At 65.6% G+C, this 57,247-nt stretch carries 51 protein-coding genes (2 of these 51 only partly in view); 4 read left to right on the top strand and 47 right to left on the bottom strand.

Translation table 11 applies throughout. From position 1 onward, the window contains the following. The 13 genes from METFAM1_RS0100790 to guaB form a co-directional block, all read right to left on the bottom strand. Positions 1–1,745 carry the 5' portion of an EAL domain-containing protein gene (locus tag METFAM1_RS0100790; protein WP_019917563.1) on the bottom strand. 1,600 nt of this gene lie to the left of the window's left edge, so the window shows 1,745 of its 3,345 coding nt (coding positions 1–1,745); it begins with the start codon at positions 1,743–1,745; the stop codon falls past the left edge of the window. Next, a complete protein-coding gene (locus tag METFAM1_RS0100785) occupies positions 1,745–2,191 on the bottom strand; it encodes a response regulator (protein WP_019917562.1) in 447 nt (148 codons plus the stop codon). The genes METFAM1_RS0100790 and METFAM1_RS0100785 overlap by 1 nt, the downstream gene beginning before the upstream one ends. Continuing rightward, the gene (locus METFAM1_RS0100780) at positions 2,188–5,196 is read right to left on the bottom strand and encodes a PAS domain S-box protein (RefSeq protein WP_019917559.1); all 3,009 of its coding nucleotides are present in this window, start codon (positions 5,194–5,196) and stop codon (positions 2,188–2,190) included. Before METFAM1_RS0100780 ends, METFAM1_RS0100785 begins: the two co-directional genes overlap by 4 nt. Further along, positions 5,193–6,206 carry an ABC transporter substrate-binding protein gene (locus tag METFAM1_RS0100775; protein ID WP_019917558.1) on the bottom strand — a complete coding sequence of 338 codons (1,014 nt, stop codon included), beginning with the start codon at positions 6,204–6,206 and terminating at the stop codon, positions 5,193–5,195. The genes METFAM1_RS0100780 and METFAM1_RS0100775 overlap by 4 nt, the downstream gene beginning before the upstream one ends. 208 nt (positions 6,207–6,414) lie before the next feature. Further along, positions 6,415–9,291 carry a PAS domain S-box protein gene (locus METFAM1_RS0100770; protein ID WP_232419612.1) on the bottom strand — a complete coding sequence of 959 codons (2,877 nt, stop codon included), beginning with the start codon at positions 9,289–9,291 and terminating at the stop codon, positions 6,415–6,417. Next, entirely contained in the window at positions 9,275–10,390 is a 1,116-nt protein-coding gene (locus METFAM1_RS0100765) for an HD-GYP domain-containing protein (RefSeq protein WP_081627174.1), read from the bottom strand. Before METFAM1_RS0100765 ends, METFAM1_RS0100770 begins: the two co-directional genes overlap by 17 nt. 149 nt (positions 10,391–10,539) lie before the next feature. Continuing rightward, positions 10,540–11,271 carry a DUF4198 domain-containing protein gene (locus METFAM1_RS0100760; RefSeq protein WP_019917553.1) on the bottom strand — a complete coding sequence of 244 codons (732 nt, stop codon included), beginning with the start codon at positions 11,269–11,271 and terminating at the stop codon, positions 10,540–10,542. Between the two features lie 16 nt (positions 11,272–11,287). Continuing rightward, complete coding sequence (locus METFAM1_RS0100755) at positions 11,288–13,762, bottom strand: TonB-dependent receptor (RefSeq protein WP_019917552.1); 2,475 nt, start codon at positions 13,760–13,762, stop codon at positions 11,288–11,290. Between the two features lie 115 nt (positions 13,763–13,877). After that, positions 13,878–14,885, bottom strand: a complete 1,008-nt coding sequence (locus METFAM1_RS0100750) for a FecR domain-containing protein (protein WP_019917551.1) — start codon at positions 14,883–14,885, stop codon at positions 13,878–13,880. Further along, positions 14,882–15,394 carry a sigma-70 family RNA polymerase sigma factor gene (locus METFAM1_RS0100745; RefSeq protein ID WP_019917550.1) on the bottom strand — a complete coding sequence of 171 codons (513 nt, stop codon included), beginning with the start codon at positions 15,392–15,394 and terminating at the stop codon, positions 14,882–14,884. The genes METFAM1_RS0100750 and METFAM1_RS0100745 overlap by 4 nt, the downstream gene beginning before the upstream one ends. A 182-nt stretch (positions 15,395–15,576) precedes the next feature. Further along, positions 15,577–17,181, bottom strand: coding sequence for a glutamine-hydrolyzing GMP synthase (guaA, locus tag METFAM1_RS0100740; RefSeq protein ID WP_019917549.1), 1,605 nt, complete (start codon positions 17,179–17,181; stop codon positions 15,577–15,579). A 34-nt stretch (positions 17,182–17,215) separates the two neighbouring features. Further along, positions 17,216–17,596, bottom strand: a complete 381-nt coding sequence (locus METFAM1_RS0100735) for a four helix bundle protein (protein ID WP_036271620.1) — start codon at positions 17,594–17,596, stop codon at positions 17,216–17,218. Positions 17,597–17,640: 44 nt separating this feature from the next. After that, positions 17,641–19,101 (bottom strand): IMP dehydrogenase, encoded by a 1,461-nt coding sequence (gene guaB / locus METFAM1_RS0100730; RefSeq protein WP_019917547.1) that lies wholly within the window; start codon positions 19,099–19,101, stop codon positions 17,641–17,643. 106 nt (positions 19,102–19,207) lie between these two features. Here guaB and METFAM1_RS0100725 point away from each other — a divergent pair, with 106 nt between their 5' ends. Then, on the top strand, positions 19,208–19,645 hold the full coding sequence (locus METFAM1_RS0100725; protein WP_019917546.1) for a DUF4124 domain-containing protein: 438 nt from the start codon (positions 19,208–19,210) through the stop codon (positions 19,643–19,645). Between the two features lie 9 nt (positions 19,646–19,654). Here METFAM1_RS0100725 and METFAM1_RS0100720 read toward each other — a convergent pair whose 3' ends face one another. Further along, positions 19,655–19,978 carry an RnfH family protein gene (locus METFAM1_RS0100720; RefSeq protein WP_019917544.1) on the bottom strand — a complete coding sequence of 108 codons (324 nt, stop codon included), beginning with the start codon at positions 19,976–19,978 and terminating at the stop codon, positions 19,655–19,657. Beyond that, on the bottom strand, positions 19,978–20,421 hold the full coding sequence (locus tag METFAM1_RS0100715; protein ID WP_019917543.1) for a type II toxin-antitoxin system RatA family toxin: 444 nt from the start codon (positions 20,419–20,421) through the stop codon (positions 19,978–19,980). Before METFAM1_RS0100715 ends, METFAM1_RS0100720 begins: the two co-directional genes overlap by 1 nt. Positions 20,422–20,514: 93 nt before the next feature. Here METFAM1_RS0100715 and smpB point away from each other — a divergent pair, with 93 nt between their 5' ends. Next, on the top strand, positions 20,515–20,961 hold the full coding sequence (gene smpB, locus METFAM1_RS0100710) for an SsrA-binding protein SmpB (protein ID WP_019917542.1): 447 nt from the start codon (positions 20,515–20,517) through the stop codon (positions 20,959–20,961). A gap of 9 nt (positions 20,962–20,970) precedes the next feature. Here the strand turns inward: smpB and METFAM1_RS0100705 are convergent, their stop codons facing one another. Beyond that, positions 20,971–21,396, bottom strand: a complete 426-nt coding sequence (locus tag METFAM1_RS0100705; protein WP_019917541.1) for a hemerythrin domain-containing protein — start codon at positions 21,394–21,396, stop codon at positions 20,971–20,973. Positions 21,397–21,558: 162 nt separating this feature from the next. On the opposite strand from METFAM1_RS0100705, the gene folK reads away from it, so the two are divergent. Further along, positions 21,559–22,059: a 2-amino-4-hydroxy-6-hydroxymethyldihydropteridine diphosphokinase gene (gene folK, locus METFAM1_RS0100700; protein WP_019917539.1), complete on the top strand. Its 501-nt coding sequence runs from the start codon at positions 21,559–21,561 to the stop codon at positions 22,057–22,059. 120 nt (positions 22,060–22,179) lie between these two features. Here the strand turns inward: folK and METFAM1_RS0100695 are convergent, their stop codons facing one another. The 26 genes from METFAM1_RS0100695 to METFAM1_RS0100570 all read right to left on the bottom strand — a co-directional run bounded on the left by METFAM1_RS0100695 (position 22,180) and on the right by METFAM1_RS0100570 (position 48,969). Continuing rightward, on the bottom strand, positions 22,180–22,728 hold the full coding sequence (locus METFAM1_RS0100695) for an NUDIX domain-containing protein (protein ID WP_019917537.1): 549 nt from the start codon (positions 22,726–22,728) through the stop codon (positions 22,180–22,182). A gap of 7 nt (positions 22,729–22,735) precedes the next feature. Next, positions 22,736–24,217: an NADH-quinone oxidoreductase subunit NuoN gene (gene nuoN / locus METFAM1_RS0100690; protein ID WP_019917536.1), complete on the bottom strand. Its 1,482-nt coding sequence runs from the start codon at positions 24,215–24,217 to the stop codon at positions 22,736–22,738. A 12-nt stretch (positions 24,218–24,229) separates the two neighbouring features. Continuing rightward, positions 24,230–25,708, bottom strand: a complete 1,479-nt coding sequence (locus METFAM1_RS0100685; RefSeq protein WP_019917535.1) for an NADH-quinone oxidoreductase subunit M — start codon at positions 25,706–25,708, stop codon at positions 24,230–24,232. 102 nt (positions 25,709–25,810) lie between these two features. Continuing rightward, the gene (gene nuoL, locus METFAM1_RS0100680) at positions 25,811–27,832 is read right to left on the bottom strand and encodes an NADH-quinone oxidoreductase subunit L (protein ID WP_024300341.1); all 2,022 of its coding nucleotides are present in this window, start codon (positions 27,830–27,832) and stop codon (positions 25,811–25,813) included. Positions 27,833–27,837: 5 nt separating this feature from the next. Continuing rightward, on the bottom strand, positions 27,838–28,149 hold the full coding sequence (gene nuoK / locus METFAM1_RS0100675) for an NADH-quinone oxidoreductase subunit NuoK (protein ID WP_020165274.1): 312 nt from the start codon (positions 28,147–28,149) through the stop codon (positions 27,838–27,840). 17 nt (positions 28,150–28,166) lie between these two features. After that, positions 28,167–28,769, bottom strand: a complete 603-nt coding sequence (locus METFAM1_RS0100670; RefSeq protein ID WP_020165275.1) for an NADH-quinone oxidoreductase subunit J — start codon at positions 28,767–28,769, stop codon at positions 28,167–28,169. Positions 28,770–28,826: 57 nt separating this feature from the next. Next, complete coding sequence (gene nuoI / locus METFAM1_RS0100665; protein ID WP_198291215.1) at positions 28,827–29,306, bottom strand: NADH-quinone oxidoreductase subunit NuoI; 480 nt, start codon at positions 29,304–29,306, stop codon at positions 28,827–28,829. A 19-nt stretch (positions 29,307–29,325) separates the two neighbouring features. Next, the gene (gene nuoH / locus METFAM1_RS0100660) at positions 29,326–30,393 is read right to left on the bottom strand and encodes an NADH-quinone oxidoreductase subunit NuoH (protein ID WP_019917529.1); all 1,068 of its coding nucleotides are present in this window, start codon (positions 30,391–30,393) and stop codon (positions 29,326–29,328) included. After that, entirely contained in the window at positions 30,393–32,717 is a 2,325-nt protein-coding gene (nuoG, locus tag METFAM1_RS0100655; RefSeq protein ID WP_019917528.1) for an NADH-quinone oxidoreductase subunit NuoG, read from the bottom strand. Before nuoG ends, nuoH begins: the two co-directional genes overlap by 1 nt. Then, entirely contained in the window at positions 32,711–34,045 is a 1,335-nt protein-coding gene (gene nuoF / locus METFAM1_RS0100650) for an NADH-quinone oxidoreductase subunit NuoF (RefSeq protein ID WP_019917527.1), read from the bottom strand. Before nuoF ends, nuoG begins: the two co-directional genes overlap by 7 nt. A 76-nt stretch (positions 34,046–34,121) precedes the next feature. Continuing rightward, positions 34,122–34,604: an NADH-quinone oxidoreductase subunit NuoE gene (gene nuoE / locus METFAM1_RS0100645; RefSeq protein WP_019917526.1), complete on the bottom strand. Its 483-nt coding sequence runs from the start codon at positions 34,602–34,604 to the stop codon at positions 34,122–34,124. A gap of 22 nt (positions 34,605–34,626) precedes the next feature. Then, positions 34,627–35,880: an NADH-quinone oxidoreductase subunit D gene (locus METFAM1_RS0100640; protein WP_019917525.1), complete on the bottom strand. Its 1,254-nt coding sequence runs from the start codon at positions 35,878–35,880 to the stop codon at positions 34,627–34,629. Further along, positions 35,873–36,475 carry an NADH-quinone oxidoreductase subunit C gene (locus tag METFAM1_RS0100635; protein WP_019917524.1) on the bottom strand — a complete coding sequence of 201 codons (603 nt, stop codon included), beginning with the start codon at positions 36,473–36,475 and terminating at the stop codon, positions 35,873–35,875. The genes METFAM1_RS0100640 and METFAM1_RS0100635 overlap by 8 nt, the downstream gene beginning before the upstream one ends. Before the next feature lie 5 nt (positions 36,476–36,480). Continuing rightward, positions 36,481–36,957, bottom strand: a complete 477-nt coding sequence (locus METFAM1_RS0100630) for a NuoB/complex I 20 kDa subunit family protein (protein WP_008058281.1) — start codon at positions 36,955–36,957, stop codon at positions 36,481–36,483. A gap of 54 nt (positions 36,958–37,011) precedes the next feature. Continuing rightward, entirely contained in the window at positions 37,012–37,368 is a 357-nt protein-coding gene (locus METFAM1_RS0100625) for an NADH-quinone oxidoreductase subunit A (protein WP_019917521.1), read from the bottom strand. A 147-nt stretch (positions 37,369–37,515) separates the two neighbouring features. Beyond that, positions 37,516–37,887 (bottom strand): preprotein translocase subunit SecG, encoded by a 372-nt coding sequence (gene secG / locus METFAM1_RS0100620; protein ID WP_019917520.1) that lies wholly within the window; start codon positions 37,885–37,887, stop codon positions 37,516–37,518. 9 nt (positions 37,888–37,896) lie between these two features. Then, on the bottom strand, positions 37,897–38,646 hold the full coding sequence (gene tpiA / locus METFAM1_RS0100615) for a triose-phosphate isomerase (RefSeq protein WP_019917518.1): 750 nt from the start codon (positions 38,644–38,646) through the stop codon (positions 37,897–37,899). A gap of 91 nt (positions 38,647–38,737) precedes the next feature. Beyond that, on the bottom strand, positions 38,738–39,523 hold the full coding sequence (gene pstB, locus METFAM1_RS0100610; protein WP_019917517.1) for a phosphate ABC transporter ATP-binding protein PstB: 786 nt from the start codon (positions 39,521–39,523) through the stop codon (positions 38,738–38,740). Between the two features lie 43 nt (positions 39,524–39,566). After that, positions 39,567–40,490: a phosphate ABC transporter permease PstA gene (pstA, locus tag METFAM1_RS0100605; RefSeq protein ID WP_019917515.1), complete on the bottom strand. Its 924-nt coding sequence runs from the start codon at positions 40,488–40,490 to the stop codon at positions 39,567–39,569. A gap of 3 nt (positions 40,491–40,493) precedes the next feature. Beyond that, positions 40,494–41,450 (bottom strand): phosphate ABC transporter permease subunit PstC, encoded by a 957-nt coding sequence (gene pstC / locus METFAM1_RS0100600; RefSeq protein ID WP_019917514.1) that lies wholly within the window; start codon positions 41,448–41,450, stop codon positions 40,494–40,496. 93 nt (positions 41,451–41,543) lie between these two features. Further along, the gene (locus METFAM1_RS0100595) at positions 41,544–42,545 is read right to left on the bottom strand and encodes a PstS family phosphate ABC transporter substrate-binding protein (protein ID WP_019917513.1); all 1,002 of its coding nucleotides are present in this window, start codon (positions 42,543–42,545) and stop codon (positions 41,544–41,546) included. A gap of 114 nt (positions 42,546–42,659) precedes the next feature. After that, positions 42,660–43,931 (bottom strand): O-acetylhomoserine aminocarboxypropyltransferase/cysteine synthase family protein, encoded by a 1,272-nt coding sequence (locus tag METFAM1_RS0100590; RefSeq protein ID WP_019917512.1) that lies wholly within the window; start codon positions 43,929–43,931, stop codon positions 42,660–42,662. A 130-nt stretch (positions 43,932–44,061) separates the two neighbouring features. Continuing rightward, complete coding sequence (glmM, locus tag METFAM1_RS0100585; protein ID WP_019917511.1) at positions 44,062–45,417, bottom strand: phosphoglucosamine mutase; 1,356 nt, start codon at positions 45,415–45,417, stop codon at positions 44,062–44,064. A gap of 16 nt (positions 45,418–45,433) precedes the next feature. Further along, positions 45,434–46,273, bottom strand: coding sequence for a dihydropteroate synthase (folP, locus tag METFAM1_RS0100580; RefSeq protein WP_019917510.1), 840 nt, complete (start codon positions 46,271–46,273; stop codon positions 45,434–45,436). 61 nt (positions 46,274–46,334) lie between these two features. Continuing rightward, a complete protein-coding gene (gene ftsH, locus METFAM1_RS0100575) occupies positions 46,335–48,221 on the bottom strand; it encodes an ATP-dependent zinc metalloprotease FtsH (RefSeq protein ID WP_019917509.1) in 1,887 nt (628 codons plus the stop codon). Positions 48,222–48,336: 115 nt separating this feature from the next. Continuing rightward, positions 48,337–48,969: an RlmE family RNA methyltransferase gene (locus tag METFAM1_RS0100570; RefSeq protein ID WP_019917507.1), complete on the bottom strand. Its 633-nt coding sequence runs from the start codon at positions 48,967–48,969 to the stop codon at positions 48,337–48,339. Positions 48,970–49,008: 39 nt separating this feature from the next. On the opposite strand from METFAM1_RS0100570, the gene METFAM1_RS0100565 reads away from it, so the two are divergent. Then, positions 49,009–49,452, top strand: a complete 444-nt coding sequence (locus tag METFAM1_RS0100565) for a YhbY family RNA-binding protein (RefSeq protein ID WP_019917506.1) — start codon at positions 49,009–49,011, stop codon at positions 49,450–49,452. 15 nt (positions 49,453–49,467) lie between these two features. Here the strand turns inward: METFAM1_RS0100565 and greA are convergent, their stop codons facing one another. The 5 genes from greA to dapB form a co-directional block, all read right to left on the bottom strand. Continuing rightward, entirely contained in the window at positions 49,468–49,941 is a 474-nt protein-coding gene (gene greA / locus METFAM1_RS0100560) for a transcription elongation factor GreA (protein ID WP_019917505.1), read from the bottom strand. Positions 49,942–49,946: 5 nt separating this feature from the next. Further along, a complete protein-coding gene (gene carB, locus METFAM1_RS0100555) occupies positions 49,947–53,162 on the bottom strand; it encodes a carbamoyl-phosphate synthase large subunit (protein ID WP_019917504.1) in 3,216 nt (1,071 codons plus the stop codon). 82 nt (positions 53,163–53,244) lie between these two features. Beyond that, positions 53,245–54,387, bottom strand: a complete 1,143-nt coding sequence (carA, locus tag METFAM1_RS0100550; RefSeq protein ID WP_019917503.1) for a glutamine-hydrolyzing carbamoyl-phosphate synthase small subunit — start codon at positions 54,385–54,387, stop codon at positions 53,245–53,247. 163 nt (positions 54,388–54,550) lie between these two features. After that, entirely contained in the window at positions 54,551–57,130 is a 2,580-nt protein-coding gene (locus tag METFAM1_RS0100545) for a response regulator (RefSeq protein ID WP_019917502.1), read from the bottom strand. Positions 57,131–57,206: 76 nt separating this feature from the next. Continuing rightward, positions 57,207–57,247: the final stretch of a 4-hydroxy-tetrahydrodipicolinate reductase gene (dapB, locus tag METFAM1_RS0100540; protein ID WP_019917501.1), read on the bottom strand. The gene runs 757 nt beyond the window's last position; only the last 41 of its 798 coding nucleotides appear in the window; its start codon lies beyond the right edge, outside the window; the stop codon is at positions 57,207–57,209.

Here is a 57,247-nt window from a genome sequence, read left to right as displayed (position 1 = left end):
AGATCGGTGATGAACACGCCGTCACGAGTGCTTTCGAACACCGCCGCGGCCTGGCGTAGCGCGCGGCCGGCGCGCACCTTCTGCACCGCCAGCGCGGTGATGCGGCTGAACTCGACGATGAGCTTGAACTGTTCGTCATCGGGCAGGCCAGGCGCGTCGTGATAGACGGCGAAGGAACCAAGCACGCGTCCGGCCTCGTCCTTGAACGGCACCGACCAGCAGGAGCGGAAACCGACGCGACGCGCGAGATCGACATACGGCACCCAGTACGGGTGGTCCAGCACGTCGCCGACCAGCACTGGCTCACCACTCCAGATCGCCGTGCCGCAGGAACCGACGCCCTCGCCTGGCTGCAGCGCTTCGAGCGCCCGGTTGTAGAAATCGGGCAGGCTGGGTGCGGCGCCATTGCGCAGATGACCGCTGGCCTCGTCGAGCAGCACGATCGATACGCGCATGTCTGCCTCGATCGCCTGCATGCGCAGTGCGATCGTTTCGAGGATGGATTCCAGCGGCGCCACCTGGACCACACGATCGAGCACCTCGACGCGCGCTTCGTTGACCAGCGCGGCACGCTTGTTCGCCGTGATGTCGGTCCACGAGCCGACGATGTCGGCCACCGGCGCACCGGCCTCGCTGACACGTCGCAAGTCGTCGCGCACCCAGATCTCGCGCCCGTCACCGCAGCGGAAGCGGTATTCATGGCTCAGATGACCTTCACGCATCAGGGTCGCCATGCCGTCCAGCGCCCGATCCCGATCCTGCGGATGAATGTGATCGATCCACCAGCCCGGCTGCATCGCCTCGGCGATCGAGTAGCCGAGGATGCGGCTGACGTTCTCGCTCACCCAGGTGGCGTGCGCGGTGCCGTCGAGCATGCGCAGGCTATAGACGATGGTCGGGCTGGAGGCGAGCAATTGCGCCATGCGTTGATTGGTGTCGCGCAGGCGCCGCTCCTCGCGCGCCAGTTCGGCACGGCGATGCACCTTTTCCAGCGTGGACGGCAGCTCGTACAGATAGCCCTCGTGCTGCACGAGGTAGTCATCGACGCCCAGATGCAGTGCGCTGGACGCGAGTTCTTCGCTCTCGCGGCCGGCCATCATGACCACCGGCAACTGCAGCAGGCGCTCCAGCCGGATGCGCCGGACCAGTTCGAGCGCGTCCGCCGGATGCGGGCCGGCATCGAGCAGCAGCACGTCGAATTCCGCTTCTTCGCCGGTGGCCGGCAAGCGGGGCGCAACGTCGTCGACGCGCACGACGGCATCGAGCCGGATGTGCGGTGCATGCTTCAGCAGGTGCCGGCGCATGCGCTCCAGTTCGCTGCCGCTGGCGGCCGCCGACAGCACGCGTATCGGCCGGTCGCGCCGCGCCTTCATCGAGCGCTGGCGCAGCACGGCCGCTTCCATCACGCGCGGCAGGCGTTCCAGATACTGGTCGCGCTTGATCAGGTAGTCGTCGGCGCCCGCTTTCAAAGCGGCAATCGCCGCGTCACCGTCGCCCGAACCGGTCAGCACGACGACAGCGAGCGGCCAGCCCTGCTCGCGCACGTGGGCGAGCAGTTCCAGCCCGGTGCCGTCGGGCAGCTTGAGATCGGTCAGCAGCAGGTCGAACTGCCCGGATTCGAGCAGGCTGCGTGAACGCGCCAGCGTGGTCGCGATCTGCAGTTCGATATCGCGCCCGCAGCGCGCCAGCGCCCGCTGCGTCAAGTCGGCGTCGAACTCCGAATCTTCGGTGTAGAGGACGCGCATCAGACCGGACGCTGGTTAAGTTCGCACCAGTAGCGCTCGATCTGCCCCGCTGCTTCGACGAAGCGATCGAAATCCACCGGTTTGACGATGAAGGAGTTGACGCCCAGCGCGTAGGCGTCGTGCAGGTCGCGGTCTTCCGACGACGAACTGAGCACGACCACAGGGATGCGCCGGTACTTCGGGTGCGCCTTCAGATGCCGCAGCACCTCGATACCGTTCACGCGCGGCAGGTTGATGTCCAGCAGGATCAGCGACGGCGGCGTCTCGCCCGCGTCCCAGCGGTCGATCAGGCGGATCGCCTCTTCACCGTCACGGGCGATGCTGATCGGGTTGTGCAGTTGGCTGCGCGCGAAGGCGCGGCAGGTCAGGTCGATATCGACCGGATTGTCCTCGACCAGCAGTATGGGCAGCGTGAAGGGCTGCTGCTGATGAACCGCAGTGATCATGCAGGAAACTCCAGATTGAAACAGGCGCCCTCACCGGGCGCGCTTTCCGCCCACACGCGACCGCCCATGCGCTGCATCGCCTTGCGCACCAGCGCCAGGCCCACACCGGTGCCGGCAAAATCCTCGCTGCGGTGCAGGCGCTGGAATATCTCGAAAATCCGCTCGTGGTACTTCATGTCGAAACCGATGCCATTGTCGCGTATGGACAGCACGATGCGCTCACCTTCGCTTCGCGCACTCAGCGTGATGGTGGGCGGTTTCGCATCCCGGCTGAACTTCAGCGCGTTGTCGATCAGGTTGCGCAGCACCAGGTCCAGTCCCTGCCGGTCGGCGCGCACGATGAGCGACGGCACCTCGCCGACGATCTGCGCCGACGCTGCGGCGATCTCGTCGGCGCGGCGCGTCAGCACGCTGCGCATCAGCTCGCCCAGATCGACACGGCTCGCCTCGAGTGCGCGCCGCTCCATGCGCGAATAGGCCAGCAGATCCTCGATCAGGGCGTGCATCTGCGACGCGCCGTTGCGGATATTGCCGAGAAAACGCCGCCCCTGCTCGTCCAGCCGGTCACCGTAGTCCTCGAGCAGGATGCGGCTGTAGCCGTCGATGCCGCGCAGCGGCGCCTTCAGGTCGTGCGACACGGCGTAGGAGAAGGATTCAAGCTCTTTCATCGCCGCGGTGAGCGCCTGCGTGCGCTCGCTCACCCGCTGTTCGAGATCGCGGTTGAGCGCGCGCAGCTCGTCCTGCGCGTCGCGCAGTTCGGTGATGTTGCGCGCCATGCCGAGCACACCGATCAGCGTGCCGTCCTCGCTGCGCATCGGTACCTTGATCGTCTGCACGCGCAGGCATTCGCCGGTCACGTCCGAAGTGACCGTGGATTCATGGACGCTGCGCAGCCCGGTGCGCAGGGTTTCCTCGTCCTGCGCACGGAACAGGTCAGCCACCTCGGTCGGGAAGAAGTCGTGGTCGGTCTTGCCGGCAAGGGCGGCCTCCGGCAGGCCGAAGAACTGCTCGACCATGCGATTGCACGACAGGTAGCGGCCCTCGATGTCCTTCACCCAGACGAAATCGGGCAGCGCCGAGAACAGCGTACGCAGATAGGTGCGCTCTTTCTCGACCGCCTTTTCGGCACTGCGCCGCGCGGTCACGTCGACGTCCATGCAGACGAATATGGGCTCACCCTGCAGGCCGGGGATGGCGAAGGTACTGGCCTCGACCTGGCGCAAAGCGCCGCTGCGATCGCGCACGGTGTATTCGAGCGGCCCGATGCGCACCTTGTCGCGCTCGATGCGCGCCAGCAGTTCGACGAAATCGCGCGCCTCGTCGCTGCCAAACATCAGTTCATCGACACCGCGTCCCAGCGCTTCGTCGATGGTCCATCCATACAGCGTCGCCGACGCGTGATTCCAGTAAAGGACGCGACCTTCGCGGTCGAACCACTGCACAGCGACATTCGGTGCGTACTCGAGCGTCGCGCGCAGGCGCTCCTCCGAGGCGCGCAACGCCTGCTCGGCCTCGATCGAGGCCGTCACGTCGAGCAGCATGCCGGTGTACTTGATCACCCGGCCGGTCGCGTCGGTCACGCATTCGGCCGACGGCTGCAGGTGACGGATCGGCCCGCGCTCGGGCGCCGTGCGGTAGGTCATCGGCGTCAGGCTCGGCGCCGCCTCGGCCATCTGCCGCATGGCCCTTTCCACGGTGTGCCGGTCCTCGGGGTGGACGCATGCGAGGTAGTCTTCCATCGGCGGGATGCCGGCTGCCGGATCGAGCCCGAAGAACTCGTACATCTGTTCCGACCACCAGCCGCGCCCGAGCGCCGGATAGAACTCCCAGCTGCCGAGACGGGCAATGCGTTCGGCCGCCTGCAGGCGGTTGCGCTCCAGCTTGAGCGCCTGCTCCGCCTCGTGCCGCGACGTGATGTCCTGCACCACCGCGATGTGGTAATCGGGCGCCTCGCCCGGCGCCCACAGCGGCGTGACGCTGAAGTTCACCCAGACGATGTGGCCGTCCTTGTGGACCAGGCGCTTGTCCATCGAGAACTCGCGGATGTCGCCGCGCTTGAGCGCTTCCATCTGCTGCAGGTCGGCCGCCAGATCGTCGCGGTAGGTGATACGCATGAAATCGAGTGCCAGCATTTCGTCGCGGCTGTAGCCGACGATGGCGCAGTACTTCGCGTTCACGTCGACGAAGCGTCCGAGCCGGCTGTCGATGCGCGCGACGCCGACACCGGCCTGCTCGAACACGGCCCGCATGCGCGTTTCGCTGTCACGCAGCGCCGCATGCTGCGCCTGCAGCCTCAGCGCCATGTCGTTGATCGCGTCGCCGATCTGCGCCAGTTCGTCGCGGCCGTCAATGCTGACGCGGGTGTCGAGCCGCCCGCGGCCGACCTCGCGCACCGCGTCGACCAGTCGCTGGGTACGACGGAACCAGATCAGGTGCAGGAAAAGCGCCAGCACAAGCGCCGACAGCAGGATGGTGGCAGCGTGCCGCCACAGTTCCAGGCGGCTCGCATGCAGGCGCTGCGCCAGCGGCAGTTCGAGATCGGAACGCACCAGCAGGCGGTGCCCGGCCGCCAGCGTCAATACGGCCAGCAGCGCCCCCTCGTCGCTCGAACGCTCGATACGCAGCGAGCGGTCGGGGAAGGTGGCCAGATCGAGCAGCGCTCGGCCGGCCGGGTCCATCACCTTGTCGACCAGCGGCTGACCAACGTCGGCGCGTGCCAGCGAACCGACGACGCGCCCGCCGGGTGCGATCAGGTAGGCGTGCGTCAGGTTGGGGCGCAGACCGAGTTCCGCCACCATGCGGCGCAACTGCAACGGGTTGTCGTTGGCGATGTGCAGGTCGAGCACCGACTGCTCGACGCCCAGACGCTCGGCCAGCGACTGCGACTGTTCGTACTCCACCAGCTGCCGGTATTCGCGTACCTGCAGAATGTTGTTCAACACGGCCAGCAGCAGCGCGAACACGGTCAGCAGCAACGGCACCAAGGTGCGCGAGGGCAGCTTCATTGCGCGCCCTTCCCGTCACGGGCCGGTACCAAGCCGGGCACGAACAGGCGCGACCAGTCGGGGTCGGCCATCATGCGGCCGCTGGCCTTGAGGTCGCTCGACAGCCGCGCCAGACCCAGCGCCGGCGAATCGGTCGGTGCGGCGAGCAGTGCCTGGCTCTGCGCGTCGCTGTATATGTCCAGGCGGGACAGGGCCAGCGCGTACTCATCGACGCTGAGGTCGGCGCCGGCCGCAAGCGAGTGAGCCGCCTCGGCCGGACGCGCCAGCATTTCGCGCCGCCCGGCTTCGAACGCACCGAGCAGCACCTGCACCTGGTGTGGTCGCGCGCGTAGCGCGTCGGCGCGCACCACCAGTACATCGACGACCTCGCCTGCCATGTTGGCGCTGTCGAGCACGACGACGAAGCCGGCCGACGACAGTCGGGAAATGACCGGTTCGAAGGTGATCACCGCATCGACGCGCCCCGCCTTCAGCGCCGATTCGTGCTCGATCACCGGCAGCATGACCAGAGTGACCTCGTCGCGCCGCAATCCGCCGGTCTCGAGCAGGCGCTGCAGCATGATGGACGCGAGTGCGGTGTCTTCGAGACCGATGCGGCCGCCTCTGAGCTGGTCGGCCGAAACGATGGCAGGGCGCGCAAGCACCGCGTCGGCGCCTCTGGACACGCTGAGTACCGCCACCACCCGCACGTCGATACCCGCCGCCGCCAGTTCGACCGCCTCGGGCAGCGTCAGCGCGGCTGCCTCGATCAGGCCGTTGCGCAACTGGCGCGCGCTTTCGCTGCTCGTTTCAAGCTCGATCACGCGAAGATCGGTCGGACTGAACATGGCGCGCTCGCGCGCCAGAACCAGCGGATCGTAGCCCACCCAGGGATTGAGACCGACGCGCAGCGGCAGCTGCGGCGCCTCGCCACAGCTGGCCAGCAGCGTCAGCGCCACGCCGGCGACGAGCGCGCGCAGGGCGGTCACGACACGGCCGGGCAGACGGCCCGCAATCGGTTGTTCTGTCATGCAGCAGGTTCCGGGCGGCAGGAATGTTGGCGGCAACTCGGCAGGGTGGCTTCGCTCGCGTGTCCGCAATTCTGCGCGCTCGTCGCGCCCTCACGGCGCAAGCACGCGCCCGCTTCCGGACGCACGAATCGACGGTCAACAGACCCTACCATGACGTGCAGGGTGCAACGGCTGCCCCAGATCAATCTTTAGTGCGGACGGTCGGGCGTCAGGTCGCCGCCAGCAATGCACGCGCCGCAGCCACGGCGGCATCGTAGTCGAAGGCGGCAATGCAGCGCAGCAGGTTCACGCCATCGGGCCCCAGCCCCTGCAGGATGGCCGCCGACTCGCGCGCCAGTGCGCCGGCACGGGTGTCGCCGGCTTCCAGCAGCGGCAACAGGCGATCGACCAATGCCCTGGCCTCGCCGGCGCAGGGTTGCGGCTCCGGTGCCGCCGCCGCGTCGCCGGCACCGAGCCAGCGCAGCAGCAGCGTGTAGAAGGCCTCCGGCTCGACCGGCTTGGCGATGAAGTCGTCCAGCCCCGCGGCGGCACAGGCGGCGCGGTCGTCGGCAAAGGCGTTGGCGGTGACCGCGACGACCGGCACCTTCTCCCAGCCAGGCAGATCACGCAGCCGGCGCGTGGCGTCGATGCCGTTCAGGCGTGGCATCTGCAGGTCCATCAGCACCAGGTCGTAGCGCTCGCCGGCCGCGCGCTCCAGCGCCTCGACACCGTCGGCGGCAACGTCTGCCTGCAGGCCGGCATCTCGCAGCAGCGCCAGCAACACCTCGCGATTGATGTCGTGGTCTTCGACCAGCAGGATGCGCTTGCGGCCGAAATCCCGCTCCAGGCGCGCCCGCGCGTCGACCACGAACGGCGCCACCGGGTCGGCCATGTCGGCCACCACGCCGAGGCGGGCGGTGAACCAGAAACGGCTGCCGCGCCCCGACTCGCTGCTGGCGCCGGCATCGCCGCCCATCAGCCGCGCCAGCCGACGCGTGATCGACAACCCCAGTCCGCTGCCGCCGTACTTGCGCGTGGTCGATGCATCGGCCTGTTCGAAGGCACTGAAAAGACGGGCGAGATCGCCCGCCGCGATGCCGATGCCGGTATCGCTCACTTCGAAGCGCAGCAGTACGCTGTCGTCGCCCCGCTCGACCACGGCGACACTCAGCGTGACGCTGCCCTGTTCAGTGAACTTGACCGCATTGCTGAGGTAGTTGAGCAGCGCCTGGCGCAGCCGGGTGGCGTCGCCGCGCAGCGTCGCCGGCACCGCAGCGTCGGTCTGCACGCGCAACGCCAGGCCGCGTTCGTCTGCGCGCTCCATCATCATCGAGCGCACCTGTTCGAGCAGCGCATCGAGGCGGAAGGCGGCCGATTCGAGCACCAGCTTTTCGGCCTCGACGCGCGACAGGTCGAGCACGTCGTCGATGATGTGACGCAGATGGCTGGCTGCCGCACCGATCTTCTCCGCATGCTCGCGCTGCGTCGCATCGAGCGGCGATTTCCACAGCAGATGCGTCAGTCCGATGATGGCATTCATCGGCGTACGCATCTCATGGCTCATGTTGGCAAGAAACTGGCTCTTCGAGCGGTTCGCCGCCTCGGCCGCCTCCTTCGCGACCGCCAGTTCGGCGGTGCGCAACTGCACCTGTTCCTCAAGATGGGTGCGGTGGCGGCTCAGTTCGAGTTCCATCCGCCGGCGTTCGGTGATGTCCTGTACCGTGCCGCGCAGCCGCACCACGCGGCCGTTCTCGGTCACCGGCGTGCCGAGTACGCGCACCCATTTCTGGCGCCCGGCCCGGGTGTGTATCTGCGCTTCGATATCCCACGGTTCGCCCCGCTCGACCGCGCCGTCGATGACCGCCTCGATACGCAGCCGGTCCTGCTCGCGGAAAAACTGCAGCGCGCTGGCCAGCGTATCGACCGACGCCGGATCGGCCTCGTGGATGCGTGCCACCTCGTCGGTGGCGCTCAGGCGGCCGCTTTCGAGATCGACCGCCCAGGCGCCGATGTGTGCCAGTTCGCCGATCTGGCGCAGCAGCGTCTCGCGCTCTTCCTGCGCCTGTACGGCCGCCACCCGCTCGCTCAGGTCGGCAAGCACGCAGTGCGTGCGCTCGAAGTAGCCCCGTGCATCGAGTTGCACGCGCCCGACCAGCCAGACGACGACCGCGTGGCCGTCGCGATGCTGCAGGCGCAGTTCGGTCTGGATGCGCTCGTCGCGCTTGAAACGCTCGAAGGTGGCCGCGAAATCCGCACGCTCGGCCGGCATCCAGAGATCGCCGAAGGCGCGCCCCAGCAGTTCGCCCTCGCGATAGCCGAGCAGCGCACACAGCATGGGATTGACGTGGATGAAACGGCCCTGCGCGTCGAGCGACTGATAGGCCACCGGGAAATGCTCGAAAAGGGTGCGGAAGCGCTCTTCGCTGTCGCGCAGCGCACGCTCGGCGTTGAGCCGTTCGGTGATGTCGCGCGCCACCCCGTAGAGGCCGATCACGTGCCCGCCGGCATCGCGCAGCGGGCCCTTGGTGCTGAGGAAGATGCGCTCGCCGTCCGCCGTCGGCAGATGCTCCTCGAAGCGCACGACCTGACCGCCGGCCATGACGATGCGGTCGTTGTCCATCACCCGGCGGGCCACCTCCGGCGCCAGCAGTTCGGCGTCGGTGCGGCCGAGCATGGCCTGCTCCGGAATGCCGAGCAGGCGTACGACTTCCGGATTGCTGACCAGATAGCGCCCTTCGCTGTCCTTGGCGAACACCGGATCGGAGGCGCTGCGGATGATGGCGTCGAGCAGCGATTCGGCGCGCGCGCGAGCCGTCAGCGACACGTTCTCGCGCTCAAGCGCGTCGAGGGCGCGGCCGGTCAGGCGGCGCAGCAGCAGATAGAGCGCACAGGCGGTGACGGCAACGAAGGCCCAGCCCTTGAAGGTGCTGGCTAGCGCAAAGCGCTTCGGATCGTCAGTCAGCGCGAGCAGCAGTTCATCGGACAGCAGTATCCACAGCGAGGCGATGCCGGTGTAGGCGAGCACCGTCATCCGCATGCCCCAGATCGCGTCGCTGCGTGCCTGTGCCGATGGCGATCCGGGGGACGACTCAGGTCGGGTCGGCATGGCGCCTCGCGATGTCGATGAAATCGGAATAACGCTCGATGAACACGTCGACGACGTCCGGATCGAAATGCGTACCGCGCCGCTCAACGATGTGGGCGCGCACCTCGTCAGCCGGGAACGGCGACTTGTACACGCGGCGCGACATCATCGCATCGAACACGTCGGCCACCGTCATCAGCCGCGCCGCCAGCGGGATCGCCTCGCCGGCCAGCCCGTCCGGGTAGCCGCTGCCGTCCCAGTGTTCGTGATGCCAGTGCGCGATGTCGCGCGCCAGTGCGAGGAAGGCGGCCGGTTTCACCTCGTCGCGCTCGGCAAACTCAATGGCGCGCGCGCCCATTTCGGCGTGGGTCTTCATCACCGCCCACTCGTCGGCGTCGAGCTTGCCGCGCTTGTGCAGGATGTGGTCCGGAATGCCGACCTTGCCGATGTCGTGCAGCGGCGCCGAACGGGTGAGCAGGTCGATCCAGGCCGGGGTCAGCACCGGCGCGAAGCGCGGGTCGTCGGCCAGCGCCTCGGCCAGCACGCGCACATAGGCCTGGGTGCGGCGGATATGGCGTCCGGTCTCGTGGTCGCGCGTTTCGGCCAGATTGGCCAGCGCCCGGATGCTCACCGCCTGGATCTGCTCGTTCTCTTCCATGCGCCGGCTGACTTCGGCCTCCAGACAGGCGTTGTGGTCGCGCATCAGGTCGCGCGCAAGCTTGGCCTGCAGGTGGGTGCGCACGCGCGCCAGCAGTACGGCCGGCTTGATCGGCTTCGAGATGTAATCGGCCGCCCCCATGGCCAGCCCGGCTTCCTCGTCGCCGGCTTCGGTCAGCGCCGTGACGAAGATGACCGGAATGTCGCAGGTCGCGGGATCGTTCTGCAGACGTTCGAGAACCGTGTAGCCGTCAATGCCCGGCATCATCACATCGAGCAGGATGAGCGAGGGCGCATCGCGATCACTTGCCAGCCGCAGCGCGGCGACGCCGTTCTTCGCCGCCTTGACGCGATAGCCGGCGGTTCGCAGCAGGCCGTCGAGCACCTCAAGATTTTCCGACATGTCGTCGACGATCAGGATCGTCGTGCTTGCTGGGTCCAGTCTTCGGTGCAAGGTAGTGATATCCGCTTACGCTTTGTAACAAGCGGAGACTGCACCGGTTGGGTGCGGCCGACAATATCCTCGCGCGCAAACAGACCGGAAAAGCTTGAATTTTTACAGTCTGCCGGCATTAGCGACCCTCCGCCGGCAGACCGAAAGCAGCCGGGCGCTCAGTCGGCGGGCGGCTTCAGTGCGAAACTGAGGGTGGCGAAGTGCTCGACCTGATCCACCTTGCCGTCGGCATCGCCGCGTGCAAGGTATTCGGCGCGGATCACGTTGAGTCCCTGGTTGCGCACGGTGACGGTCGCCAGGCCGTCGGCACCGGTCCGCACCGATGCGCCGTCCGGGTCATTGACCAGATCCGGCCACACCTCGACGCCGGGCAGCGGCCGTCCCTCGTACAGCACGCGTACCGTCAGCACATCGCCGCGGCGTTGCGGAAAGCGCTTGCCGACCGGCACGATCTGGAAGGCCATGCCGGCCACCGGCTGCATTTCACCGGCCGGCGCCGACAGCAGGTGGGTGCCGTACTTCAGGTAGCGGCCGGTGACGGTTGCGCCGGGCACCGTTTCCTTCGTGCCGGCCGTCCACTTGCCGGAGGGCAGGCGCGACCAGTGGCCGTTGTCCATCGTCGCCGCCAGCACGGTGGCCGCGGCGTCGGCACTGACGAACAGCATGGGTTCGACCGGCACTGTACGCACCGCCACCGGACGACCGGCCGCATCGAAGGCCTGCAGCGCCGTGATGCGGTCACGGCGGCTGAACACCTCGACGTCCTCGGCGCCCTCGCCGTAGACCAGCGCCAGCCGCCCGGCGCGCTGGGCGAACCAGATGCCGTGCGCCCAGCTAGGCGTTGTCATGGCCACCAGAAGCAGCGCGGCCGTGATGCGGAATGCGTTCATCGTGTTCACCCCGCGCTCAGAAATCGACGGTGGCCGACAGCAGCAGCGTGCGCGGCGCACCCTGCACCAGACTGCCGTACTGCGACACGCCGGCCCAGTAGTTGCGATCGAAGGCATTGCGCAGCTGGGCGCGGAACACGGTGGCGCGGCCGGCGACCGTCGTGCGGTAGCGCGCGCCGAGGTCGACCGTGGTCCAGTCCGGCACGCGCAGCGTGTTGGCGCGGTCGACGTACTGGCTGCCGGTGTGCGCCACGTTGCCGGTCAGCGTGACACCGGGCAGGAAGGCGACGTCCCACTCGGCGCCGATATTGGCCATCAAGGACGGCACGCCGACTGCGGTCCGGCCCAGCGTGGCGGCCGAATTGGTCTGCGTCAGGTCGGCGTCGAGCAGCGTCACGCCGCCAAGCAGACGCAGGCCGGGTGCGGCTTCGCCGGACAGCGCCAGTTCGACGCCGCGGTTGCGCTGTTCGCCATCGACCGCGAACACGGTGCCGGTCAGCTGGCCGCTCGGCTTGGTGATCTGGAAGGCGCTCAGCGTGGCGATTACGCCGCCGATCTCGGCCTTCACGCCCACTTCGTTCTGCCGCGCCTTGTACGGTGCGAACACCTCGCCGGCGTTGCTGGCCGACGGCGGCGCGATGTCGCCGCGGCTCAGGCCCTGGATGTGGTTGGCGTACAGCGCCACGCCCTGCCACGGCTTGACGACGATACCGACCAGCGGCGTCAGCGCGTCCTCGTCGTAGGCCGTCGTCAGCGCCCCGGTCAGCGGGTCGAAGTTGTCGGTCTCCACCCGCTGCCGGCGCACGCCCAGCGTGAGCTGCAGGCGCTCGTCGTACATCGACAGCGTGTCGGACAGCGCGATGCCGCTCAGCTGGGTGTCGGACACGCGCGGCACGTCGCCGGTCAGCTGCACGTCCTGCGCCGGGCTGTCGAAGGGCGCGTACAGATTGGACAGCACCGCGGTGCCGTTGGCGGAAATGCGCCCGAGGCGATCACGATAAGTGCTGACCTGCGCACTCACCACGTGACGCAGCGGACCGGTTTCGAAGCGCGCGCGCAGCCCGGCCTCGGCCGTGCGGCGATCGACGTCGAAGCGGAAGCGCTGCGGCACCGTGCTGGTGTCGCCGGCCGCATTCAGTATGGTCGGGTTGCCGAACAGGCGATCGACCCGGGTGCGTCCGCCGCCGACGCCGGCGAACAGCGTGATCCGCTCGCTCGCCGCGTACTCGACGCGCGCCAGCACCGACTGGTCCTCGGTTTCGAAACGTTCCCAGCGCTGCGACACGTTGCGCCGCCCGTCAGGCGCCGACGGCACCGCCACGCCGGCGCCGAGGAAGGGGCGGCGCGACGGCGCGTCGATGTCTTCCCGCTGATCGACGATGTCCAGCGTGGCGCGCAGTCTGTCGCCGCTGTAATCGAGCGCCAGCGCGCCGACGGTTGCCGCCCGCGACTGCTTGTCGATGCCGGTGTCGCCGTCGTGCACGCTGCCGTTGAAGCGCAGACCGAGGCGACGATCCGGACCGAAGCGACGGCTCAGGTCGAGGTGGCCACCGTACTGCGCGTTCGGCGACGCGCTCGCGGTGAAGCGCGTGAGGTCGTCGGCGCCGGCGCGTTTGGGCACGATGTTGATGGTGCCGCCGACGCTGCTGGCCGGCGACATGCCGTAGAGCAGCGCGGTCGGCCCCTTGATCACCTCGACGCGCTCGGCGTAGTCGACCAGCACGCGGTAGTTCGGCGCCACGCCATGGACGCCGTCGAAGGCGATTTCCCCCGCGTTCTGGTCGCCGACCGGGAAACCGCGGATGAAGAAGGTGTCGAGGATGTCGCCCGGATGGCCGGAAATGCGGATCGACGGGTCGTTGCCGACGACGTCGGCCACGCTGAGCGCCTGCCTGTCCGCGATCATGCCGGCGCTGTAGCTGGTGACGCTGAACGGCGCGTCCATCACGTCGGCGTTGCCCAGCATGCCCAGGCGGCCACCGCGCGCCATCTGACCGCCCGCCTGCATCGGCGGCAAGGGGTGGAGGGATTCGGCGTCGGCGCGCACCCGCACGGCATCGAGCACCGGCACTTCGGCGTTCGCCGACGGACGCGGTGCGGCACTCCGGCGCACGGTGTAGCCGCCTTCGCCACGTGCGACCGCTTCGAAGCCGGTGTCGGCGAGCAGTGCCCGCAACGCGGCGTCAGCGGTGTAATCGCCCTCCAGCCCGCGCGAACGCACGCCGGCCAGCTGCGCCGCCTCGTAGGACACATTGATGCCGGCGATGCGCGCATAGCGGTCGAGCGCCGTGGCGAGCGGTCCGGCGGGCAGGCTGAAATGCAGCACGCCGGCTACCGCCGGCGCGGCGGCAGCCTGTGCCTGCGCCAACTGCGGCAGCGCGGCGGTCGTCAGGGTCAGACCCAGCAGGGCGATGCGCAGCGCGGCGGAAAGGGCCGTCAGCGGCGGAAGCGGACGCGCAGGCAAGGCCGGCACGGAGAAAGGAGTGTTCATGGCTGAGTTCAGGTCCGGTTGGAAGAGCAGCGCCAAAACGGGCGCCTTCACTGCAGAGGCCGGACCAGACGGCAGATCCCCTCACTTCACCGGAAAATTTTTTGCGCGGCCGTGCTCAACCCGCCTGATCGGGTTCGACGATGACCCAGTAGCGGGTGCGGTAGCGAACGTGCACCGGCTGCACCTGCATCAGGAAGCGCAGCGCGCGGTCGGTGTCGCGCACGTGGAACACGCCGGACACGCGCCAATCTGCGATCCGCGGATCGCAGACGATGCGGCCGCTGCGATAGCGCGACAGTTCGTCCAGCAGGTCGGCCAGCCGCATGTCGCGGCCGGCAATGACGCCGTCGGTCCACGCATCGTCGTCGGCATCCGCGACGACCGGTGGCGAGATGCCGGCCGGGCCGAGCGTGCTGCGCTCGCCGCTGTGGATCACGACGGTCGCGCCGCCGTCGGCCGGATGCGCCTCGACTGCGCCCTCCTGCACGCTGACCCGCAGCTCGGAGCGCTCCAGCCGCACGACGAAACGGGTACCCAGCGCGCGCAGCGCGCCGAAGGGCGTGCTGACCCAGAACGGGCGCTTGGCGGCGACGCCGGCATCGTCGCCGGTGGTGATCATGATTTCGCCGCGGTGCAGCGCCAGCACGCGACGCTGGTCGGAGAAATCGCTGCTGATCGCGCTGTCCGTGTTCAGCATCACCACGCTGCCATCGGCCAGTCGCAGCGTGCGCTGTTCGCCCACCGACGTGCTCGCGTCGGCGAGCAGACGCTGCCAGGGCGTGGTTTCGCGCACCGCCCATCCGCTCGCCAGCGCCACGCCGGACAGCGACAGCACGCGCAAGGCACGTCGCCTGCCGGCAACGGCCCCGCGGCGCCCGGCCTCGGCGGCCTGCAGCACGTCCTGCGCCAACCGTGCCGGCAGGCCGGAGAAGTCGCTGCGCAAGGCCGCCACCCTGCTCCACGCCTGTGCGTGGCGCGGGTCGGCGTCGAGCCAGCGCGCGAAAGCCTGCTGCGCTGCAGGCGTCGCGGCGTTGTAGTCCAGCCGCACCGACCAGGCGATCGCCGCATCGACGATGTCGTCCGGCAGGCGCTCGCCGGCCGTGGCAGTGAGCGCTTCGCTCACGACTCGAAGCGCATCGCGTAGCAGTGACGCAGCGCGCGGGCGACGTAGCGCTCGGCGGTGGCCAGCGACACACCGAGCCGGCTGGCGATCTGCGGGCAGCTGAGGCCTTCGAGCTGCGCCCACAGGAAAGCGGTACGCACCTGCGGCTTCAGGCTGTCGAGCATGCGGTCGATCTCGATCAGCGCCTCCAGCACCAGCGCGCGGCTCTCTGGCGACGGCGCTTCGGCTTCCGGCAGCACGGCCAGCGTATCGAGCCAGGCGCGTTCGAGGGCGCGCCGGCGCCAATGATCGATCACCAGGCCGCGCGCGATGGTCGACAGATAAGCGCGCGGCTCGTGCGCACGCACCGGCTGCTGCCGCGTCAGCACGCGGATGAACACGTCCTGCGCAATGTCCGCCGCCTCCATCGCGTCGCCCAGCTTGCGCCGCAGCCAGCCCTGCAGCCAGCCGTGATGACCCCGGTAGAGATCCTCCGCCTCCCGCCGCAGCTCACATTCGACAGTCCGCACCGCGCACTCCCCTCGCGCCCGGTCCGCCGTGGCGGACGGGCATCAATGCAATTGATAATTGTTCGCATTGTAGAGAGGGAGGGCGCGGGCGGCAATCGGGAGCGAACGGCGACGTGCAAAAAAGAAAACCCCGGGACAGGCCCGGGGTTGGTCGCGAGATCTGGCAGCGCAGCGACGTGGAATCACTCCCACTCGATCGTCGCCGGCGGCTTGCCCGAGATGTCGTAGACCACCCGGTTGATGCCGCGCACCTCGTTGATGATGCGGTTGCTGACGCGGCCGAGCAGGCTGTGCGGCAGTTCGGCCCAGTGGGCGGTCATGAAGTCCTGCGTCTGCACGGCGCGCAGCGCGACGACCCATTCGTAAGTGCGGCCGTCGCCCATCACGCCAACCGACTTCACCGGCAGGAAGACGGCGAAGGCCTGGCTGGTGAGGTCGTACCAGCTCTTGCCGGTCTGCGGGTCGATGGTGGCGCGCAGTTCCTCGATGAAGATGGCGTCGGCGCGGCGCAGCAGGTCGGCGTACTCGGCGTGGATTTCGCCGAGGATGCGCACGCCCAGACCGGGACCCGGGAAGGGGTGGCGGTACACCATGTCGCGCGGCAGGCCGAGCGCGACGCCCAGTTCGCGCACTTCGTCCTTGAACAGCTCGCGCAGCGGCTCCAGCAGCTTGAGGCCCAGCTGTTCCGGCAGGCCGCCGACGTTGTGGTGGCTCTTGATCGTCGTGGCCTTCTTGCTCTTGGCGCCGCCGGACTCGATCACGTCCGGATAGATGGTGCCCTGGGCGAGGAAGGTGGCGCCCTTGTGGCCGCCGTCGCCCGCCTTCAGCTTGGCGGCTTCCGCCTTGAACACCTCGACGAACTCGCGGCCGATGATCTTGCGCTTGGCTTCCGGGTCGGACACGCCCTTCAGGTGGCCGAGGAACTGGTCAGCGGCATCGACGTGGATCACCCGCGCATGCAGACGGCCGGCGAACATGTCCATCACCATCTGCCCCTCGTTCAGGCGCAGCAGGCCGTGGTCGACGAACACGCAGGTGAGCTGGTCGCCGATGGCGCGATGGATCAGCGCCGCGGCCACCGACGAATCGACACCGCCCGACAGGCCGAGGATGACCTCTTCGTCACCCACCTGTTCGCGGATGCGCTCGACCGCTTCGGCGATGTAGTCGCCCATGATCCAGTCGCCCTGGCAGCCGCACACGTCGAGCACAAAGCGGCGCAGCAGGTCAGCGCCGCGCGCGGTGTGGGTGACTTCCGGGTGGAACTGCACGCCGTAGAAACGGCGGGCTTCGTCGGCCATGCCGGCGATCGGACAGCTGTCGGTCGACGCCATCACGACAAAGCCCGGCGGCAGTTCGGTCACCTTGTCGCCGTGACTCATCCACACCTTGAGCATGCCGTGGCCCTGCTCGGTGCGGAAATCCTCGATGCCGTCGAGCAGCTTGGTATGGCCGCGGGCGCGCACTTCGGCGTAACCGAACTCGCGCACCGTGCCCGCCTCAACCTTGCCACCCAGCTGCTGCGCCATGGTCTGCATGCCGTAGCAGATGCCCAGCACCGGCACATCCAGTTCGAACACCGCCTGCGGCGCGCGGTCGGTCGATTCCTCGTAGGCCGACATATGACTGCCGGACAGAATGACCCCCTGCGCGCCGAAGCCGCGCACGAAATCGTCGCTCACGTCGCACGGATGGATTTCGCAATACACATGCGCCTCGCGCACGCGGCGCGCGATGAGCTGGGTGACCTGGGAGCCGAAATCGAGGATGAGGATCTTGTTGTGCATGGGGGTTCAGGGGTAAGAGGCTAGGGACTGGGGACTAGGGCGCCGCAGCGATGCGCGACGCCAGTGAGGTTTGCAGGCCCCGAATCATCCGGCCTGTTTCTCCAGCAAGGACCAAGGTCGAATCAAGCCGATCCTGATCAAGGTAGTCGAGACGGTGTGAAAGGATGAGCTGCGTTTCCAGTTCAGCAAGCGAACCCGAGGCGATCGAGAGAAAACGAAGAAAGTCGCGCGTAGAACTGCGCGCGTGCCCTTCCGCGATATTCGACGGAACGGACACGGCTGCGCGACGAAGCTGAGAGACCATAACGAAGCGCTCGCTGTCCGGAAAGGAGCGACTCAGAGCATAAATGCCGAGAGCAAGATCCATCGCTCGTTGCCAGACCAGCAAATCGCGATAGCTTCGCACCTCGCTCATCAAGCCCCGGCCCCTCCAGCCCCTGCTCCCTGGCCCCCAGCCCCTCAATCCACGTGATAGTTCGGCGCTTCCTTGGTGATCTGCACGTCGTGCACGTGCGACTCGCGAATGCCGGCCGAGGTGATCTCGACGAACTGCGCCTTCGAGCGCATTTCGTCCACCGTGGCGCAGCCGCAATAGCCCATCGATGCGCGCAGACCGCCCATCAGCTGGGTGATCACGTTCACCACCGGGCCCTTGTAAGGCACACGGCCTTCGACGCCTTCCGGCACCAGCTTGTCGGCATTCGACGCCGGGTCCTGGAAGTAGCGGTCGGCGGCGCCCTGCTGCATCGCGCCGAGCGAACCCATGCCGCGGTAGGACTTGTAGGAACGGCCCTGGAACAGTTCGATCTCGCCCGGCGCTTCCTCGGTACCGGCCAGCAGGCCGCCCAGCATGACGGCGTTGGCGCCGGCAGCGACCGCCTTGGCGATGTCGCCCGAGTAGCGGATGCCGCCGTCGGCGATCATCGGCACATCGGTCGACGCGAGTGCGGTGGCGACGTTGTCGATGGCGGTGATCTGCGGCACGCCGACACCGGCGACGATGCGGGTGGTGCAGATCGAGCCGGGGCCGATGCCGACCTTGACGCCGTCGGCGCCGGCATCGACCAGCGCGCGGGCAGCGTCGGCGGTGGCGATGTTGCCGCCGATCACGTCGATGTGCGGGAAGGTGCGCTTGACCCAACTGACGCGTTCGAGCACGCCCTGCGAGTGGCCGTGCGCGGTGTCGACGACGATGACGTCAACGCCGGCTTCGGCCAGCGCGGCGGCGCGGTCTTCGGTGCCTTCACCGACACCGATCGCGGCGCCGACACGCAGGCGGCCATGTGCGTCCTTGGCGGCCAGCGGGTGTTCGGTCGACTTCAGCATGTCCTTGACCGTGATCAGGCCACGCAGCGTGTCGTTCTCGCCCAGCACCAGCACGCGCTCTAGGCGGTTCTTGTGCATCAGCGAACGCGCTTCATCGAGCGACGCGCCTTCGCGCACGAACACGACGCGCTCGCGCGGCGTCATGATGCGCGAGACCGGCTGGTCGAGATTGGTTTCGAAACGCAGGTCGCGGTTAGTCACGATGCCGACCACGCGCTCACCGTCGAGCACCGGAAAACCGGAAATGCGGTGGCTGCGTGTCAACCCGTGCAGCTCGCGAACCGTCATGTCGGGAGAGATGGTGATCGGGTCCTTCAGGACGCCGGCCTCGAAACGCTTCACCTTGGCCACTTCGGCGGCCTGCTGCTTGGCGGTGAGGTTCTTGTGGATGATCGCGAGGCCGCCTTCCTGGGCCAGCGCGATGGCCAGCCGGGCTTCGCTGACGGTGTCCATCGCGGCGGACATCAGCGGAAGATTGACGCGGATATTGCGGGAGATACGGGTACTGAGACTGACGTCGCGCGGCAGCACGTTGGAGTGCGCCGGCACGAGGAGCACGTCGTCGAAGGTCAGCGCCTTCTGGATAACACGCATGACTACTTTCCCAACTAGCAAAAACGTATTATACGCCGGTCGACGCAGCCGTCTGCACCCGGCCCTGAAAGCCGCGCCAGAAGGCGCTCAATCGAGGAGTTGTGAAGTGCTCGTCCGTATCGCCGCAGCCGTGCTGCTCAGTGTTCCGCTCGCCTGCGCCGCCCAGGTCTACCAGTACAAGGACGCCCAGGGACGCACCGTTTTTTCCGACACCCCGCCGCCGGGCGCCAACGCAACGAAGAAGAACATCAATCCGCCGCCGCCGTCCGGCGATGGTTCGGGTTCGGTGCAGGAAAAGCTGCAGGAGTTCCAGAAGCGCCGCGACGAACGGCTGGAATCGGAAGCCAAACAGGCGAAGGAGAAGGCCGAGAAAGAGCGGATGGCCGAGAACTGCACGCGGGCGCGCAGCAAGCTTGCCGCGCTGCAATCGGGTCAGCGCATCGTGCGCTTCAACACGCAGGGCGAACGCGAATTCCTCGACGACGCCGGGCGCGCGAAGGAAATGGAAGACGCGCAGAAGTCGGTGTCGGAGTGGTGCAAGTAAGGGCGCGGATCAGGCCGCCGGTTCGGCCTCACCGCCGCCCTTCTTGAGTACCTTGCCCTCGGCGGCGCGCTGTCGCCGCACTTCCTTCGGGTCGGCAATCAACGCACGGTAGATTTCGACGCGGTCGCGATCGCGCAGCACCTGGTCGGCCTTGACCAGCTTGGAGAACACGCCGAGCTTGTTCTTCGCCAGATCGATGTCCGGATACTTCTGCAGCAGTCCGGAAGCCTCGACTGCCTGCTGCGCAGTGGCGCCTGCGACCAGTTCCATCGTCACGATGTCCTGCCGCTCGGGCAGCGCATAGGCAACCTGCACGTGGATCTTGTCGCTCATCACTGCGTTCCCTGTCCGTACTGGCGATCGGCCTGCTTCACGAAGGCGTCGACAAAGGTGTTGGCGATATGGCTGAACACCGGACCGACCACCTTCTCGATCAGCCGGCTCGAAAATTCGTAATGCAGGTTGAACTCGATCTTGCAGGCGGCCTCGCCCAGCGGCGCGAACAGCCAGGTGCCGTCGAGCCGGTTGAACGGCCCTTCAACCAGGCGGATGGTCATGCTGCGCGGGAACACCTTGTCGTTGGCGGTGACGAAGTGGGCCTTGACGCCGTGGTAGTTGATGTCGATGCGCGCGCGCGTCAGCACGTCGGTGCGTTCGATCAGCTGGCTGCCGCCGCACCAGGGCAGGAACTGCGGATAGTGTTCCACGTCATCGACGAGGCGGAACATCTGTTCGGCACTGCGCTCGATGAGCACGGTTTTTCGGACTTCAGCCATGTCATCAGAAGGTAAAATCGCAATTCTATCCGCGGCAGCGCCCCCTACGCAGCCCCGATTTCATTTCAGCACGTCCCTCACCGGTTTCACTTCATGAGCATTGCCGACAACAAGAAGGCCTTTCACGACTACTTCATCGAGGAACGCTTCGAAGCGGGTCTGGTGCTCGAAGGCTGGGAGGTGAAGGCAATCCGCGCTGGCCGCACGCAGCTGAAGGAAGCCTACGTGGTGCTCAAGGGCGAAGAGGTGTACGTGATCGGCATGCACGTGTCACCACTGCCGACCGCCTCCACTCACATCAAGCCCGATCCGACGCGCAGCCGCAAGCTGCTGCTGCACGCGAACGAGATCAGCAAGCTGATCGGTCTGGTCGAGCGCGCCGGCTACACGCTGGTGCCGCTGAACCTGCACTACACCCGTGGCCGCATCAAGCTGGAGATCGGTCTGGCCAAGGGCAAGAAGCAGTTCGACAAGCGCGAGACCGAGAAGCAACGTGACTGGGAGCGCGAGAAGGCGCGCCTGATGCGCGACCGGGTCTGAGCGGGACGATCAGGCTTCCGCCAGTTCCGGCAGCGTGGTCTGCGCGTCGTAGCCGGTGCGCGCGATGTGCTCGGCCAGCATGGTGTCCATGGTCGAGGCGTGGTGCTCGAACCACACCGGCAGTTCGCGTACCAGCGTGCGCACGATGCCCGCGTCCCCCGCCGCCGCCAGGCGTCTGACCTCGCGCAGCACCTCGAGCACGCGCTCGTGTTCGCCGCGATGACAGTGCAGCGGCGGAAAGTCCGACGCTTCCATCCACGCGTCCTCCTGCGCGAAATGCGCTTCGGTGTGCGCCACCAGTTCATCGAGTACCGGCAGCGCAGCGGGTGCCGTCGCATCGTCGAGACGGGCCAGCAGTTGCATGAATTCGCGGTGGATGTCGTCCATCGGCGCCAGACCGAGTACGTGTTCCTGTTTCAGTTCAAGTGCGGACATCGCGTCTCCTTGCGGTGATGGCGCGCACTGTGCCCGCCGGGCGGACGGTGCACCTTGATCCAGATTAGGTTTGCGCCGTGTCGCGGCCGCCACAATGGCGCCGCGGCGCGGAGGCGCCACGGCCGGCGGTGCTAAAGTTCGGCCAGATCAAGAGAACACGACATGAGCCAAGAAGCCTCCACCCACATCGCCCACATCGGGCTCGGCGCTAACCTGGCGGATCCGGAAAAGCAGGTACGCGCAGCACTCGACGAACTGGCCGCTGCGCCGGGCATCGTGCTCGAACGGAAGTCGTCGCTCTACCGCACGGCGCCGATCGGCTACGACAATCAGCCCGATTTCATCAACGCCGTTGCGCGCGTACGCACGACGCTGGAACCGCAGGCCCTGCTCGACGCCCTGCTCGACATCGAGCGCACGCACGGCCGCGTACGCGAATTCCTGAACGCACCGCGTACACTGGACCTCGACGTGCTGCTGTACGAGGACCGCGTGATCAACACCGACACGCTGAACGTGCCGCACCCGCGCGCGCATCTGCGCGCTTTCGTGCTGCTGCCGCTGCTGGAGGTATCTCCGGACGTGGTGATTCCGGGCATCGGGCCGGCGAGCGCCTGGCTCGCCCACTGCCAGGACCAGCCGATTCAACGCATCGCCGAATAAGTCAGCCGTCGCGGTCGGTGGCGCCCTCGTCGGACGCGGACGCCGCAGTCGCTATCACCTCATTCTGTCGCGATTGATGGCCCCGGTGGGCCGACGGATCAGCGACGCAGATGCCGGGGCTCAGAAGCCCTGTGCGAACACGCGCTGCGCCCAGATAAGGGCGGCCAGTGTCTTGGCGTCGGTCAGTTCGCCGCGCCACACGGCCGACATCGCGGCCTCCAGCGAAAGCGCGGTCACTTCGAGGAATTCACCTTCGTCGAGCGAGGCACCGACATGGCGCAGGCCGCGGGCGAGGAAGATTTCGATGCGTTCGTCGGAATAGCCGATGCAGGGGTGCATCGTGCCGAGGTGTTCCCAGCTGTCGGCCTCGTGGCCGGTTTCCTCGCGCAGTTCGCGGATGGCCGTCTGTTCGATCGGTTCGCCCGGGTCGATCTTGCCGGCCGGAAATTCGAGGAAGACACGGCGCGGGCCGTAGCGGAACTGGCGCTCGAACACCATGCGCCCGTCCGGCAGGATGGCGATGATGACCACCGCCCCCGGATGCTTGACGTACTCGCGGACCGCCTGCTTGCCGTCCGGCAGCCTGACCTGATCCTGATAGACCTTCAGCAGGACGCCGTCGTAGACCTGACGGCTGTCCAGCGTGCTTTCCGTCAGGTCGTCCGCCATCCGTCGCTTACTTCAGCGCCTGACCGAGGGCCGACGCGCACAATGCGAGCAGCGATTGCGGCATCAGGCCGATCAGCGCGATCGCAAGCGCATTGACCGACAGCAGCGCGCGCATTTCGGTCGAGGCGACCAGCGGGCTGTTGTCGAGCGGTTCGTCGAAGTACATCAGCTTGACGACGCGCAGGTAGAAGAAGGCGCCGATCAGCGACAGCAGTACGGCGAACACGGCGGTGTAGATGTAGCCGGCCGCGACGACCGCCTGCAGCACGGCGAGCTTGGCGAAGAAGCCGATGAAGAACGGAATGCCGGCCATCGAGAACATGACCATCATCAGCACCGCAGCGAACCATGGGCTGCGACGGTTCAGGCCCTTCAGGTCGTCCAGCGTTTCCGCCTCGACGCCGGCGCGGGTCAGCACCAGCAGCGTACCGAAGGCGGCAGCGCTCATCAGCACGTAGGCGATGGTGTAGAACATCGCGCTGCCGAAGGCGTAAGAGAGGTGGATATCACCCGAGGCACGCAGTTCGATCACGCCGCTGACCAGACCGAGCAGCATGAAGCCCATGTGCGAAATGGTCGAGTAGGCCAGCATGCGCTTGACGTTGGTCTGCGCAATGGCGACCACGTTGCCGAGCGCGATCGACAGAATGGCGAGCAGCATCAGCATCTGCTGCCACTCGACCGCCAGCGTCGGCAGGCCGTCGACCAGCAGGCGGATCGCCATTGCGAAACCGGCCAGCTTCGGCGCCGAGCCGATCAGCAGCGTGATCGCGGTCGGCGCGCCGTGATAGACGTCGGGAATCCACATGTGGAACGGCACGACGCCGATCTTGAAGGCCAGGCCGGCAACGAGGAAGACCAGGCCGAAACGCAGCACGTCCATATTGGTGGCCGGGTCGGACAGCTTGCGGGCGATGGCCGAGATTTCCAGCGTGCCGGTCGCACCGTAGATCATCGACATGCCGTAAAGCAGCAGGCCGGACGCTAGCGCGCCGAGCACGAAGTACTTCATCGCCGCTTCGGTCGAGCGCGCCGATTCGCGGTCCAGCGCGACCAGCGCATAGATGGCCAGCGACAGCAGTTCCAGGCCCAGGTAGAGCGTCAGGAAGTGATTGGCCGAAATCATCACCTGCATGCCCAGCGTGGCGAACAAGACGAGCAGGTAGTACTCGCCACGCTCCAGACCGCGCGCCATCAGGTAATCGCGGCTATAGACGACGACGGCGAACACGGTGATGTAGAGACAGCTCTTCAGCACGTCGGCGAGGCGGTCATCGACGAACATGCCGCTGAACGTGAGCGTCGTGTCCGGCCCGGCGGTGCCGAACTGGATGGCGAAGGCGCCGGCCAGCGTCGCCAGCGTGAGCAGGTAAGGCAGCCAGCCCTGGCGTTCGGACTTGAAGAGGTCTGCGAGCAGCACGACGCAGGCCATCACCAGCACGAAGATTTCGGCCGATGCGGGGAAGAAGTCAGGCAGAGGGAAGTTCATTCTTTTGGTCCGTCAGAGCTTGCCGGCTGCGACATGGTCGAGCAGCTGGTTCACGGTCGCATGCATGATTTCGGTCACCGGCTGCGGCCAGATGCCCATGGCCAGCGTGCACACCGCCAGCACGCCAAGGATGAGCATTTCGCGCGCATTGATGTCGCTCAGTTCGGCGACGTGGCTGTTGGCGACGTCGCCGAACACCACGCGCTTGTACATCCACAAGGTGTAGGCCGCGCCGAGGATCAGCGTGGTGGCCGCGGCAAAGCCGGTCCAGAAATTGAACTGGATGGCGCCGAGCACGACCATGAATTCGCCGATGAAGCCGGAGGTGGCCGGCAGACCGGCGTTGGCCATCGCGAACAGCAGGAACAGCGCGGCGAACTTCGGCATCGTGTTCACGACGCCGCCGTAGTCGGCGATGTTGCGGGTGTGCATGCGGTCGTACAGCACGCCGATGCAGAGGAACATCGCGGCCGACACGAAACCGTGCGAAATCATCTGCACCAGGGCGCCTTCGATGCCCAGCGGATTGAAGATGAAGAAGCCCAGCGTGACGAAGCCCATGTGCGAGATCGACGAATAGGCGACCAGCTTCTTCATGTCGGTCTGCGCCAATGCGACCAGGCCGATGTAGATGACGGCGATCAGCGACAGGCCGATCACCACCGGCGCGAAATGCTGGGCCGCGTCCGGCACGATGGGTAGCGAGAAGCGCAGGAAGCCGTAGGCACCGAGCTTCAGGCCGATCGCCGCCAGCACGGCCGAACCGCCGGTCGGCGCCTCGACGTGGGCGTCCGGCAGCCAGGTGTGCACCGGCCACATCGGCACCTTCACCGCGAAGCTGGCGAAGAAGGCCCAGAAGATCAGCGACTGCACAGTCATCGCCAGCGGCTCGCGGTGCCAGTCAAGGATGGCGAAGCTGCCGCTCTTGTGGAACAGGTAGAGCAGCGCGACCAGCATCAGCAGCGAGCCGAGCAGCGTGTAGAGGAAGAACTTGAAGGCCGCATAGACGCGGTTCTTGCCGCCCCACACACCGATGACCAGATACAGCGGGATCAGCGACGCTTCGAAGAAGACGTAGAACAGGATGCCATCGAGCGCCGAGAAGATGCCGTTCAGCAGGCCCGACATGATCAGGAAGGCGGCGAAGTACTGCGAGGGCTTGTACTCGATCACCGTCCAGCCGGCCATCACCACCAGCACCGTGATGAAGCTGTTCAGGATGACGAAGGGCATCGAGATGCCATCGACACCGAGGTGGTAATTGATGTTGTAGTCGCGCACCCAGGGCATCAACTCGACGAACTGCATGCCGGCACTGGCGGTATCGAAGCCGGTGTAGAGCGGAATCGTGACCAGGAAGCCGAAGATGGCCGTGACCAGCGCGATCAGTTTCGAGAAGGCCACATTACGGCCGTCGCCACTGGCGAGCACGAGCAGACCACCGGCAATCGGCAGCCATACGGCAAGACTGAGAAGGGGAATATCGGTCATTTCTTTGTTTGTTCAGCCGACACGTTCACCGGTCAGGGCAACCGCGTCTGGCACTCCCTCTGAATTCACGCCACGGGCGGCATCCTCACCGCCCGCACCACATCACTTGAAGCCCAGTCTCCACAGCAGCAGGAGACAGACACCGATCACCATTGCAAACGCGTAGCGGTAGATGTACCCGGTCTGTATGCCGCGGGCGAGGCGCGCAAACGCACCGACAGCCGAGGCGGAACCGTTGATCAGCACACCGTCGATGATCGTGCGGTCGCCCGCGGCCCACAGGCCGCGACCCAGCAGACGGGCGCCACCGGCGAAGACGATCTCGTTGAAGCGGTCGAAGTAGTACTTGTTCTCGAGCACCGCATTGATCGGGCGGAAGATCGGCGCGATGCGGCCCGGCAGCGAGGGCATCGCGATGTACATGACCCATGCCAGCACGACGCCACCCAGCGCGAGCCAGAACGGCAGCGCGGTAAAGCCGTGCATCGCCATACCGGCGGCCGAGTGGAAGTGCTCGCCGACCTTGGCCAGCACGTCGTGCTCCGGCAGCACCGTCACGACGCCATCGAACCAGTCGCCGAACAGCATGGGCTGCACGGTGAAGTAGCCGATGAACACCGACGGGATGGCCAAGAGCGCCAGCGGCACCCACACCACCCACGGCGACTCGTGCGGCTTCTCGCCCGGCGCCAGACCGTGGTGCTCGTCGTGATGGTCATCGTCGTGATGATCGTCGCCGTGCGCGTGATGATCGTCGTGCGCCTTGCCGAAGTTCTCCGGGCCATGGAACACGCGGAAATACATGCGGAAGGAGTAGAAGGCGGTGATGAACACACCCGCAACCACGCAGAAGTAGGCGTAGCCGGCGCCCGGGATCGTCGAGAAATGCACCGCCTCGATGATCGAGTCCTTCGAGTAGAAGCCGGACAGGAAAGGCACACCGATCAGCGCCAGCGAACCGAGCAGCGAGGTGAACCAGGTGATCGGCATGTACTTCCACAGGCCGCCCATATTGCGCATGTCCTGATCGTGGTGCATGCCCATGATGACCGAGCCGGCACCCAGGAACAGCAGCGCCTTGAAGAAGGCGTGGGTCATCAGGTGGAACACCGCGGCCGAATAGGCGGAAACGCCCAGCGCCACGGTCATGTAGCCCAGCTGCGACAGTGTCGAGTAGGCGACGACGCGCTTGATGTCGTTCTGGATGATGCCAAGGAAGCCCATGAACAGCGCAGTGGTCGCACCGATCACCAGCACGAAGGACAGCGCGGTTTCCGACAACTCGAACAGCGGCGACATACGGGTGACCATGAAGATGCCGGCGGTCACCATCGTTGCCGCGTGGATCAGCGCCGAAATCGGGGTCGGGCCTTCCATCGAATCCGGCAGCCACACGTGCAGTGGCACCTGAGCCGACTTGCCCATGGCGCCGATGAACAGGCCGATACACACCGCGGTCAGCAGCGGCCAGTCGGTACCGGCGACCGTCATGGCCACCAGTTCCTCGCGCTTGGCGAACACCTCGGCGTAATTGAGCGTGCCGGCGTAGGCGGCAATCAGGCCGATGCCGAGCAGGAAGCCGAAGTCACCGACGCGGTTCACCAGGAAGGCCTTCAGGTTGGCGTACACCGCGGTCGGGCGCTTGAACCAGAAGCCGATCAGCAGATAGGAAACCAGACCCACCGCTTCCCAACCGAAGAACAGCTGCACGAAGTTGTTGCTCATGACGAGCATCAGCATCGAGAAGGTGAACAGCGAAATGTAGGAGAAGAAGCGGTTGTAGCCGGGGTCTTCGGCCATGTAGCCGATGGTGTAGAGGTGCACCATCAGCGACACCGAGGTGACCACCAGCATCATCATCACGGTCAGCTTGTCGATCTGGAAGCCGATTTCCATCTTCAGATCGCCGCTGGTCGCCCAGGTGTAGAGCGCGCCATTGAAGCTGTTGCCGGCCTGCACGTCCTGGAAGATGACCCAGGACGCGACCAGCGCCACGGCGACGCCGAGGATGGTGACGCTGTGCGCGACCCAGCGCGGAATGACGCGGCAGAACAGGCCGGCGATGATGGCGCCGAACAGCGGCGCGAGCGGGACGAGCAGATAGAGCTTTTGCATCGATGTCATGTCGCTCAACCTTTCAGGCTGTCCAGATCATCGACGTGGATGGTGTTCAGATTGCGGAACAGCACCACGAGGATGGCCAGCCCGATCGCGGATTCCGCGGCGGCTACGGTAAGGATGAAGAAAACGAAGATCTGGCCGGACGGGTCGCCGAGGTAGTGCGAGAAGGCGACGAAATTCATGTTCACCGCCAGCAGCATCAGTTCGATCGCCATCAGCAGAACGATGAGGTTCTTCCGGTTAAGGAAGATGCCGACCACGCTGATCGCGAACAGCACGGCGCCCAGCATCAGGAAATAGGAAAGGGGCAAGGAGGTCATGTCGTGCGCTTCTTTTCTCAGTCTTTCTCGGCCGGCATCGACACCAGGCGCACGCGGTCTTCGCGGCGCACCGCGATCTGCTTGGCCGGTTCCTGGAACTTGGTGTCCTTGCGCTTGCGCATGGTCAGCGCAATGGCCGCGATGATGGCGACCAGCAGGATGACCGAGGCCAGTTCGAACGGATACACGTACTCGGTGTAGATCAGACGGCCCAGTTCCTTGGTGTTGCTGTAGCCGGCGGCGGCGGCTTCAGGCGCCGGCATGCGGTCCGCCGAGAAGTACTTCGCGCCCAGCACGGCGAACATCTCGGCCAGCATCAGGCCGGCGACGATGAGGCCCGGTACCAGATTCGCCCAGAAGCCCTCGCGCATCCGCTCGATGTTGATGTCCAGCATCATCACGACGAAGAGGAAGAGCACCATCACCGCGCCGACATAGACCAGCACCAGCGCGATGGCGAGGAACTCGGCCTGCAACAGCATCCAGATGCCACCGGCGGTGAAGAAGGACAGCACCAGGTAAAGCGCCGCGTGCACCGGGTTGCGCGCAGTGATCACGCGCAGCGATGCAGCGACCAGGATGGCGCTGAGAAAGAAGAAAACTGCGGTCTGGAAATCCATCATCGGTTCGTTCTTGTCCGTTCCCTTGAGCCCTGCCCGCTCGCGCGGGCCCGGCCATCAGCGGTATTTCGAGTCCGCTTCCCTGTCCTTGGCGATCTGCGTTTCATAGCGGTCGCCAACGGCCAGCAGCATCTGCTTGGTGTAGTACAGGTCGCCGCGCTTTTCACCGTGGTACTCGAGCACGCGCGTTTCGACGATGGCGTCGACCGGACAGGCTTCTTCGCAGAAACCGCAGAAGATGCACTTGGTCAGGTCGATGTCGTAACGCGTGGTACGACGGGTGCCGTCGTCGCGCTGATCCGACTCGATGGTGATGGCCATCGCCGGGCACACCGCCTCGCACAGCTTGCAGGCGATGCAGCGCTCCTCGCCGTTCGGATAGCGGCGCAGTGCGTGCAGACCGCGGAAACGCGGCGACTGCGGCGTCTTCTCTTCCGGAAACTGCAGGGTGATCTTGCGCGCGAACAGGTGACGGCCGGTCAGTGCCATGCCCTTCACCAGTTCGGTCAGCATCAGCCCGCCGAACAAATCTCTCATCGAACCCATAACGCGTCCCTTACTTCCAGATCGACAGCGGAGACATCATCCAGCCGCCGATGAACACGAGCCACACGATGGTGACCGGGATGAAAACCTTCCAGCCCAGACGCATGATCTGGTCATAGCGGTAGCGCGGGAAGGTCGCGCGCAGCCACAGGAAGAAGAACAGGCAGAAAGCGCTCTTCGCTGCCAGCCAGTGGAAACCGTCCGGCAGGAAGCCGACCGGCGACAGCCAGCCGCCGAGGAACATGATCGAGGTCAGCGTCGCGATCAGGATCATGTTGGCGTATTCGGCCAGGAAGAACAGCGCGAACGCCATGCCCGAGTATTCGATCATGTGACCGGCCACGATTTCCGACTCGCCTTCCACCACGTCGAACGGCGAGCGGTTGGTTTCTGCCACGCCGGCGATGAAGTAGACGATGAACATCGGGAACAGCGGCAGCCAGTTCCACGACAGCACGCCCAGGCCCATGTTGGCGAACATGCCCTCGCCCTGCCCGCGCACGATGTCCGACAGGTTCAGGCTCTGCGACACCATCAGCACGGTCACCAGCGCGAAGCCCATGGCGATTTCGTAGGCGACGATCTGCGCCGCCGAACGCAGGCTGCCGAGGAAGGCGTACTTCGAGTTCGACGCCCAGCCGGCGATGATGACGCCGTACACGCCCATCGACGTGATGGCCATGATGTAGAGCAGACCGGCATTGATGTCGGCCAGCACCAGACCGTCGTTGAACGGGATCACCGCCCAAGCGGCCAGCGACGGCGCAAGCGCCAGCACCGGTGCGAGCACGAACAGCGTCTTGCTCGATGCCGACGGCAGCACGATTTCCTTGAACAACAGCTTCAGGCCGTCGGCGATCGGCTGAGCCAGACCGCCCAGCGCCTTGATGCCGAAGAAGGTGACGCGGTTCGGACCGTTGCGCACCTGCATCCAGCCGATGATCTTGCGCTCGGCCAGCGTCAGGTAGGCGACACAGCCCATCAGCGGCAGGATGATCGCGAAGATCTTGACCAGGGTCCACACCGGCACCCAGGCGGCGCCGAGCAGGTCCTGCACGGGTTGCAGCAGCGCGTCCATTACAGGGCCTCCACGTTCAGGATGCCGGACAGCGTGCCCAGCGGCGCGGTCTGCGGCCAGCCGGCCGACACGCGCACGCAGCCTGCCGGCACGGTGTCATCCAGCGCCAGATCGAGTTCACACGACCAGGCCGAACCGCGCACGCGGACGCGCTTCGTCTCGGTCAGGCCGTGCGCTGCGGCCGTTGCCGCATTCACGCAGGCCGTCGGCGCGGCTGAATCGCGCGCGGCAGCCAGTGCCGGTGCGCGACGCACCAGCGCGTCGTTGCGGTAGATCGGGAAATCGGCGATGCGCTGCAGGCCACTCACCGAGGACGGACGCGCGAACGCGACATCGCTCGCCGTGTTGTCCAGCTTGTACTCGGGCAGCCAGCCATTGGCACCGGCCAGCGCTTCGTCACGCACGGCTTCCGACGAATCGAACTTGAAACCGCCCAGTTCGAGCATGCTGCCGAGCACGCGCAGCACCTTCCACGCCGGACGGGTTTCGCCCTTCGGACGCACGACGGCGTGGAAGCTCTGGATGCGGCCTTCGCAGCTCACATAGGTGCCGGAGGTTTCGGTGAAGGGCGACACCGGCAGCAGACAGTCGGCGTAGTCCAGACCGGTCTTGAACGGCGACATGACGATGACCGTGTCGGCGCCCTTCAGCGCCTCGACCGCCATCGGCGCATTGGCCGCATCGACTTCGGGTTCGGTGTGCAGCAGCACATAGGCGCGCAGGCCGCCGAGCAGCATCTGCTGCGCGTTCAGGCCGGATTGCGCACCAACGGCGGCAGCGCCGACGCTGTTCGCGGCTTCGCCCAGATAACCCAGCGTGGCGCCGGTCAGACGCGCCAGTTCCTGCGCCAGTGCGTGCAGGCCGGCGGCGTCCGGGTGCTGCTGGACGACGGAACCGAGGAAGATGGCGCGTTCGCCGTCGTCGCACAGACTCTGTGCAGTGCGGCGAGCCGCATCCGACACTTCGGCCGATTCAGCACCGGCGGGCACGGCGACGCCGCGGATGTCGGCCGCGGCCTTGACCAGCGCGGCCAGTTCGCCGGCCAGTGCCGACGGCGCGACGGTGACACGTGCGAACGTGGTCATCAGCCAGTCTTCATTGCTGACGCCGAGCGCGCTGACGCGGGTGCCGCGACGGGCCGCCTGACGCAGGCGCTGCGCCATCAGCGGGTGATCTTTGCGCAGGAAGCTGCCGACGACCAGCGCTGCGGACAGCTTCGATACGTCGGCCACCTTCATGCCCAGCCAGGGGATGCCGGCCAGCTTGCCGTCCAGACCGAAATCGGTCTGGCGCAGACGGTGGTCGATGTTGCCACCACCAAGGCCGCGCATCAGTTGCGCGCCCAGATAGAGTTCTTCGGTCGTCGAGTACGGCGCGGCCAGCATGCCGATCTTTGCGGCGCCGTGTTCGTCGGCGACGCGCTTCAGGCTGTTGGCGGCGTATTCGAGCGCGGTCTGCCAATCGACCTCGATCCACTTGCCGTCCTGCTTGATCATCGGCGTGGTCAGACGATCGTCGCTGTTCAGCGCTTCGTAGGAGAAGCGGTCACGGTCGGAAATCCAGCACTCGTTGACCTCTTCGTTCTCCAGAGGCAGCACGCGCTTCACTTCGTCGTGCTTGATCTGGACGACGAGATTGGTGCCCAGGCTGTCGTGCGGACTCACGGTCTTGCGGCGCGACAGTTCCCAGGTACGGGCGGAATAACGGAAGGGCTTGGACGTCAGCGCGCCGACCGGGCACAGGTCGATCATGTTGCCCGACAGTTCGGAATCGACGGTGTGACCGACGAAGGTCATGATTTCCGAATGTTCGCCGCGGTTGGCCATGCCCAGCTCCATGACGCCGGCGATTTCCTGGCCGAAGCGCACGCAGCGGGTGCAGTGGATGCAGCGGGTCATGTCGGTCGAAATCAGCGGACCGAGATCCTTGTTCATCACCACCCGCTTCTCTTCCTGGTAGCGGGAGGCCGACGCACCGTAACCCACGGCGAGATCCTGCAACTGGCATTCGCCGCCCTGATCGCAGATCGGGCAGTCCAGCGGGTGATTGATCAGCAGGAACTCCATCACGCCCTTCTGCGCGGTGATGGCCTGGTCGGAATGCGTCTGCACCTTCATGCCGTTGGTGACCGGCGTGGCACACGCGGGCAGCGGCTTCGGCGCGCGCTCGACCTGCACCAGACACATCCGGCAGTTGGCGGCGATGGACAGTTTCTTGTGATAGCAGAAGTGCGGAATGTGCATGCCCAGACGGTTGGCCGCATCCATCACGGTGCTGCCGTCCGGCACTTCCAGCTTCTGGCCGTCGATCTCGATCTCTAGCATGCTGCGTGTTCCACGTAAATGCGGCTGCCTTCGCGCTGCACGTCCAGCGGGACGAGGCAGTGCTTGTGCTCGACGTGATACTCAAATTCGGACCGGAAGTGCTTGATGAAGCTCTTCACCGGGAAAGCGGCGGCGTCGCCCAGCGCGCAGATGGTGCGGCCGGCGATGTTGCTGGCGACGTTGTCCAGCGTGTCGAGGTCGTCCGGGCGGCCCTGGCCGTGCTCGATGCGATGCACCATGCGGTACAGCCAGCCGGTGCCTTCGCGGCAGGGCGTGCACTGGCCGCAGGATTCCTCGTGATAGAAGTAGGACAGACGCTCCAGCGACTTCACCATGCAGGTGGTTTCGTCCATCACGATGACCGCGCCGGAGCCGAGCATCGAGCCGGCCTTGGAGATGGAGTCATAGTCCATCGTGCAGTCCATCATGATGTCGGCCGGCAGCACCGGTGCCGACGAACCGCCGGGAATGACCGCCTTCAGCTTGCGACCACCGCGCATGCCGCCGCACATTTCGAGCAGCGCCGCGAACGGCGTGCCGAGCGGGATTTCATAGACGCCCGGGCGATTGACGTGGCCGGACACCGAGAAGATCTTGGTGCCGCCGTTGTTCGGTTTGCCCAGCGACTGGAAGGCCTCGCCGCCGTTGTTGATGATCCACGGAATGGCCGCGAAGGTTTCCGTGTTGTTGATCGTGGTCGGCTTGCCGTACAGGCCGTGACTGGCCGGGAAAGGCGGCTTGAAACGCGGCTGGCCCTTCTTGCCTTCGATCGATTCGAGCAGCGCGGTTTCTTCGCCGCAGATGTAGGCGCCCCAGCCATGGTGCGCGAACAGGTCGAAATCGAAGCCCTTGCCGAGGATGTTCTTGCCAATGAAGCCGGCAGCGCGCGCTTCGGCCAGCGCTTCCTCGAAGCGCTGGTACAGCGAGAAAACTTCGCCGTGGATGTAGTTGTAGCCGCGGGTGCAGCCCATCACGAAACCGGCGATGGCCATGCCCTCGATGACCAGGTGCGGGTTGTAGCGCAGCAGGTCGCGGTCCTTGAAGGTGCCCGGTTCGCCTTCGTCCGAGTTGCAGACGACGTACTTGTCCATCGGGAACTGGCGCGGCATGAAGCTCCACTTCAGGCCGGTCGGGAAACCAGCGCCGCCACGGCCGCGCAGGTCCGATTTCTTCACCTCGGCGATGATCTGGTCCGCCGTCATGCCGGATTCGAGAATCTTGCGCAGCGCCGAATAGCCGCCGCGCTTGATGTAGTGCTCGATGCCCCAGGTGTTGTCGCCGTCGAGGCCGGCGAGCAGGATGGCTTGCGGGTTCTCAGGGGCGTTCATTTCAGTACTCGCAGAGCCGTCTCAAGAGTGCTGAAGCCCCCTCGGGGGGCAGCGAATGCAATGAGCGTGGGGGTAGTCATTTCAGTTCGTCCAGCAGTGCGTCGATCTTCTCGCGGCTCATCCAGCTGCACAGACGCGTGTTGTTCACGATGATGGCCGGCGCGTCGCCGCACACACCCATGCACTCGCCTTCCTTCAGCGTGAAGCGGCCGTCGGCGGTGGTTTCGTTGAAACCGATGCCGAGTTTCTCCTTCACGTACTCGGCGGCCTGCTCGCCGCCGGACAGCGCACAGGGCAGATTCGTGCAGACGGTGATCTTCCAGCGACCGACCGGCTTCACGTCGTACATGTTGTAGAAGGTGGCCACTTCCATCGCCGCCATCGGCGGGATGTTCAGATGCAGGGCCACGGCTTCGATCGCCTCCGGCGACAGCCAGCCGTTCTGTTCCTGCGCGATGCGCAGGCCGGCCATCACGGCGGAGATCGCCTGGCCTTCGGGGTACTTCGCGACTTCGCGGTCGATCGCCGCGCGCGACGCTTCACTCAGCGAGAAACTCATTCTGTCCATGCTCACCGGATGCTTATCGGTCAATCTCGCCGAACACGATGTCCATCGTGCCGATGATGGCGACGACGTCGGAGATCATGTGTCCGCGGGACATTTCATCCATCGCCGCCAGGTGTGCGAAACCGGGCGCGCGGATTTTCAGGCGGTAGGGCTTGTTGGCGCCGTCCGACATCGCGTAGATGCCGAACTCGCCCTTCGGGTGCTCCACCGCCGCATAGCACTCGCCTTCCGGCACGTGGATGCCTTCGGTGAACAGCTTGAAGTGGTGGATCAGCTCTTCCATATTGCCCTTCATCGCTTCGCGCGACGGCGGTGCAACCTTGTGGTTGGGGCTGATGACCGGGCCCGGGTTCTTGCGCAGCCAGTCGATGCACTGACGGATGATGCGGTTGGACTGGCGCATCTCCTCGATGCGGACCAGATAGCGGTCGTAGCTGTCGCCATTGGTGCCGACCGGGATGTCGAAATCCATGCGGTCGTAGACTTCGTACGGCTGCTTCTTGCGCAGGTCCCAGGCAATGCCCGAACCACGCAGCATCGGGCCGGTGAAGCCCAGCGCCTTGGCACGTTCCGGCGTCACGATGCCGATGTCGACCAGACGCTGCTTCCAGATGCGGTTGTCGGTGAGCAGGGTTTCGTACTCATCGACATAGCGCGGGAAGCGGTCGGTGAAATCCTGCAGGAAGTCGAGCATCGAACCGCTGCGGTTCTCGTTCAGGCGTTTGATCGCCTCGGCGTTCTTGAACTTGTTCGCCTGGTACTGCGGCATCGTGTCCGGCAGATCGCGATAGACGCCACCCGGACGATAGTAGGCCGCGTGCATGCGTGCGCCTGACACCGCCTCATAGGCGTCCATCAGGTCTTCGCGCTCGCGGAAGGCGTACAGGAACACCGTCATCGCGCCGACGTCGAGCGCGTGCGCGCCAAGCCACAGCAGGTGGTTCAGGATGCGGGTGATCTCGTCGAACATGACGCGGATGTACTGCGCACGCTCCGGCACGTCGATCTGCAGCAGCTTCTCGATCGCCATGCAGTAGGCGTGCTCGTTGCACATCATCGACACGTAGTCGAGACGGTCCATGTAAGGCACGCTCTGCACCCAGGTGCGGGTTTCGGCCAGCTTCTCGGTCGCACGGTGCAGCAGACCGATGTGCGGGTCGGCGCGCTGGACGACTTCGCCGTCCAGTTCGAGCACCAGGCGCAGCACGCCGTGGGCCGCCGGATGCTGCGGCCCGAAGTTCATCGTGTAGTTGCGGATCTCAGCCATGGCCGACGTCCCCGTAGTTTTCTTCGCGCACGACGCGCGGCGTGACTTCGCGCGGTGCGATGGTGACCGGCTGGTAGATGACCCGCTTGGTTTCCGGGTCGTAGCGCATTTCGACGTGACCCGAAATCGGGAAGTCCTTGCGGAAGGGGTGACCGACGAAACCGTAATCGGTCAGCAGGCGGCGCAGGTCGCCATGGCCGGCGAACATGATGCCGAACAGGTCGAAGGCTTCGCGCTCGAACCAGTTGGCCGCCGGCCACACGTCGTTCACCGAGGCGATGACCGGAAAGTCCTCGTCCGACACGAAGGCGCGCAGGCGCAGGCGCAGGTTGGCGGCGATCGACATCAGATGCACGACGACCGCGTAGCGCGCGCCCGACGAGCGGGTGGCGTGCGTCGACAGATCGAGGCCGCAGAGGTCGATCAGCTGTTCGAACGGCGTATCGGCGTGATCGCGCAGTGCGACCGCGATGTCGTGGTAGTCGTCGGCGCCGACCTCGATGGTCAGCTCGCCCAGTTCGACGGCAGCAGTGCGGATCTTGTCGCCGAACTGCGCCGTCAGCGCGTCGCGCAGGGATTCAATGCGTGTGCTCATGACGTTCAGCGGGCGATGGTGCTGGTGCGGCGGATCTTGTTCTGCAGCTGCATCAGACCGTAGATCAGCGCCTCGGCCGTCGGCGGACAGCCCGGCACATAGACGTCGACCGGCACGATGCGGTCGCAGCCGCGCACCACCGAGTAGGAGTAATGGTAGTAGCCGCCGCCGTTGGCACAGGAGCCCATCGACAGCACCCAGCGCGGCTCGGGCATCTGGTCATAGACGCGACGCAGCGCCGGCGCCATCTTGTTGCACAGCGTCCCGGCCACGATCATCAGATCGGACTGCCGGGGGCTGGGGCGAAACACGATGCCGAAGCGGTCGAGGTCGTAACGCGAAGCACCCGCCTGCATCATCTCGACAGCACAGCAAGCCAGACCGAAGGTCATCGGCCACAGGGAGCCGGTGCGGGTCCAGTTGATCAGCTTGTCGAGCTGAGTCGTGACGAAGCCTTCCTGAAGAACGCCTTCAATGCTCATCGATCAATCCGTCGTAATAACTTAATTGGGCAAACGCCCGACCGCCTGGCAGGATCACTCCCAGTCCAGCGCGCCCTTCTTCCATTCGTAGACGAAACCCACGACCAGAATGCCGAGGAAAATCATCATCGCGACAAAACCGAACATGCCGATCTCTTCGAGCACGATGGCCCACGGGAAGAGGAAGGCGATTTCCAGGTCGAACAGGATGAACAGGATGGCCACGAGGTAGTAGCGCACGTCGAACTTCATGCGCGTGTCTTCGAACGCTTCGAAGCCGCACTCGTAGGGGGAGAGCTTGTCGGGATCCGGGCGGCTGGGGCCGACCAGCTTGCCGGCGATCATCGGCACGAAACCGAAACCGATGCCGATGAGAATGAACAGAAGGATCGGAAAGTATTCGATCAACATGACGGGTTATTCATGCGTGAAATCATTTCCGGCGGCACGGGGAGTAATCCGGGGCCGGCTCACGGCGCACTACCGATCGGCTGCGCACCACGTTGCACTGCAGCGTGAAACGCGCGGAGTATAGCGCGTTTCACGACCAATGCGGACTTACTTGGGAATATCCGCCGCCTTGGAATCAGGCTGGGCGGGCGTTGCAGCCGGTTGTTGCGGTGCGTCAGGTGTAGCGGGAACGGTGACAGTCTTGGCCGCATCGATGACCGAACTGGCACCCGACTTCGGCTGATTGGTCGCCATATAGCTCAGCGCAAGACTGGTGCAGAAGAACACTGCAGCGAGCGCAGCGGTCGTGCGGCTCAGGAAGTTCGCCGAACCGGACGAACCGAACAGGCTGCCCGAAGCACCACTGCCGAAGGCGGCACCCATGTCGGCGCCCTTGCCATGCTGCAGCAGTACCAGAACGATGACACCGATGCCGACCAGCACGTGGACCGACAGCACAAGCGAAAAAACGATACCCATCAAATCACCTCAGGATGCTGCAGCGGCCACGATGGCGAGGAAATCCCCGGCCACCAGCGACGCACCGCCAATAAGTCCACCATCGATATCCGCCTGACCGAAAAGCTCGGCGGCGTTCTGCGGCTTGACACTGCCGCCGTAAAGAATCGTCGCGCGCGCGGCGACGTCGGCACCGCACCACGCGGCCAGTCGCCCGCGGATGAAGGCATGCACCGCCTGCGCCTGAGCCGGCGTCGCCGTCTTGCCGGTGCCGATGGCCCACACGGGTTCGTAGGCGATCACGCAGGCAGCCAGTGCCGCCGCGCCACCGCGCTCGAACACCGCCTTGAGCTGACGCTCGACCACGGCTTCGGTGACCCCGCCCTCGCGTTCGTCCAGCGTTTCGCCGACGCACAGGATGGGCTGCAGCTTGACGGCGAGCGCGGCATCGACCTTGGCGGCGACACGCTCGTCGGTGTCGCCGAACAGCGCGCGCCGTTCAGAATGACCGACGATGACGTAACGGCACCCGAAGTCGTTCAGCATCGCACCGGACACTTCGCCGGTATAGGCGCCGACCGCGTGCTCGCTCAGATCCTGTGCGCCCCACGCAATGGCCGAACCTTCGAGCAGCGACTTCGCCTGCTGCAGATAGGGGAAGGGCACGCACACCGCCGACGGACATCCCTGCCCGCCTGCTTCGCGCAGCGCACCGAGCAGCGCCGCATTGGCGTCCAGCCCGCCATGCATCTTCCAGTTGCCTACGACCAGTTTTCGCATCGCCAAAACGCTCGCGCGCCAAAAGCAAAACCCCGGATTCTAGCGCATCGCAGCGCAAAAATCCGGGGCTCGGCAGACGGCGGGGCTAGGATCAGCCGAAGCGGCCGGTGATGTAGTCCTCGGTTTCCTTCTTCTGCGGCTTGATGAAGATCTGGTCGGTCAGGCCGAACTCGACCAGCTCGCCCATATACATGTAGGCGGTGTAGTCAGATACCCGCGCCGCCTGCTGCATGTTGTGGGTGACGATGAGGATGGTCACCTTGTCCTTCAGCTCGGTCACCAGCTCTTCGATGCTGGCGGTGGCGATCGGGTCGAGCGCCGAGGTCGGCTCGTCGAACAGGATGATTTCCGGATCGGTCGCCAGCGCGCGTGCGATGCACAGACGCTGCTGCTGGCCGCCGGACAGATTGGCGCCCAGCTCGTTCAGGCGGTTCTTCACTTCGTCCCACAGCGCCGCACCGCGCAGCGCCTGCTCCACCCGCTCGTCGATCACCGAGCGACGCTTTTCGCCGCGCACACGCAGGCCGTAGGCCACGTTCTCGTAGATCGACTTGGGGAAGGGGTTCGGCTTCTGGAACACCATGCTGATGCGCATGCGCACCTCGATCGGATCGACGTCGTCGTCGAGCAGATTGGTGTTGTCCGGGTGCAGCAGGATCTTGCCGTCGTAGCGGTTGCCCGGATACAGGTCGTGCATGCGGTTGAAACAGCGCAGCAGCGTCGACTTGCCGCAACCTGACGGGCCGATCAGCGCAGTCACCTTCTTCTCGTGCACCGGCATGTTGATGCCCTTCAGCGCATGGAAGGCACCGTAGTGGAAATTCAGATTCTTGACTTCGGCCTTGGCAGCGGAGCGCACATCGGTCGCAGTGATCATGGTCGGATTCTCGTGAAGGTTGTATACGGTGCGGATGATCGGCTTACCACTTGATGTTGCGGCGCAGGCGGTAGCGCAGCCAGATCGCTACGCCATTCATCGCCAGCGTCATGAAGACCAGGATGAAGCCGGCCGCAGCGGCATTGACCTGGAAAGCCGCTTCCGGACGCGAGGTCCAGTTGAACATCTGGATCGGCATCACGGTGAAGGGCGCCGTCAGCCATTCGAAGTTGATGAAGGGGAACACGTCGGTCACCGGCGCCGGCGGCAGGAAGGCGATGAAGGTGAGCGCGCCGATGGTGATGATGGGCGCCGTTTCGCCGATCGCACGTGCCATGCCGATGATGACGCCGGTCAGGATGCCGGCGCTCGAATACGGCACGATGTGATCGCGCACCGTCTGCCAGGTCGTTGCGCCGCAGGCGTACGCACCCTCGCGCACCATCTGCGGAATCGCACGGATCGATTCGCGCGTCGCCACGATGACCACCGGCAGGATGAGCAGGCCCAGCGTCAGGCCGGCCGACAGGATGGACTGACCGAAGCCGAACTTGTACACGAACAGCCCCAGCGCCAGCAGGCCATAGACGATGGACGGCACGCCCGCGAGGTTGGTCACGTTGATTTCGATGATGTCGGTGACCCAGTTCTTCGGCGCGTACTCTTCCAGATAGATGCCGGCCGCCACGCCCAGCGGCACCGCCGAGAAGGCGGTCACCAGCATCACCAGTATGGTGCCGACCCAGGCCGACAGGATGCCGGCGCTGCCGGCGCGACGCGACGGGAAATTGGTCAGGAAGTCATAGTCGATACGCGCCGCCCCCTTGATCGCCATGTCGGCGAACAGCACGGTCAGCGTGAGCACGCCGATCATCAATGCGAGCAGCCCGAGCAGACCGAACAGCATGTCCCAGCGCTTGTGGCGCGTGATGATGGCCCGGATGGCCTGGATGTCCTGTTGGTTCATGGATCAATAGACCTCGCGGAAGCGCTTGCGCAGGTAGTAGCCAAGCAGATTGAAGGCAAGCGTCATCAACATCAGCGTCAGACCGGCGGCGAAGATGGTCTGGTAACCGATGGAGCCGTGCGGCAGGTCGCCGAGCGCCACCTGCACGATGTAGGAGGTGATGGTCGCCCCCGGTTCGGCCGGATTGAAAGTCAGGTTGGGCTGCATGCCGGCCGCCACGGCCAGGATCATGGTTTCGCCGACGGCGCGCGAAATGCCTAGGATGTAGGCCGACGCAATGCCCGAGGTCGCTGCCGGCACCACGGTGCGCAGCGCGGTCTGCAGGCGGGTCGCGCCCATCGCGTAGGAGCCCTCGCGCAGGCTCATCGGCACCGCGCGCATCGCGTCTTCGGACAGCGAACTGACGTAGGGAATGATCATGATGCCCATCACCAGACCGGCCGACAGCAGACTGAAGCCGGGCAGTTCAGGGAACAGGTACTGCAACGCCGGCGTCACCACCATCAGTGCGAAATAGCCGTAGATGATGGTCGGCACGCCACCCAGCAATTCGAGGATGGGTTTGGCGATCTCACGCGTCTTGAACGAAGCGAACTCCGACAGGTAGATCGCGATGATGGTGCCCAGCGGCAGTGCCACGGCCAGTGCGACGAATGAACTGGTGAGCGTGCCCGACAGCAGCACCATGATGCCGTAGTGGGCGTCGTCGAACAGCGGCGTCCATTGCGTGTCGGTCAGGAAGTCCCACAGCGACACATGTTCGAACAGCGTCAGCGATTCGCTGACCAGGATGTAGACGATGGCTATCGTCGTCAGGACGGAAATCGACGCCGCGGTGAACAGGATGAATTCGATCACCCTTTCCTTCACATGGCGGGACGCGCGCTTGCGCAGGCGGTCGCTGACCGCATCGGGCGCAGTCGACGGAGGAGCTGACATGGTCTGGGCGTGGGCGGTCATGTTGGGGCGCTCATTTTACGGGTCGCCATCCACCGCCGCGCGGAAGATGACAAAAAGCCCCGGGACGAACCCGGGGCCCTTGCAGCGGACTCCTTATTCCTTCGGATCGCGCTTGAGCAGGTCGGACACCTTGACGCCCACTTCGGCGTGACCACCGAAGGCGGTACCGGTCTTCTTCTTGGCGAAGTTCTCGGCCGCGTGCTTGTAATCGGCGTCAGTCAGCGGCACGTACTTCACTTCCTTCGTCAGCGCGGCGGCGTTCTTCAGGTAGAACTCGACGAATTCCTTCACCTCCGGCTTGTCGACCGAAGCGGCATTCACGTAGATGAAGATCGGGCGCGACAGCGGCTGGTAGTCGCCCGAAATCACCGCTTCCAGCGACGGCTCGACCGCCTTGCCGGTCTTCGGATTGACCACCGGCACGGCTTTCAGCTTGTCCTTGTTCTCGACGTAATAGGCGAAGCCGAAGTAGCCGAGCGCGCCGACGTCACGCGACACGCCCTGCACCAGCACGTTGTCGTCTTCCGACGCGGTGAAGTCACCACGGCTGGACTTGGACTTGCCGACGATGGCTTCGGTGAAGTAGTCGAAGGTGCCGGAATCGGCGCCCGGGCCGAACAGCTTCAGGCCGGTGTCCGGCCAGGCGGCGTTGACCTGGTTCCACTTCAGGACCTTGCCCTGGGCAGCGGGTTCCCACATGGTCTTCAGCTCGGCAGCGGTGATCTGCTTCAGGAAGGTGTTCTTCGGGTTCATCACCAGCGTCAGCGCATCGAAAGCGACCGGCAGTTCGATGTACTTGATGCCGGCGGCCTTGCAGTCAGCCATTTCCTTGTCGAGGATGGGACGCGAGGCGTTCGACACGTCGATCTCGCCGCGGCAGAACTTCTTGAAACCGCCGCCGGTACCGGAAATACCCACGGTCACCTGGACGGTGCCCTTCTTTGCCTTCTGAAATTCTTCCGCCACCGCTTCGGTGATCGGGAAAACAGTGCTCGAACCGTCGATCTTGACCAGCGTCGGGGCTGCCAGGGCGGATGCGGAAGCAAACAGGGCGCCGACAGCGGCGGTCAGGGTGGCGATCTTGCGTACGTTCATCAGGACTCTCCGTAAGGTTGCGTCGTGTTGCGATGCGACGAAGCGCAGTTTATGAATGCTTTGTTACACCCATGTGAAGGTGAAACAATTCATCCGGCCACCCCATGACCGTCGTCAGACGGCCTGCAGAGCCTGATCCAGGTCCTCCACGATGTCGTCGATGTGCTCGATGCCGATCGACAGCCGCACCATGTCTTCCGACACCCCGGCGCGCTTCAGTTCGTCCGGCGACAGCTGGCGATGGGTGGTCGAGGCCGGATGGCAGGCCAGCGATTTGGCGTCACCGATATTGACCAGCCGGGTGATCAGCTTCAGCGCATCCTGGAAGCGTGCCCCGGCGTCGCGCCCGCCCTTGACGCCGAAGGTCAGCAGGCCGGACGCCTTGCCGCCGAAATAGCGCTGCACCAGGCCGTGACTGGGGTGGTCCGGCAGGCCTGCGTAATTGACCCACTCGACCTTCGGGTGCGACGAAAGGTGGCGGGCGACCGCGGTCGCGTTGTCGCAGTGGCGGTCCATGCGCAGCGCCAGCGTCTCCAGCCCCTGCATGATCAGGAAACTGTTGAACGGCGAGATCGCCGCGCCCATATTGCGCAGCGGCACCGTCCGCGCGCGGCCGATGTAGGCGGCCGGCCCGAGCGCTTCGGTGTAGATCACGCCGTGATAGCTCACCTCCGGCTCGTTCAGCCGGCGGAAGCGGGTCTTGTGCTCGGCCCACGGGAAACGGCCGCCATCGACGATGATGCCGCCGATGCTGGTGCCGTGACCGCCCATGTATTTGGTCAGCGAATGCACGACGATGTCGGCACCGTGCTCGATCGGCCGCGTCAGATAGGGCGACGGCACTGTGTTATCGACGATCAGCGGCACCCCACCCTCGTGCGCCACCTTCGCGAACGCGGCGAAATCGACCACGTTGCCGAGCGGGTTGCCAATCGATTCGCAGAACACCGCCTTGGTGCGCGCGTCGATCTTCGCCGCCGCCGCGGCCGGGTCGGCCGCATCGACGAAGCGCACCTCGATGCCGTATTGCGGCAGCGTGTGCGCGAACAGGTTGTAGGTACCGCCGTACAGCGCCGACGTGGCGACGATGTTGTCGCCCGCTTCGGCGATGGTCATGATGGCGTAGGTGATCGCCGCCTGGCCGGACGCCAGCGCCAGCGCCGCAATGCCCCCCTCCAGCGCAGCGACGCGCTGTTCCAGCACGTCGCTGGTCGGGTTCATGATGCGGGTGTAGATATTGCCCTTGACCTTGAGGTCGAAAAGATCAGCCCCGTGCTGGGTGTCGTCGAAGGCGTAGCTGGTGGTCTGGTAGATCGGTACCGCCACCGCCTTGGTGGTCGGATCGGGCGAATAGCCGGCGTGAATGGCGAGCGTATCGAAACGCATGGTCCTGTCCTCCCTGTCGTGAAGGGCGGAAATCTACACGCGGAAGGCATCGCGCACAAAAGCGGTGCAGCAAAGAAAAATGCCGCCCCGCGGATGCGGTGGCGGCATTTCGGGGAGAGGCGTCTGCCCGTCAGGCGGCCATCGCCGACTCGACCACCTGGGCCAGGCGCTGGGCCAGCCGGCCGACTTCGGCGGCGTCCTGGCCTTCGACCATCACGCGCAGCAGCGGCTCGGTGCCCGAAGGGCGCAGCAGCACGCGGCCGCGCTGCGCCAGTTCGCTTTCGACCTCGATGCGGGTCTGGTCGATGATGGGCGCCTTCTTCCAGTCGAAACCGGGGCGCAGCTTCACGTTCACCAGCTTCTGCGGGTAGAGCTTGAGACCGGAACAGGCCTGTTCCAGGCTGATGCCCTGTGCGCGCAGCGCCGCCAGTACCTGCAGCGCGGCCACGATGCCGTCACCTGTGGTGTGGCGGTCGAGGTCGATGATGTGGCCCGAATTCTCGCCGCCGAGGCGCCAGCCCTGCTGGTGCAGTGTTTCCAGCACGTAGCGGTCACCCACCTTGGCGCGCGCCAGACCGACGCCCATTTCGTTCAGCGCGTGTTCGAGCGCCAGATTGGTCATCAAGGTGCCGACCACGCCGTTCAGCCGCCCTTCGCGCAGGCGCTGGGCAGCGATGACGTAGAGCAGTTCGTCGCCGTCGTAGATGCGGCCAGAGGCGTCGCACATCATCAGGCGGTCGGCGTCGCCGTCGAGGGCGATGCCGATGTCGGCGCCGGTCGAGCGCACCGCCTCGGACAGCGACTTCGGTACCGTGGCGCCGACGCCGTCGTTGATGTTCATGCCGTTCGGGCTGCAGCCGACGGTCACCACCTCGGCGCCCAGTTCGTGGAACACCTTGGGCGCGATGCTGTAGGCGGCGCCGTGCGCGCAGTCGAGCGCGATCTTCAGGCCGCGCAGGTCCAGTTCGGTCGGGAAGGTGCTCTTGCAGAACTCGATGTAGCGGCCGGGCGCGTCCTCGATGCGGCGGGCCTTGCCGAGGCGGGACGATTCCATGCAGCCCATCGGTTCGTTGAGCAGTGCCTCGATCTGCAGTTCGACCTCGTCCGGCAGCTTGGTGCCGCGGGCGGAGAAGAACTTGATCCCGTTGTCTTCGAAGGGGTTGTGCGATGCGCTGATCACCACGCCCGCCTGCAAGCGCAGTGCGCGGGTAAGGTAGGCGACGGCCGGCGTGGGCACCACCTTGGCCAGCACGGTGTCGACACCGGCCGCAGCAAAGCCGGCTTCCAGCGCAGCTTCGAGCATGTAGCCGGACACCCGGGTGTCCTTGCCGATCAGTACCGCGGGGTGTTCGCCCGCCGGCAGATGTTCGGTGGCCACCAGCGCGCGGCCGGCGGCATAGCCGAGGCGCATCACGAAATCCGGCGTGATCGGCGCCTGACCGACCCGACCGCGTACGCCGTCCGTACCGAAATAGCGTCTCGACATCTGCTCCGTCTCCAAATTATCTGTGTTCGAAAATGCCCGCCACCTGCCAGACCGCGATCGCGTCGCGGGTGGCTGCGACGTCGTGCACGCGCAACATGTGCGCGCCCCGCGCGACCGACGCCAGCGCGGCCGCCACGCTGGCCGCCACCCGGTCAGTCACGGGTCGCCCGGTCAGCCGCCCCAGTACCGACTTGCGCGACAGACCGACGAGCAATGGATAACCATAATCGGCCAACGCACGCAGTCCCTTGAGCAGGGTCAGGTTGTGTTCGGAGGTTTTTCCGAAACCGAACCCCGGGTCGAGCATGATGCGTTCGCGCGCGATGCCGGCATCTTCCGCGGCGCGGGCCTGTTGCAGAAGGAAATCAGTCACTTCCGCGCACACATCGGCATATCGGGGATCGATCTGCATGGTTTGCGGCGTGCCCTGCATGTGCATGATGCAGACGCCGGCATCGGTCGCTGCCACCGCCTCGATCGCGCCGGGCGCGCGCAGGCCGTTGATGTCGTTCACCAGCGTGGCGCCGGCCGCCAGCGCCGCGCGCATCACTTCCGGCTTCCAGGTGTCGATGGACAGCGGCACGCCCAGACCGGACAGCGCCTCGATCACCGGCACGACGCGGCGGATTTCCTCGTCGGCCGGCACCGGATCGGAGCCGGGCCGCGTCGATTCGCCGCCGATGTCCAGCATGTCGGCGCCGTCGGCGATGAATTTCTCGGCCTGGGCGACCGCACGGCCGACGTCGAAGGCGATGCCGTCACCTGAAAAGGAGTCGGGCGTGGCGTTGATGATGCCCATCACGAGCGGGCGATCGAGCGTGAGGCGGTAAGGGCCGCAGTGCAAGGTCGTGTTCATGGTCGTCACAAATGAAAACCGGAGGCAGCGCCTCCGGTCGTGGGTTGAATTGCAGTCGGTGTCAGGCCGGCGCTGCGGCGTTCGCTGCCGCGCCCGGCGCACCGCCGTCGGACGACGCCTTGGGCGGACGCGAGGTCGGCTTGGGCGGGCGCACCGGACGGTCGTTCATGATGTCGTCGATCTGGTCGGCGTCAATGGTTTCGAAGTCCAGCAGTGCCCGGGTCATCGCCTCGACCTTGTCGCGGTTGTCTTCCAGCAGCTTGCGGGCCACAGCGTAGCGCTCGTCGATGATGCTGCGGATTTCCGCATCGACGTGCTGCATCGTCGTTTCCGACATGTTGCGGTGCGTGGCGACCGAGCGGCCGAGGAATACCTCGCCCTCCTCCTCGCCATACACCATCGGGCCCATCGCATCGGACATGCCCCACTGCGTCACCATCCGGCGCGCCAGGTCGGTCGCGCGCTGGAAGTCGTTGGCGGCGCCGTTGGTCATCTGGTTCATGAAGATCTCTTCGGCGATGCGGCCGGACAGCATCATCGAAATGAGCTGCAGGCAGTAGTCCTTGTCGTAGCTGTAGCGGTCCTTCTCCGGCAGCGACATGGTCACGCCCAGCGCGCGGCCGCGCGGGATGATGGTGACCTTGTGCACCGGGTCGCACTTGGGCAGCAGCATGCCGACGATGGCGTGGCCGGACTCGTGGTAGGCGGTGTTCTTCTTCTCTTCCTCGTCCATCACCATGGTGCGTCGTTCGGCGCCCATGATGATCTTGTCCTTGGCGCGCTCGAAGTCCTCCATATCGACCACGCGCTTGTTGCCGCGCGCAGCGAACAGCGCCGCTTCGTTCACCAGGTTGGCGAGGTCAGCGCCGGAGAAGCCGGGCGTGCCGCGAGCGATGATTTCCGCCTTCACGTCCGGCGCCAGCGGCACCTTGCGCATGTGCACGGCGAGGATCTGCTCGCGACCGCGGATATCCGGCAGCGGCACCACGACCTGTCGGTCGAAGCGACCCGGGCGCAGCAGCGCCGGGTCGAGCACGTCCGGACGGTTGGTCGCCGCGATGACGATGATGCCGGTCTGGCCTTCGAAGCCATCCATTTCGACCAGCAGCTGGTTCAGCGTCTGTTCGCGCTCGTCGTTGCCACCGCCCAGGCCGGCGCCGCGCTGGCGGCCGACCGCGTCGATTTCATCGATGAAGATGATGCACGGCGCCTGCTTCTTGGCCTGTTCGAACATGTCGCGCACGCGGGCGGCGCCGACACCGACGAACATTTCAACGAAATCGGAACCCGAAATCGAGAAGAACGGCACCTTGGCTTCGCCGGCGATGGCCTTGGCCAGCAGCGTCTTGCCGGTACCCGGCGAGCCGACCATCAGCACGCCCTTCGGAATGCGGCCGCCCAGCTTCTGGAACTTGGACGGATCACGCAGGAATTCGACCAGTTCGCCCACTTCTTCCTTCGCTTCGTCGCAACCGGCGACGTCGGCGAAAGTGACGGTGTTGGTGGACTCGTCGAGCATGCGTGCCTTGGACTTGCCGAAGGAGAAGGCGCCACCACGGCCGCCACCCTGCATCTGGCGCATGAAGAAGATCCAGACGCCGATCAGCAGCAGCATCGGGAACCACGACACGAAGATGCTCATCAGGAAGCTCTGCTCCTCTTCCGGCTTGGCGACCACCTTGACATTGCTCTTCAGCAGGTCGCTGATCAGCCAGATGTCCTGCGGCGGTGCGTAGGAGGTGATGCGCTTGCCGTCGGCGGTCTGGGCGTTCAGCGAACGGCCCTGGATTTCGACCTTGGTGATCCGGCCGGCCTTCACCTCTTCGAGGAATTCCGAGTACTCGACCATGCCTTGCGTGGCCTGGCGCTGATTGAACTGGTTGAATACCGTCATCAGCACGATGCCGATCACAAGCCAGATCGCAAGATTTTTGAACATGTTGTTCAAGGCATTTCCTCTGTATTCCCGGAACCGGATTAACCGGTCCGATCAATGCAACATCACGAATCGACCACCGACAGACCGGAATCGGCCGCGTATGTTCCGCGCCCGCGCCTGAATGTCACGCGGCAGGCTCTCCGCGCCTGCCACGACACAGAAGATACACCTCTGCACTGCGGTCGCGGGAACTGTCGGGTTTGCGCACAGCCACCGACGTGAAAAGTTGTTCCATTTCGCGTCTGAGCTCGTCGAAACCCGAGCCCTGAAACACTTTTACGAGCATGTCACCGCCGCTCTTGAGGTGTTCGCGCGCGAATTCGAGCGCCAGTTCGAGCAGATGAATGGATCTCGCCTGATCGGTGACCGCGATTCCGGACAGGTTGGGGGCCATATCGGACAAAACAAGGTCCACCCGACGACCGTCCAGCGATTCCACCAGTTCGGCCAGCGCCTCGTCCTCACGGAAATCGCCGAGGACGAAATGCACGCCGTGCACCGGTTCCATCGGCAACAGGTCTATCGCCACCACCTTGCCGGACGCGCCGACCTTCTTCGACGCCACCTGCGACCAGCCGCCGGGCGTGCTGCCGAGGTCGACCACCACCTTGCCCGGGGCGAGCAGACGGTCCTTGTCGTCGATCTGCATCAGCTTGAACGCGGCGCGCGAGCGGAAGCCCTGCGCCTGCGCCTGCTTTACATACGGGTCATTGATGTGGTCGTGTACCCACTGGCGGCTGGTTTTGTTCTTGGCCATGACTTAGCTTAGACTTGCGCGCCTTTCTGGAAGAACGCCATGTTGACCCTGACTCCCGATGAACGCCGCGCGCTGCGCGCGCAAGCCCACCCGCTGAAGCCGGTCGTGATGATCGCGCAGAACGGCTTGACCGCTGCGGTACTGAAGGAAATCGAACTGGCGCTCAAGTCGCACGAGCTGATCAAGGTACGCGTGTTCGACGCGGACCGCGAACAGCGCGACGCCTGGCTGGCGGAAACCTGCGAAACGCTGGGCGCCGCGCCGGTGCAGCGCATCGGCAACATCCTGGTGCTGTACCGCCCCAACCCCGAACTGCACGTGCCGGCCGAGCCGGTGAAGCCGGTGCGCAAGAGCGCTGCCAAGACGCCTGCCGCCAAGCCGGTACCGACGCGCAGCGCGCCGGCCAAGCCGGTGGCCAATCGCCGCGGCGTCGCCCGCAACAGCACGAAGCCGCTCAGGCCGCGCGCCCGTCCGACGCGCTGAGCCGCGGCGCTGCGCTCAGACGTAGCGCACGTCCACGATTTCGTACTCGCGGATGCCGCCCGGGGCCTGCACTTCGGCCACGTCGCCGGCGTACTTGCCGATCAACGCGCGCGCGATCGGCGAATTCACCGAAATCATGCCCGCCTTCAGGTCTGCCTCGTCGTCCCCGACGATCTGGTAGGTCACCGGCTTGCCGGCTTCCACGTCTTCCAGATCGACTGTCGCACCGAACACGATGCGGCCGTCGGCGTCGAGCGCCTTCGGATCGATGATCTGGGCATTCGACAGCTTGCCTTCGACTTCGGCAATCCGGCCTTCGATGAAACCCTGACGCTCCTTCGCCGCATCGTACTCGGCGTTTTCGGACAGATCACCATGCGAGCGCGCTTCGGCGATCGCGGCGATGACGGCGGGACGATCCACGGTTTTCAGTCGGTGCAGCTCGGCCTTGAGCTTTTCGGCACCGTTGACGGTAAGAGGTACGCTCATATCGTTCAGTTGATCTGCGCGTGCAGGGCCTGCAGCGCATAGGTTTCGAGTTCGGAAATGCGCATGCCTGCACACGCGGCACGCGCGCCTTCGACGGTGGTGAACAGCGTCACGCGACTGGCGAGTGCGCTGGTGCGGATCGAGCGCGAATCGTTGATGGCGCTGCGCTTTTCATCCACCGTATTGACGATGAAGGTGATTTCATCGTTCTTGATCATGTCCACGATGTGCGGACGGCCTTCATTCACCTTGTTCACCGGGGTGACCGGCAGACCGGCGGCGGCGATGGCTGCTGCGGTACCGCGGGTGGCGACCAGCGTGAAGCCCAGCTCGTGCAGCTCGCGCGCCACCTCGATCGCCTTGGCCTTGTCCGCCGGCTTGACCGAAATGAAGGCGCGACCGCCGGTCGGCAGGCGCACGCCGGCAGCCAGCTGGCTCTTCACGAAAGCTTCGCCGAAGGTGCGGCCGACGCCCATCACTTCGCCGGTGGACTTCATTTCCGGGCCGAGGATGGTGTCCACGCCGGGGAATTTCACGAAGGGGAACACCGCTTCCTTGACCGAGAAGTAAGGCGGCACGACTTCGTGCGTCACGCCCTGGTCGACCAGCGAGCGGCCGGCCATGCAGCGAGCGGCGATCTTGGCCAGCGGCAGGCCGCAGGCCTTGGACACGAAGGGCACGGTGCGCGACGCACGCGGGTTCACTTCGAGCACATACACGGTGTCGCCCGAGGCGTCGCGCTGGATTGCGAACTGCACGTTCATCAGGCCGACCACGTTCAACCCGCGCGCCATCAGTTCGGTCTGGCGGCGCAGTTCGTCGCACAGTTCCGGCGTCAGCGAGAACGGCGGCAGCGAGCAGGCGGAGTCGCCCGAGTGCACGCCGGCCTGTTCGATGTGTTCCATGATGCCGCCGATGATGACCTGCTGGCCGTCGGAGAAGGCATCGACGTCCACTTCGGTGGCGTCGTTCAGGAAGCGGTCCAGCAGCACCGGCGAATCATTGCTCACCTTGACCGCCTCGCGCATGTAGCGCTCGAGGTCGGACTGCTGATGGACGATTTCCATCGCCCGGCCGCCCAGCACATAGCTCGGGCGCACCACCAGCGGGTAGCCGATCTCGGCCGCCAGACGCACCGCCTGGTCTTCGGCACGCGCGGTGCGGTTGGGCGGCTGCTTCAGGCCGAGGTCGTTCAGCAGCTTCTGGAAGCGCTCGCGGTCTTCCGCGGCGTCGATCATGTCCGGCGTGGTGCCGATGATGGGCACGCCGTTGGCTTCCAGGTCGCGCGCCAGCTTCAGCGGCGTCTGGCCGCCAAACTGCACGATGACGCCGACCGGCTTCTCGATGGCGACGATTTCGAGCACGTCTTCCAGCGTCAGCGGCTCGAAGTAGAGGCGATCGGAGGTGTCGTAGTCGGTCGACACGGTTTCCGGGTTGCAGTTGACCATGATGGTTTCGAACCCGTCCTCGCGCAGTGCGAGGGCTGCGTGCACGCAGCAGTAGTCGAATTCGATGCCCTGGCCGATACGGTTCGGACCACCGCCCAGCACCATGATCTTGCGTGCCGAGGTCGGATTGGCCTCGCACTCGTCTTCGTAGCTGGAGTACATGTAGGCGGTGTCGGTGGCGAACTCGGCGGCGCAGGTATCAACCCGCTTGAACACCGGACGCACGCCGAGGGTCTGGCGGTGCAGACGCAACGCGGTTTCGTCGCACTGGAACAGACGCGCCAGACGACGGTCGGCAAAGCCCTTGCGCTTCAGATCGCGCATCGTCGCGGCATCGACGCTCTTCAGGCTGCGACCGAAGAAGGCGCGCTCGGTCAGGATGATGTCCTCGATCTGCGCCAGGAACCACGGATCGATCTTGGTGAGCTGATGCACTTCGTCCAGGCTCATGCCGTTGCGGAAGGCCTGGCCGACGTACCAGATGCGCTGCGGACCGGGCAGCGCCAGTTCGCGCTCCATCTCGTCCTGGTCGGTCTCGATCTCGTCGAAGCCATAGACGCCGACTTCGAGGCCGCGCAGCGCCTTCTGCATCGATTCCTGGAAGCTGCGGCCCATGGCCATTACCTCGCCGACCGACTTCATCTGCGTGGTCAGGCGGTCGTTAGCCTGCGGGAACTTCTCAAAGGCGAAACGCGGGATCTTGGTGACCACGTAGTCGATCGACGGCTCGAAGGACGCCGGCGTGGCGCCGCCGGTGATGTCGTTCTTCAGCTCGTCCAGCGTGAAACCCACGGCCAGCTTGGCGGCGATCTTGGCGATCGGGAAGCCGGTCGCCTTGGACGCCAGCGCCGACGAACGCGACACGCGCGGATTCATTTCGATCACGATCATGCGGCCGTCGGCCGGATTGATCGAGAACTGCACGTTGGAGCCGCCGGTATCGACGCCGATCTCGCGCAGCACCGCGATCGAGGCATTGCGCATGATCTGGTATTCGCGGTCGGTCAGCGTCTGCGCCGGTGCCACGGTGATCGAGTCACCGGTGTGCACGCCCATCGGGTCGAGGTTCTCGATCGAACAGACGATGATGCAGTTGTCGGCGCTGTCGCGCACGACTTCCATCTCGTATTCCTTCCAACCCAGCAGCGACTCCTCGATCAGCAGTTCGCTGGTCGGCGACGCCTCGAGACCGCGCTTGCAGATCTCGACGAATTCCTCGTGGTTGTAGGCGATGCCGCCACCGCTGCCGCCCATCGTGAAGGACGGGCGGATGATGGCCGGGAAGCCGATGCTGGCCTGCACCTGCAGCGCCTCTTCCATCGAGTGGGCGATGCCGGAACGGGCCGAACCGAGGCCGATCTTGGTCATCGCCTGCTTGAACTTCTCGCGGTCCTCGGCCTTGTCGATCGCTTCCTGCTTGGCGCCGATCAGTTCGACCTTGTACTTGTCGAGCACACCGTGGCGGGCCAGGTCGAGCGCGCAGTTCAGCGCGGTCTGGCCGCCCATGGTGGGCAGCAGGGCGTCCGGGCGTTCCTTTTCGATGATCTTCTCGACCATCTGCCAGGTTATCGGCTCGATGTAGGTCACGTCGGCCATGCCGGGGTCGGTCATGATCGTGGCCGGGTTGGAATTCACCAGCACGACGCGGTAACCCTCTTCACGCAGCGCCTTGCAGGCCTGGGCGCCGGAGTAATCGAACTCGCAGGCCTGGCCGATCACGATGGGACCGGCGCCGATGATCAGGATGGATTGGATGTCTGTACGTTTGGGCATTTGTCTTTGAGGGGTCAGGGACTAGGGATCAGGGACTGGGGGAAACATCACGGCGGCTTCGCCGCCGCATGCTCTCTAGCCCCTAGCCCCTCTTCCCTAGCCCCTCCTCCATCATCTTCACGAATCGATCAAACAGGTAGGCCACGTCGTGCGGGCCGGGGCTGGCTTCCGGGTGGCCCTGGAAGCAGAAGGCCGGCCGGTCGGTCCAGGCCATGCCCTGCAGGCTGCCGTCGAAAAGCGACACGTGGGTGACCCGCACATTGGCCGGCAGCGTGGCCGGATCGACCGCGAAGCCGTGGTTCTGGCTGGTGATCAGCACACGGCCGGAATCGTTGTCCTTGACCGGGTGGTTGGCGCCGTGGTGGCCGAACTTCATCTTCAGCGTCTTTGCACCCGCAGCCAAGCCCATCAGCTGGTGACCGAGACAGATGCCGAAGGTCGGAATCCTGCGGTCGAGGAAGGTGCGGATCGCGGCAATCGCGTAGTCGCAGGGCTCCGGGTCGCCGGGGCCGTTGGACAGGAACACGCCGTCCGGATTCATCGCCAGCACCTTCTCGGCCGGCGTCTGCGCCGGCACCACGGTCAGGCGGCAGCCGCGGCTGGCCAGCATGCGCAGGATGTTGCGCTTGACGCCGAAATCGTAGGCGACGACGTGGAAAGGCGTGGCGTCCGGCTTGACGAAGCCCCGGCCGAGTTGCCACTCGCCCTCGGTCCATTCGTAGGGCGCGGTCGCGCTGACCACCTTGGCCAGATCCATGCCTGCGAGGCCGGCGAATTCGCGCGCCTTGGCCACCGCTTCGGCGGCGTCGACCTTGCCGGCCATCAGACAGGCGCTCTGCGCACCCTTTTCGCGCAGCAGGCGGGTGAGCTTGCGGGTATCTATATTGGCGATGCCAGGAATGCCCTGCTCGCGCAGGTAGGCATCCAGCGTCTGATGACTGCGGAAGTTGGACGAGCGCAGCGGCAGGTCGCGGATGACGAGGCCGGCAGCGAACACGCGGCCGGCTTCGACGTCCTCGACATTGACGCCGGTATTGCCGATGTGCGGATAGGTCAGCGTGACGATCTGGCGGGTATAGCTCGGATCGGTCAGGATTTCCTGATAGCCGGTGAGTGCCGTGTTGAACACCACTTCGCCGGTCGTGACCGTTTCCGCCCCTATGCTTTTGCCGTGAAAGACCGATCCATCGGCGAGTGCGAGCAGCGCGGGCGCATGGGCGGACACGTAGTAACTCCTGAATTTCTTGATCGGGGGACGGCGGCGCGCGCGTGCGCCACATATGCGAAGCGGGAGACGCCGTTCGAGGCGTCTCCCGCTGAGTGTGCGAATTATACCTCGGGGTGGTGCGGCGCGCAATTTTGGTGCACAGAGGCGCACTGCAGCCGGGTCAGGCCATCTCAGCCACGCTCGCTCGGCCACTGAAAAGTGCGTCGCCCAGACGGGACAGTTGCTGGTCGGCGTCCTTGTGCAGCGTCGCCAGATCGGAAAGATCGCCGCCGCGTGCCGCATCTTCGAGGCGGGTCACGCTCACCTCGGCACCGGCAGCGCCGAAAACCGACAGCGAGCCGCGCAGTCGATGACAGATGCGCGCCGCCCCGTCGCCGTCCCGCGCCTGCACGCAGACGCCAAGTCCGCGACGCAATTCTGGCAGTTCGCCGAGGAACACGTCGATCACGCGCAACACCATGGCACGGTCGCCTTCCAGCGTTGCCAGCGTATGTTCGAGATCCATGACCGGATCGGCCGCATCCGGGCGTTCGCGCATCAGACCATTCACGTCGGTGATCGCGGTCTGCGACAGGCCGTCGTCCGGTCGCGCCAGCACCCGTTCGAGCGCCGCCAGCAGGTCGTCGGCCTTGACCGGCTTGCTCACGTAATCGTCCATGCCTTCGTCGAGGCACAGTTCGCGGTCGCCCTTCATCGCATTGGCGGTCATCGCGATGATGGGCAGATGCTCGACGTGGTCGGTATCGATGACCCAGGAGCGGCGCTGCTCGCGCGCACGGATCGCACGCGTGGCTTCGATGCCACCCATGACCGGCATCTGCACGTCCATCAGCACGACGTCGAAGTTCTCGCGTTCGAGCAGATCCAGCGCTTCCTGCCCGTTGTTGGCAACGGTTACCTTGTAGCCGGCACGCTCGAGCGTGCGCACGGCCACCAGCTGGTTGACCGGATTGTCCTCGGCCAGCAGCACGCGCCGGCTCGGACTTTCACCCAGGCCCTCGTGCGCCAGCGAGCGCTCGATGTCCAGGTCGCCGATGGCCAGCGCGAAATCGTCCAGTTCGTGCACCTCGTCCGGGCGACTGCTCAGCGCCTCGCTCAGCGCGGCCGCCAGTTCGTACGCCGAGAACGGCTTGTGCAGACGGCCGCGCACGCCCAGCGTGCGGGCGTGCGCGTTGTCTGCGGCCTGATTGGCACCACTGAACATCATCACCACCCGATTCAGCCGGTTCGGGCCTTCGCAGAAACCGGACACGAAATCGAAGGCATCGGCGTCGGGCAGCGTGCGATCGACCAGCAGGATGTCGAAGGGCCGGCCGCTCTCGTGCGCCTGTTTGAGCGCCTGTCGCGCCGCCTGCACCGTGCCGACGGCCAGCGCTGACGCACCCATGTCACCCAGCATCGCGGCGACCACGCCGCGGCTCGGTGGATGATCCTCGATCAGCAGCACGCGCAGACCGTTGAAACGCTGGAAGTTTGGCGACAGTCCGGCCTGCTCGACCACCCGGCAGCGCATCGTGAAATGGAAGGTCGACCCCTGCCCCGGCGTGCTCTCCAGCCACAGCCGGCCACCCATCAGCGTGGCCAGGCGATTGCAGATGGCCAGTCCGAGGCCGGTGCCGCCGAAGCGGCGCGTGGTCGAGGTATCGGCCTGGGCGAAAGCTTCGAATACCAGCGCCTGCTTGGTGGCGTCGATGCCGATACCGGTATCGCGCACCCACAGGTGCAGTTCGGCTTCGGCGCCGGCGGCGGCCGGAATGCCGACCGCCTCGCAACCGACCTCGATCTCGCCGCGCTGGGTGAACTTGACCGCGTTGCCGATCAGATTGACCAGGATCTGCCGCAGCCGGCCGGGGTCGCCGAGCACGCGAACCGGCAGATCCGGGGCGATGCGGCAGTACAGCTCCAGCCCCTTCTGCTGGGCACCGATGGCCAGCCCGCGGGCGGCCTCGCCAACCAACTCGCCGGGCGAACACTCGACTTCCTCGATCGCCAGCTTGCCGGCCTCGATCTTCGAAAAATCGAGGATGTCGTTGATGATGACCAGCAGCGCATCGGCCGAGGTCTTGATCGCATTGACGTATTCGCGCTGTTCGCTGTCCAGCGTGGTGTCGAGCATGAGCGCCGACATGCCCATGATGCCGTTCATCGGCGTGCGGATTTCGTGGCTCATATTGGCCAGGAAGTCGCTCTTGGCGCGGCTGGCCGCCTCGGCCTTCTCCTTGGCGCGCAGCAGTTCGACCTCGGCCTGGCGGCGCGCGTCGAGCTGGCCTATCAGGCCGGACACGCTGCCCACGCGGCCGCGTTCGTCGCGCTCGGTGGCCGTTGCCTCGATGCGCATCCAGACCATGCCGCCATCGACACGCCGCATCCGCACATCGATCGCCGGCTGCCCCGTTGCACCCGCCAGACGGTCTTCCAGCCAGGCATCGAAGCTGCCGACATCGTCTTCGTGCAGGATGTCGCGCCAGACCGCCAGCAGGTCCGGCAATTCGGCCTGGCTGTAGCCCAGCGACTGCCGGCATTCGGCCGACACGATGAAGTGTGCGCTGGAAGGTATCCATTGCCAGGCGTGGCGCGATGCGTCCGTTCCGCCTGCCGATTCGAGCAGGCGATCGATCTCGCGCAGCGCGCCGGCCAGCGCCGAAGATTCCGGCTGAGCCGACAGCCAGGCGCCGACAGTCTTGTCGTCAAGCGACGACAGGCCGATCTGTTGCAACAGTGTGGTCAGCGCTGGGTGCATGAATGTACCGAACAGGATCCTGCAGAATTAACGACACTCACCCGCAGCACTGAAGCGCCGCTGCAGCCGTTGCGATTCAGCGCAGTCCGAGCACGTCCTGCATGTCGTACAGACCGC

Origin of the sequence: Methyloversatilis discipulorum (genome assembly GCF_000527135.1) — a bacterium.
In the GTDB taxonomy this organism is placed as follows: domain Bacteria; phylum Pseudomonadota; class Gammaproteobacteria; order Burkholderiales; family Rhodocyclaceae; genus Methyloversatilis; species Methyloversatilis discipulorum.
This window is presented reverse-complemented; position numbering and strand designations above follow the sequence as displayed.

What these genes read in the sequence shown, in the direction of transcription:
- METFAM1_RS0100785 (WP_019917562.1), bottom strand. Translation starts at nt 2,191, where the DNA reads ATGATCACTGCGGTTCATCAGCAGCAGCCCTTCACGCTGCCCATACTG.
- METFAM1_RS0100780 (WP_019917559.1), bottom strand. Translation starts at nt 5,196, where the DNA reads ATGAAGCTGCCCTCGCGCACCTTGGTGCCGTTGCTGCTGACCGTGTTC.
- METFAM1_RS0100775 (WP_019917558.1), bottom strand. Translation starts at nt 6,206, where the DNA reads ATGACAGAACAACCGATTGCGGGCCGTCTGCCCGGCCGTGTCGTGACC.
- METFAM1_RS0100770 (WP_232419612.1), bottom strand. Translation starts at nt 9,291, where the DNA reads ATGCCGACCCGACCTGAGTCGTCCCCCGGATCGCCATCGGCACAGGCA.
- METFAM1_RS0100760 (WP_019917553.1), bottom strand. Translation starts at nt 11,271, where the DNA reads ATGAACGCATTCCGCATCACGGCCGCGCTGCTTCTGGTGGCCATGACA.
- METFAM1_RS0100755 (WP_019917552.1), bottom strand. Translation starts at nt 13,762, where the DNA reads ATGAACACTCCTTTCTCCGTGCCGGCCTTGCCTGCGCGTCCGCTTCCG.
- guaA (WP_019917549.1), bottom strand. Translation starts at nt 17,181, where the DNA reads ATGCACAACAAGATCCTCATCCTCGATTTCGGCTCCCAGGTCACCCAG.
- METFAM1_RS0100735 (WP_036271620.1), bottom strand. Translation starts at nt 17,596, where the DNA reads ATGAGCGAGGTGCGAAGCTATCGCGATTTGCTGGTCTGGCAACGAGCG.
- guaB (WP_019917547.1), bottom strand. Translation starts at nt 19,101, where the DNA reads ATGCGTGTTATCCAGAAGGCGCTGACCTTCGACGACGTGCTCCTCGTG.
- METFAM1_RS0100720 (WP_019917544.1), bottom strand. Translation starts at nt 19,978, where the DNA reads ATGAGCGACAAGATCCACGTGCAGGTTGCCTATGCGCTGCCCGAGCGG.
- METFAM1_RS0100715 (WP_019917543.1), bottom strand. Translation starts at nt 20,421, where the DNA reads ATGGCTGAAGTCCGAAAAACCGTGCTCATCGAGCGCAGTGCCGAACAG.
- smpB (WP_019917542.1), top strand. Translation starts at nt 20,515, where the DNA reads ATGAGCATTGCCGACAACAAGAAGGCCTTTCACGACTACTTCATCGAG.
- METFAM1_RS0100705 (WP_019917541.1), bottom strand. Translation starts at nt 21,396, where the DNA reads ATGTCCGCACTTGAACTGAAACAGGAACACGTACTCGGTCTGGCGCCG.
- folK (WP_019917539.1), top strand. Translation starts at nt 21,559, where the DNA reads ATGAGCCAAGAAGCCTCCACCCACATCGCCCACATCGGGCTCGGCGCT.
- METFAM1_RS0100695 (WP_019917537.1), bottom strand. Translation starts at nt 22,728, where the DNA reads ATGGCGGACGACCTGACGGAAAGCACGCTGGACAGCCGTCAGGTCTAC.
- nuoN (WP_019917536.1), bottom strand. Translation starts at nt 24,217, where the DNA reads ATGAACTTCCCTCTGCCTGACTTCTTCCCCGCATCGGCCGAAATCTTC.
- METFAM1_RS0100685 (WP_019917535.1), bottom strand. Translation starts at nt 25,708, where the DNA reads ATGACCGATATTCCCCTTCTCAGTCTTGCCGTATGGCTGCCGATTGCC.
- nuoL (WP_024300341.1), bottom strand. Translation starts at nt 27,832, where the DNA reads ATGACATCGATGCAAAAGCTCTATCTGCTCGTCCCGCTCGCGCCGCTG.
- nuoK (WP_020165274.1), bottom strand. Translation starts at nt 28,149, where the DNA reads ATGACCTCCTTGCCCCTTTCCTATTTCCTGATGCTGGGCGCCGTGCTG.
- METFAM1_RS0100670 (WP_020165275.1), bottom strand. Translation starts at nt 28,769, where the DNA reads ATGGATTTCCAGACCGCAGTTTTCTTCTTTCTCAGCGCCATCCTGGTC.
- nuoI (WP_198291215.1), bottom strand. Translation starts at nt 29,306, where the DNA reads ATGAGAGATTTGTTCGGCGGGCTGATGCTGACCGAACTGGTGAAGGGC.
- nuoH (WP_019917529.1), bottom strand. Translation starts at nt 30,393, where the DNA reads ATGGACGCGCTGCTGCAACCCGTGCAGGACCTGCTCGGCGCCGCCTGG.
- nuoG (WP_019917528.1), bottom strand. Translation starts at nt 32,717, where the DNA reads ATGCTAGAGATCGAGATCGACGGCCAGAAGCTGGAAGTGCCGGACGGC.
- nuoF (WP_019917527.1), bottom strand. Translation starts at nt 34,045, where the DNA reads ATGAACGCCCCTGAGAACCCGCAAGCCATCCTGCTCGCCGGCCTCGAC.
- nuoE (WP_019917526.1), bottom strand. Translation starts at nt 34,604, where the DNA reads ATGAGTTTCTCGCTGAGTGAAGCGTCGCGCGCGGCGATCGACCGCGAA.
- METFAM1_RS0100640 (WP_019917525.1), bottom strand. Translation starts at nt 35,880, where the DNA reads ATGGCTGAGATCCGCAACTACACGATGAACTTCGGGCCGCAGCATCCG.
- METFAM1_RS0100635 (WP_019917524.1), bottom strand. Translation starts at nt 36,475, where the DNA reads ATGAGCACACGCATTGAATCCCTGCGCGACGCGCTGACGGCGCAGTTC.
- METFAM1_RS0100630 (WP_008058281.1), bottom strand. Translation starts at nt 36,957, where the DNA reads ATGAGCATTGAAGGCGTTCTTCAGGAAGGCTTCGTCACGACTCAGCTC.
- METFAM1_RS0100625 (WP_019917521.1), bottom strand. Translation starts at nt 37,368, where the DNA reads ATGTTGATCGAATACTTTCCGATCCTTCTGTTCATTCTCATCGGCATC.
- secG (WP_019917520.1), bottom strand. Translation starts at nt 37,887, where the DNA reads ATGGGTATCGTTTTTTCGCTTGTGCTGTCGGTCCACGTGCTGGTCGGC.
- tpiA (WP_019917518.1), bottom strand. Translation starts at nt 38,646, where the DNA reads ATGCGAAAACTGGTCGTAGGCAACTGGAAGATGCATGGCGGGCTGGAC.
- pstB (WP_019917517.1), bottom strand. Translation starts at nt 39,523, where the DNA reads ATGATCACTGCGACCGATGTGCGCTCCGCTGCCAAGGCCGAAGTCAAG.
- pstA (WP_019917515.1), bottom strand. Translation starts at nt 40,490, where the DNA reads ATGAACCAACAGGACATCCAGGCCATCCGGGCCATCATCACGCGCCAC.
- pstC (WP_019917514.1), bottom strand. Translation starts at nt 41,450, where the DNA reads ATGACCGCCCACGCCCAGACCATGTCAGCTCCTCCGTCGACTGCGCCC.
- METFAM1_RS0100595 (WP_019917513.1), bottom strand. Translation starts at nt 42,545, where the DNA reads ATGAACGTACGCAAGATCGCCACCCTGACCGCCGCTGTCGGCGCCCTG.
- METFAM1_RS0100590 (WP_019917512.1), bottom strand. Translation starts at nt 43,931, where the DNA reads ATGCGTTTCGATACGCTCGCCATTCACGCCGGCTATTCGCCCGATCCG.
- glmM (WP_019917511.1), bottom strand. Translation starts at nt 45,417, where the DNA reads ATGTCGAGACGCTATTTCGGTACGGACGGCGTACGCGGTCGGGTCGGT.
- folP (WP_019917510.1), bottom strand. Translation starts at nt 46,273, where the DNA reads ATGAACACGACCTTGCACTGCGGCCCTTACCGCCTCACGCTCGATCGC.
- METFAM1_RS0100570 (WP_019917507.1), bottom strand. Translation starts at nt 48,969, where the DNA reads ATGGCCAAGAACAAAACCAGCCGCCAGTGGGTACACGACCACATCAAT.
- METFAM1_RS0100565 (WP_019917506.1), top strand. Translation starts at nt 49,009, where the DNA reads ATGTTGACCCTGACTCCCGATGAACGCCGCGCGCTGCGCGCGCAAGCC.
- greA (WP_019917505.1), bottom strand. Translation starts at nt 49,941, where the DNA reads ATGAGCGTACCTCTTACCGTCAACGGTGCCGAAAAGCTCAAGGCCGAG.
- carB (WP_019917504.1), bottom strand. Translation starts at nt 53,162, where the DNA reads ATGCCCAAACGTACAGACATCCAATCCATCCTGATCATCGGCGCCGGT.
- METFAM1_RS0100545 (WP_019917502.1), bottom strand. Translation starts at nt 57,130, where the DNA reads ATGCACCCAGCGCTGACCACACTGTTGCAACAGATCGGCCTGTCGTCG.